At 41.7% G+C, this 57,671-nt stretch carries 58 protein-coding genes, 5 pseudogenes and 1 riboswitch (1 of these 64 running past the window's edge); of the genes and pseudogenes, 7 read left to right on the plus strand and 56 right to left on the minus strand.

Annotation, left to right across the window (positions count from 1 at the left end):
• Positions 1–121: 121 nt before the first annotated feature.
• The 17 genes from BN3456_RS06080 to BN3456_RS06165 all read right to left on the minus strand — a co-directional run bounded on the left by BN3456_RS06080 (position 122) and on the right by BN3456_RS06165 (position 16,276).
• On the minus strand, positions 122–1,327 hold the full coding sequence (locus BN3456_RS06080) for an AI-2E family transporter (protein ID WP_089983256.1): 1,206 nt from the start codon (positions 1,325–1,327) through the stop codon (positions 122–124).
• A gap of 109 nt (positions 1,328–1,436) precedes the next feature.
• Complete coding sequence (pcp, locus tag BN3456_RS06085; protein ID WP_089983257.1) at positions 1,437–2,081, minus strand: pyroglutamyl-peptidase I; 645 nt, start codon at positions 2,079–2,081, stop codon at positions 1,437–1,439.
• Positions 2,082–2,109: 28 nt separating this feature from the next.
• Positions 2,110–3,126, minus strand: a complete 1,017-nt coding sequence (locus tag BN3456_RS06090) for a peptidase (protein ID WP_242862818.1) — start codon at positions 3,124–3,126, stop codon at positions 2,110–2,112.
• A 1-nt stretch (position 3,127) separates the two neighbouring features.
• A complete protein-coding gene (locus tag BN3456_RS06095; RefSeq protein ID WP_089983258.1) occupies positions 3,128–4,075 on the minus strand; it encodes a DUF979 domain-containing protein in 948 nt (315 codons plus the stop codon).
• A gap of 15 nt (positions 4,076–4,090) precedes the next feature.
• On the minus strand, positions 4,091–4,771 hold the full coding sequence (locus BN3456_RS06100) for a DUF969 domain-containing protein (RefSeq protein ID WP_089983259.1): 681 nt from the start codon (positions 4,769–4,771) through the stop codon (positions 4,091–4,093).
• 34 nt (positions 4,772–4,805) lie between these two features.
• The gene (locus BN3456_RS06105; protein ID WP_176699117.1) at positions 4,806–8,078 is read right to left on the minus strand and encodes a M14 family metallopeptidase; all 3,273 of its coding nucleotides are present in this window, start codon (positions 8,076–8,078) and stop codon (positions 4,806–4,808) included.
• 151 nt (positions 8,079–8,229) lie between these two features.
• A complete protein-coding gene (locus tag BN3456_RS06110; RefSeq protein WP_089983261.1) occupies positions 8,230–8,667 on the minus strand; it encodes a MarR family winged helix-turn-helix transcriptional regulator in 438 nt (145 codons plus the stop codon).
• 54 nt (positions 8,668–8,721) lie between these two features.
• Positions 8,722–9,267, minus strand: coding sequence for a glutathione peroxidase (locus tag BN3456_RS06115; protein ID WP_089983262.1), 546 nt, complete (start codon positions 9,265–9,267; stop codon positions 8,722–8,724).
• 89 nt (positions 9,268–9,356) lie between these two features.
• Positions 9,357–9,740 (minus strand): flavodoxin family protein, encoded by a 384-nt coding sequence (locus tag BN3456_RS06120; protein WP_089983263.1) that lies wholly within the window; start codon positions 9,738–9,740, stop codon positions 9,357–9,359.
• A 241-nt stretch (positions 9,741–9,981) separates the two neighbouring features.
• Complete coding sequence (locus BN3456_RS06125) at positions 9,982–10,572, minus strand: hydrolase (protein WP_089983264.1); 591 nt, start codon at positions 10,570–10,572, stop codon at positions 9,982–9,984.
• Positions 10,573–10,606: 34 nt separating this feature from the next.
• Entirely contained in the window at positions 10,607–10,987 is a 381-nt protein-coding gene (locus BN3456_RS06130; RefSeq protein WP_089983265.1) for an SMU1112c/YaeR family gloxylase I-like metalloprotein, read from the minus strand.
• Positions 10,988–11,401: 414 nt separating this feature from the next.
• Complete coding sequence (locus tag BN3456_RS06140) at positions 11,402–12,166, minus strand: YibE/F family protein (RefSeq protein WP_089983267.1); 765 nt, start codon at positions 12,164–12,166, stop codon at positions 11,402–11,404.
• The gene (locus BN3456_RS06145; protein ID WP_089983268.1) at positions 12,163–13,296 is read right to left on the minus strand and encodes a YibE/F family protein; all 1,134 of its coding nucleotides are present in this window, start codon (positions 13,294–13,296) and stop codon (positions 12,163–12,165) included. The genes BN3456_RS06140 and BN3456_RS06145 overlap by 4 nt, the downstream gene beginning before the upstream one ends.
• 31 nt (positions 13,297–13,327) lie before the next feature.
• A complete protein-coding gene (locus BN3456_RS06150; RefSeq protein ID WP_089983269.1) occupies positions 13,328–14,125 on the minus strand; it encodes a metal ABC transporter permease in 798 nt (265 codons plus the stop codon).
• Positions 14,122–14,787: a metal ABC transporter ATP-binding protein gene (locus tag BN3456_RS06155; protein WP_242862819.1), complete on the minus strand. Its 666-nt coding sequence runs from the start codon at positions 14,785–14,787 to the stop codon at positions 14,122–14,124. The genes BN3456_RS06150 and BN3456_RS06155 overlap by 4 nt, the downstream gene beginning before the upstream one ends.
• Before the next feature lie 32 nt (positions 14,788–14,819).
• Positions 14,820–15,785: a metal ABC transporter substrate-binding protein gene (locus tag BN3456_RS06160; protein WP_347457895.1), complete on the minus strand. Its 966-nt coding sequence runs from the start codon at positions 15,783–15,785 to the stop codon at positions 14,820–14,822.
• Positions 15,786–15,865: 80 nt separating this feature from the next.
• Positions 15,866–16,276, minus strand: coding sequence for a Fur family transcriptional regulator (locus BN3456_RS06165; RefSeq protein ID WP_089983271.1), 411 nt, complete (start codon positions 16,274–16,276; stop codon positions 15,866–15,868).
• Positions 16,277–16,441: 165 nt separating this feature from the next.
• Here BN3456_RS06165 and BN3456_RS16440 point away from each other — a divergent pair, with 165 nt between their 5' ends.
• Entirely contained in the window at positions 16,442–16,573 is a 132-nt protein-coding gene (locus BN3456_RS16440) for a hypothetical protein (RefSeq protein WP_278280273.1), read from the plus strand.
• A gap of 27 nt (positions 16,574–16,600) precedes the next feature.
• Here BN3456_RS16440 and cdd read toward each other — a convergent pair whose 3' ends face one another.
• The 16 genes and pseudogenes from cdd to BN3456_RS06245 all read right to left on the minus strand — a co-directional run bounded on the left by cdd (position 16,601) and on the right by BN3456_RS06245 (position 35,234).
• Positions 16,601–17,017, minus strand: coding sequence for a cytidine deaminase (gene cdd / locus BN3456_RS06170; RefSeq protein ID WP_089983272.1), 417 nt, complete (start codon positions 17,015–17,017; stop codon positions 16,601–16,603).
• A 1-nt stretch (position 17,018) separates the two neighbouring features.
• The gene (gene udp, locus BN3456_RS06175) at positions 17,019–17,798 is read right to left on the minus strand and encodes a uridine phosphorylase (protein ID WP_089983273.1); all 780 of its coding nucleotides are present in this window, start codon (positions 17,796–17,798) and stop codon (positions 17,019–17,021) included.
• 39 nt (positions 17,799–17,837) lie between these two features.
• The gene (locus tag BN3456_RS06180) at positions 17,838–18,671 is read right to left on the minus strand and encodes an aldo/keto reductase (protein ID WP_089983274.1); all 834 of its coding nucleotides are present in this window, start codon (positions 18,669–18,671) and stop codon (positions 17,838–17,840) included.
• 573 nt (positions 18,672–19,244) lie between these two features.
• Entirely contained in the window at positions 19,245–19,508 is a 264-nt protein-coding gene (locus tag BN3456_RS16565) for an alpha-amylase family glycosyl hydrolase (protein WP_089983275.1), read from the minus strand.
• Positions 19,400–19,882, minus strand: a pseudogene (locus tag BN3456_RS15660) (alpha-amylase family glycosyl hydrolase). Before BN3456_RS15660 ends, BN3456_RS16565 begins: the two are co-directional and overlap by 109 nt.
• Before the next feature lie 76 nt (positions 19,883–19,958).
• The gene (gene feoB / locus BN3456_RS06195) at positions 19,959–22,307 is read right to left on the minus strand and encodes a ferrous iron transport protein B (RefSeq protein WP_089983277.1); all 2,349 of its coding nucleotides are present in this window, start codon (positions 22,305–22,307) and stop codon (positions 19,959–19,961) included.
• Between the two features lie 259 nt (positions 22,308–22,566).
• On the minus strand, positions 22,567–24,075 hold the full coding sequence (locus tag BN3456_RS06200) for an FGGY-family carbohydrate kinase (protein WP_089983278.1): 1,509 nt from the start codon (positions 24,073–24,075) through the stop codon (positions 22,567–22,569).
• Positions 24,076–24,090: 15 nt separating this feature from the next.
• Positions 24,091–24,948, minus strand: a complete 858-nt coding sequence (locus BN3456_RS06205; protein ID WP_089983279.1) for an L-ribulose-5-phosphate 3-epimerase — start codon at positions 24,946–24,948, stop codon at positions 24,091–24,093.
• Positions 24,949–24,986: 38 nt separating this feature from the next.
• Positions 24,987–26,594, minus strand: a complete 1,608-nt coding sequence (locus BN3456_RS06210; protein ID WP_176699118.1) for a response regulator transcription factor — start codon at positions 26,592–26,594, stop codon at positions 24,987–24,989.
• A 60-nt stretch (positions 26,595–26,654) separates the two neighbouring features.
• Positions 26,655–27,740, minus strand: coding sequence for an alcohol dehydrogenase catalytic domain-containing protein (locus BN3456_RS06215; RefSeq protein ID WP_089983281.1), 1,086 nt, complete (start codon positions 27,738–27,740; stop codon positions 26,655–26,657).
• Positions 27,741–27,772: 32 nt separating this feature from the next.
• Positions 27,773–28,897: an ABC transporter ATP-binding protein gene (locus BN3456_RS06220; RefSeq protein ID WP_089983282.1), complete on the minus strand. Its 1,125-nt coding sequence runs from the start codon at positions 28,895–28,897 to the stop codon at positions 27,773–27,775.
• Between the two features lies 1 nt (position 28,898).
• Positions 28,899–30,044 carry an ABC transporter ATP-binding protein gene (locus BN3456_RS06225; protein WP_089983283.1) on the minus strand — a complete coding sequence of 382 codons (1,146 nt, stop codon included), beginning with the start codon at positions 30,042–30,044 and terminating at the stop codon, positions 28,899–28,901.
• Positions 30,045–30,057: 13 nt separating this feature from the next.
• Positions 30,058–30,918 (minus strand): carbohydrate ABC transporter permease, encoded by an 861-nt coding sequence (locus tag BN3456_RS06230; RefSeq protein WP_089983284.1) that lies wholly within the window; start codon positions 30,916–30,918, stop codon positions 30,058–30,060.
• A 10-nt stretch (positions 30,919–30,928) separates the two neighbouring features.
• A complete protein-coding gene (locus BN3456_RS06235; protein ID WP_089983285.1) occupies positions 30,929–31,858 on the minus strand; it encodes a carbohydrate ABC transporter permease in 930 nt (309 codons plus the stop codon).
• Between the two features lie 23 nt (positions 31,859–31,881).
• Positions 31,882–33,321, minus strand: coding sequence for an ABC transporter substrate-binding protein (locus tag BN3456_RS06240; protein ID WP_089983286.1), 1,440 nt, complete (start codon positions 33,319–33,321; stop codon positions 31,882–31,884).
• Positions 33,322–33,506: 185 nt separating this feature from the next.
• On the minus strand, positions 33,507–35,234 hold the full coding sequence (locus BN3456_RS06245; RefSeq protein ID WP_089983287.1) for a sensor histidine kinase: 1,728 nt from the start codon (positions 35,232–35,234) through the stop codon (positions 33,507–33,509).
• A 484-nt stretch (positions 35,235–35,718) separates the two neighbouring features.
• Here BN3456_RS06245 and BN3456_RS06250 point away from each other — a divergent pair, with 484 nt between their 5' ends.
• Positions 35,719–37,062 carry an APC family permease gene (locus tag BN3456_RS06250; protein ID WP_089983288.1) on the plus strand — a complete coding sequence of 448 codons (1,344 nt, stop codon included), beginning with the start codon at positions 35,719–35,721 and terminating at the stop codon, positions 37,060–37,062.
• A 2-nt stretch (positions 37,063–37,064) separates the two neighbouring features.
• Here BN3456_RS06250 and BN3456_RS16445 read toward each other — a convergent pair whose 3' ends face one another.
• From BN3456_RS16445 to nrdD, 4 genes are all read right to left on the minus strand, one after another.
• Positions 37,065–37,190, minus strand: coding sequence for a hypothetical protein (locus tag BN3456_RS16445; protein WP_278280275.1), 126 nt, complete (start codon positions 37,188–37,190; stop codon positions 37,065–37,067).
• Between the two features lie 234 nt (positions 37,191–37,424).
• On the minus strand, positions 37,425–37,607 hold the full coding sequence (locus BN3456_RS15665; protein WP_141654501.1) for a hypothetical protein: 183 nt from the start codon (positions 37,605–37,607) through the stop codon (positions 37,425–37,427).
• Between the two features lie 106 nt (positions 37,608–37,713).
• Complete coding sequence (gene nrdG / locus BN3456_RS06260) at positions 37,714–38,259, minus strand: anaerobic ribonucleoside-triphosphate reductase activating protein (protein ID WP_089983290.1); 546 nt, start codon at positions 38,257–38,259, stop codon at positions 37,714–37,716.
• Position 38,260: 1 nt separating this feature from the next.
• Positions 38,261–40,417: an anaerobic ribonucleoside-triphosphate reductase gene (nrdD, locus tag BN3456_RS06265; protein ID WP_089983291.1), complete on the minus strand. Its 2,157-nt coding sequence runs from the start codon at positions 40,415–40,417 to the stop codon at positions 38,261–38,263.
• Between the two features lie 135 nt (positions 40,418–40,552).
• On the opposite strand from nrdD, the gene BN3456_RS06270 reads away from it, so the two are divergent.
• Positions 40,553–41,206, plus strand: coding sequence for a Crp/Fnr family transcriptional regulator (locus tag BN3456_RS06270; protein ID WP_089983292.1), 654 nt, complete (start codon positions 40,553–40,555; stop codon positions 41,204–41,206).
• A gap of 413 nt (positions 41,207–41,619) precedes the next feature.
• On the opposite strand, the gene BN3456_RS06285 is transcribed toward BN3456_RS06270, so the two are convergent.
• The gene (locus BN3456_RS06285; RefSeq protein ID WP_347457900.1) at positions 41,620–41,850 is read right to left on the minus strand and encodes an AAA family ATPase; all 231 of its coding nucleotides are present in this window, start codon (positions 41,848–41,850) and stop codon (positions 41,620–41,622) included.
• 275 nt (positions 41,851–42,125) lie between these two features.
• Here BN3456_RS06285 and BN3456_RS06290 point away from each other — a divergent pair, with 275 nt between their 5' ends.
• Together BN3456_RS06290 and BN3456_RS06295 are read left to right on the plus strand one after the other, a co-directional pair.
• Complete coding sequence (locus BN3456_RS06290; protein ID WP_089983295.1) at positions 42,126–42,491, plus strand: DUF134 domain-containing protein; 366 nt, start codon at positions 42,126–42,128, stop codon at positions 42,489–42,491.
• Positions 42,488–42,985 (plus strand): NifB/NifX family molybdenum-iron cluster-binding protein, encoded by a 498-nt coding sequence (locus BN3456_RS06295; RefSeq protein WP_242862821.1) that lies wholly within the window; start codon positions 42,488–42,490, stop codon positions 42,983–42,985. Before BN3456_RS06290 ends, BN3456_RS06295 begins: the two co-directional genes overlap by 4 nt.
• A 92-nt stretch (positions 42,986–43,077) precedes the next feature.
• On the opposite strand, the pseudogene BN3456_RS06300 reads toward BN3456_RS06295, so the two are convergent.
• The 9 genes and pseudogenes from BN3456_RS06300 to BN3456_RS06340 form a co-directional block, all read right to left on the minus strand.
• A pseudogene (locus tag BN3456_RS06300) lies at positions 43,078–43,682 on the minus strand (Msr family ABC-F type ribosomal protection protein); the annotation flags it as partial.
• A 106-nt stretch (positions 43,683–43,788) separates the two neighbouring features.
• A pseudogene (locus BN3456_RS06305) lies at positions 43,789–44,388 on the minus strand (MFS transporter); the annotation flags it as partial.
• A 60-nt stretch (positions 44,389–44,448) separates the two neighbouring features.
• Positions 44,449–44,877 carry a transposase gene (locus tag BN3456_RS06310; protein ID WP_089983296.1) on the minus strand — a complete coding sequence of 143 codons (429 nt, stop codon included), beginning with the start codon at positions 44,875–44,877 and terminating at the stop codon, positions 44,449–44,451.
• A 122-nt stretch (positions 44,878–44,999) separates the two neighbouring features.
• A pseudogene (locus BN3456_RS06315) lies at positions 45,000–45,887 on the minus strand (IS256 family transposase); the annotation flags it as partial.
• Positions 45,888–46,163: 276 nt separating this feature from the next.
• Positions 46,164–47,174, minus strand: a complete 1,011-nt coding sequence (locus BN3456_RS06320) for a LacI family DNA-binding transcriptional regulator (protein WP_176699119.1) — start codon at positions 47,172–47,174, stop codon at positions 46,164–46,166.
• 107 nt (positions 47,175–47,281) lie between these two features.
• Positions 47,282–47,914 carry an SGNH/GDSL hydrolase family protein gene (locus tag BN3456_RS06325; RefSeq protein ID WP_089983298.1) on the minus strand — a complete coding sequence of 211 codons (633 nt, stop codon included), beginning with the start codon at positions 47,912–47,914 and terminating at the stop codon, positions 47,282–47,284.
• A gap of 13 nt (positions 47,915–47,927) precedes the next feature.
• Positions 47,928–48,878: an ABC transporter permease gene (locus BN3456_RS06330; RefSeq protein ID WP_089983299.1), complete on the minus strand. Its 951-nt coding sequence runs from the start codon at positions 48,876–48,878 to the stop codon at positions 47,928–47,930.
• Between the two features lie 13 nt (positions 48,879–48,891).
• Complete coding sequence (locus tag BN3456_RS06335) at positions 48,892–50,376, minus strand: sugar ABC transporter ATP-binding protein (RefSeq protein ID WP_089983300.1); 1,485 nt, start codon at positions 50,374–50,376, stop codon at positions 48,892–48,894.
• Between the two features lie 101 nt (positions 50,377–50,477).
• The gene (locus tag BN3456_RS06340; protein WP_089983301.1) at positions 50,478–51,458 is read right to left on the minus strand and encodes a sugar ABC transporter substrate-binding protein; all 981 of its coding nucleotides are present in this window, start codon (positions 51,456–51,458) and stop codon (positions 50,478–50,480) included.
• A 244-nt stretch (positions 51,459–51,702) separates the two neighbouring features.
• On the opposite strand from BN3456_RS06340, the gene BN3456_RS16245 reads away from it, so the two are divergent.
• Positions 51,703–51,912, plus strand: a complete 210-nt coding sequence (locus BN3456_RS16245) for a hypothetical protein (protein WP_242862822.1) — start codon at positions 51,703–51,705, stop codon at positions 51,910–51,912.
• 127 nt (positions 51,913–52,039) lie between these two features.
• Here BN3456_RS16245 and BN3456_RS15860 read toward each other — a convergent pair whose 3' ends face one another.
• On the minus strand, positions 52,040–52,213 hold the full coding sequence (locus tag BN3456_RS15860; protein ID WP_176699120.1) for a helix-turn-helix domain-containing protein: 174 nt from the start codon (positions 52,211–52,213) through the stop codon (positions 52,040–52,042).
• Positions 52,214–52,337: 124 nt separating this feature from the next.
• Here BN3456_RS15860 and istA point away from each other — a divergent pair, with 124 nt between their 5' ends.
• Entirely contained in the window at positions 52,338–53,876 is a 1,539-nt protein-coding gene (gene istA, locus BN3456_RS06355; RefSeq protein ID WP_089983304.1) for an IS21 family transposase, read from the plus strand.
• Here istA and BN3456_RS16450 read toward each other — a convergent pair.
• From BN3456_RS16450 to BN3456_RS06385, 8 genes and pseudogenes are all read right to left on the minus strand, one after another.
• Positions 53,859–53,987 carry a hypothetical protein gene (locus BN3456_RS16450; RefSeq protein WP_278280276.1) on the minus strand — a complete coding sequence of 43 codons (129 nt, stop codon included), beginning with the start codon at positions 53,985–53,987 and terminating at the stop codon, positions 53,859–53,861. The two genes, istA and BN3456_RS16450, sit on opposite strands and share 18 nt — an antisense overlap.
• 86 nt (positions 53,988–54,073) lie before the next feature.
• Positions 54,074–54,433: a CbiQ family ECF transporter T component gene (locus BN3456_RS16570; RefSeq protein ID WP_347457905.1), complete on the minus strand. Its 360-nt coding sequence runs from the start codon at positions 54,431–54,433 to the stop codon at positions 54,074–54,076.
• Positions 54,430–54,648, minus strand: coding sequence for a hypothetical protein (locus BN3456_RS16575; RefSeq protein WP_347457907.1), 219 nt, complete (start codon positions 54,646–54,648; stop codon positions 54,430–54,432). The genes BN3456_RS16570 and BN3456_RS16575 overlap by 4 nt, the downstream gene beginning before the upstream one ends.
• A gap of 21 nt (positions 54,649–54,669) precedes the next feature.
• Positions 54,670–54,990: an energy-coupling factor ABC transporter substrate-binding protein gene (locus tag BN3456_RS06365; RefSeq protein ID WP_089983305.1), complete on the minus strand. Its 321-nt coding sequence runs from the start codon at positions 54,988–54,990 to the stop codon at positions 54,670–54,672.
• Between the two features lies 1 nt (position 54,991).
• Positions 54,992–55,728: pseudogene (locus BN3456_RS06370) on the minus strand (energy-coupling factor ABC transporter permease).
• Between the two features lie 96 nt (positions 55,729–55,824).
• Positions 55,825–56,025: riboswitch (cobalamin riboswitch) on the minus strand.
• A gap of 157 nt (positions 56,026–56,182) precedes the next feature.
• Positions 56,183–56,710 (minus strand): cob(I)yrinic acid a,c-diamide adenosyltransferase, encoded by a 528-nt coding sequence (locus tag BN3456_RS06375; RefSeq protein WP_089983306.1) that lies wholly within the window; start codon positions 56,708–56,710, stop codon positions 56,183–56,185.
• 76 nt (positions 56,711–56,786) lie between these two features.
• Positions 56,787–57,110 (minus strand): L-rhamnose mutarotase, encoded by a 324-nt coding sequence (locus tag BN3456_RS06380; RefSeq protein WP_089983307.1) that lies wholly within the window; start codon positions 57,108–57,110, stop codon positions 56,787–56,789.
• Between the two features lie 19 nt (positions 57,111–57,129).
• A protein-coding gene (locus BN3456_RS06385; protein ID WP_089983308.1) for a uroporphyrinogen decarboxylase family protein crosses the window boundary here: on the minus strand, positions 57,130–57,671 show its 3' portion. Its footprint extends 499 nt past the window's final position; only the last 542 of its 1,041 coding nucleotides appear in the window; its start codon lies off the right edge, out of view — the gene reads right to left on this strand; it ends in the stop codon at positions 57,130–57,132.

A 57,671-nucleotide genomic window follows, 5' to 3' on the forward strand; every position in this document is an offset into this window, starting at 1 on the left:
TTCCGGCGGGGCTTATTTCAGTACCTCTATTCACAATACTGTCTTTTCATTTTTTTCAAAAATAGGACAGATTGGTACTTTAGAAGAAGTTATCTCTTTTGAAATTACATTTTGCGGAAACTCAAGAGTTTTCGTTTCCGGCTTTCTTATGCTCATGCACCATTTCGCCGGAAACATTATCCACGTGGATTTTCTTTTTTCCCAGCTGCCCATATACGTTATTGCGGAACAATGTGTAAATCACCGAGGCTATAGGTATAAAAACCAGCATTCCCACAACGCCCATAAGGCTGCCGCCGATACTCACTGCTGCCAGAACCCAGATAGAAGGAAGTCCCACCGAATTCCCAACTACTCTGGGATAGATAAGATTTCCTTCAATCTGCTGCAGTACAAGAAACAGAATAATAAATATGAGAGCTTTCATAGGTGTGTCCATTAAAATTAGAAATGCACCTACGGCGCATCCTATAAAGGCACCGAAAATCGGAATTAGTGCAGTAAATGCTATCAGAACACCCACCAGCAATGCATAAGGCAGACGGAAGGCTGTCATCATAATAACAAACATAGTCCCGAGAATTGCAGCTTCCAGGCATTGACCCGCCAGGAAGTTTGAAAATGTCCTGTAGGTCAGTGAGCATACATCCAGTATCTTTTCCACATACTCTTTTTTCAGATATGCATACATAACCTTGCGTATCTGAATATTTAATCTTTCTTTTTGCAGAAGAATATAGCACGCAAACACGAAAGCAATTATAAATGTTGCCATCCCGCTTACAATACTCCTGGCAACGGTAAAAGTTGAGTCAAGGACACTGCCCGCTCCGTTTTTAAAAAACCCTATCACACCGTCCAGCATGTTCTTCCAATCTATTTCTATATCACCTATCCATGCCGCAACTTCCTTGTTATTATTGAAAAGCTCTTGTCCCCAATTCTGTACCTTAGGTAAAAAGTCCTGGATGTTCCTGCCCAGCAGTATAATAGTGCTGCCCAATCTTGGGATAACTACAAGGGATACGACAGCAATAACACCTATGACAATTAGTATGGTAAGTGCCAGGCTTACGGGTCTGGCAAGCTTTTTTTTCCATTTTTTCTGTTCCAGTTTTCCGTGCCAAAACAGCTTATGTTCCAGAAAGTGCATGGGTACATTTAAAACAAAGGCTATTGCCCCGCCTAAAAGGAAAGGAAATATGATACCAAGTATAAATCCCAGGGCATCCAGCACCATGCCGTATTTCCACAAAGCAACCAGAACAATGACAGTAAACAAAATCAGACCTCTGATTTTCCGTAAATTCTCTCTGTTCAAATCCATACTATACCTGCTTTCCAACGCCTTTTATCCAGATTATAATCGGTAATTTTTATTTTAGCATATAATAAATGATAGTTCCACAACTTTGCCTACTTACAGATATTTAATTTTAGTGGGTTTCTCCCATAGCAGCACTGATATCTTGTTTATTCTCCAGCGCGGCTTCTACCCCATACTCCAATGCCTGTGCAATCATTTCAGCTGACATGCTCGGTGTACCATCCGGCAGGTCTGTGACCTGTTCCGGCAGATAGGGAACATGAATAAACCCGCCTCTTATATTTGGATACTTCTTGTCAATGAGATAAAGCAGGCGGTACATTACGTCATTGCACACGAAAGTTCCTGCTGTATAAGAAACCTTTGCGGGAATTCCATGTTCACGCATCTTTTGTACCATTGCTTTTACCGGAATGCTTGCAAAATATCCCGTTTCGCCATCCCTGTGAATCGGCTCGTCAAAAGGCTGCTGCCCATCATTGTCGGGTATTCTGGCCTCCATCAGATTAATTGCTATTTTCTCTACAGACATACCGGAACGTCCCCCGGCTTGTCCTACACAGATTACGATGTCCGGCTTATGCTCCTCAATTCCGGCCTCCAGCACCTTGCCTTCCTTTTCAAACACTGTTGGAATTTCCAGCTTAATAATCTCCACACCCTTTATCTTGTCCGGCAGTAATTTTACAGCCTCATATGCCGGATTAACGCTTGCGCCCCCAAAGGGGTCAAACCCTGTAATTAATATTTTCACTTTTTTTCTCCTTTCTATCGTTTTGCAGCTAATAGACTTCCGGTTCGGGAATAATAATCTTTCCTCTCTCCATAATCTTCCGGTTGTCTGCAAAAATATCCGGTCTCCTTGCTACGATATCAAAATGACCGTTCGCCTCATGTATGCCCCCCAGTGCGATATTCCTTCCCACACCTACATGAAATGTCCCGTAGGAGGACTCGTCCTCAATATAGCATTTTCCTCTGCATTTTGAGTAGGAATTCAGGCCGATGCCCAGTTCCGATGCAACATATATTCCCAAGTCATGGAAATCTTCCATATACTCTTTCAGTTTCTTTCCGTCATCCGTCATTTCTATATCAGATATTCGCCCTTTTTTCAGGTATATTTTAAACGGTTTCTCTACCTTTCCTATATATCCCAGGGAGCCGTCTGCTGCCATAATACCCTCTGTCTTTGTCTCCTCTATGGGAACATATACTTCGATACTGGCGGAAGAAAACCCGTGTCCGTCTTTTACAACACCGTTGAAAAACCCGGCACTGCGGTTCATTTTATAAAACTTAAGATTGGTCCCAAGCTTCGTTGTCACATGGATAACAGAGGAAGAATTCAAATACTTCATAATTACTCCCGCCATCATCTTGCTCTTTTTTGTATCCATGGTCAGAAAACGATAAGACAGCATGGACCTTCCATCATTGGTAGATAAAGGAAGAGATAAAAATTTACTTCCTCTTTTTATTGCCCGCTTCGCTGCTTTCGTGGTCACCAGAGAATATTCTGTTGCTCCGATCACAGCCTTATACCCATCAAAAACGCCTTCATGCCTGTCAAAAAAATCACCTACTCTTTTTCCCTTTTCCTCAACAACCATAAGATCTACAGACAGTGCACGTTTACCGGCACAGGTTTTAAGCATGTTTGCCTCCGTGAGATAATTCTCGCTGGTAACAATCACCATCCGCTCCCATGGTTTCAGGCGAAGCCAGTCTTTGATTACAATCATGGCCCCTCTCTCTATGGACTTGTATTCCACATCAGATAATTTTTTCCTTTCCATTTTACTTCAGCACAATCATGTAAATAATCTGGAATACCAGCATAATAATCGCAGGAATTACCTGATTTTTAATAACTCCAAACCGATCCTTCATATCCAGCATGGCCACCGGTACGATGTTAAAGTTAGCCGCCATAGGTGTGCACAGTGTACCACAGTATCCACAGGTCAAGGCCAACATTCCGATGAGAACCGGATCCGCACCATAGCTTAAGACAAAGGGTGCCCCGACGCCAACCGTCATCACCGTGATAGCTGCAAAGGCATTTCCCATAATCATAGTAAACAGTGCCATTCCGATTGCAAACACAATAATTCCCACATTTACATTTCCTTCCGGGATTATTTTTCCTACAAGATTTGCTATAACATCCCCTACGCCTGCCGCGGTAAATATAGCTCCCAGGCTGGCAAGCAGCATAGGCAGCATACTTAAGGGTCCCACGGTAGAGAGAAGACGCTCCGAATCATTTAAAAATACCGACGGCTTGTTGTCCTTTGAAAATACCATAAGGGTAATAATCGATACAAGAATACCAAAACCGATTCCCACCAGGGCTCCCAGTGTCTTGAAGAAGATTGCAAAAATTATGGCAAATACACCGATAGATAACGCCGGAATAAAAATCTTCATGCCAATCTTATTATACATTTTTTCTGTATATTCTTCCGTAGGTTCATCTGATTTTCCGATTTTTACCTTTTTGAAAATAGCGGGAAGTGTCATAATCACAACTAATAAACCATTGCCAATCGGGGGAATCCAGCGCCCAAAGGCCATTACAACACCAAGGGCACACCAGAACACAGCAGTTCCCACTCTGGCGGGGTTCTCCTTGTCCAACGCATTCTTAGCGCCGGTATAGATGGATACAAGACCCATCACAATGTATATAACTTCCAGTAATTTTTCACCTGATGTAAACTCTGAACCAGTAAAAAATCCCATGTTTATTCCCCCTTCCTATTTTTTATCCCCATAATATTTTTTACGAAGTTTCTTATCTTTCAGATAATAGTATACGATGCCTACAACCAATGCGAAGATGCCCACCGGTATCTCCACCTTTGCCAGATCAATCAGCTCAACTTTATAGCCAAGAGGTTCCAGTGTAGACTGCACAAGCAAAGCGCCGCCTCCGCCGACGAACAGTACCTGGCAGAAGAACCATGCAATATTTTCCATCCCGGATGCCATTCCTTTTAGTTCTTCCACATGCTCTTCGTTGGGCTGGTGGCCACGTGCTTCAATTGCACCGTTTGCCATAGGCATAATAATAGGCCTTACAAAGCCTGCAACACCGCCGAAGCTGACATTAAACGCAGCAAATATACCGCGCATGATTCCATATGCCCCTATAACTATGCCTGAAGTGGCATTTTTCACCTTTCCAATCAACGCAGCTGCTGCATTTTTCAGCCCGTTTCTCTCCAGCGTTCCTGTCACCAGCATAATTAAGATAAAAATAGCCATGCTCCGATTCGCCACAAAGCTGTTTCCCAGTGTTTCCAAAAGCCCTGCAGCCCCAAGGTTTCCGACTATTGCGGTCACAATTGCAGCGACCAGGACAATCAGTATGGAATCCAGTTTCAGTGCAAATCCCACAATAACAATCAGTATTCCTAATAGTTTTAATAGTTCCATAGGTCTCCTCCTTCTCAGGGTAAATATTTTGATTTCAGACAATAATCGGACGCTGTCTGATGTGAGCCGCCTCAATGCTGCTATCTGAAATATTCCATTTATCTATATAAACGCATGTACTTCCTGCCAGCATCTTCAGTGTTGCCAGATCATGGGTCAAATGCGCTCTGGCACACAGATGCAGATATGAGCCCTGGGCCGTCTCATCGGCGACCTCGCTGGTATATGCCACTGTGGTTATCCACGGAAAGCGAATGGACGGATACCTGTGGGCAGGGTCAAATGCGAATGGAATCCAATAGTTAATCATGTCTTTATAATAATTTGCTGGAAATAGCTTCGGCATCCAGCCATGGGCATATTTTTCAAACTGCCGCGCCCACTCCTTATTCCAGTGCGTGATTTCGCTGTCCTCTGCAATGCTGTCGGCTATAACATCTTCCAGTTTCTTGTTGACAGGGTAATTACTCTTATAGGCTTCATCCGTCACTGTCCAGAAATACCCGTACAAGAGAGACCGGGGGAGCCAAAAGCCCTTATAGGATGGTGATGTATACCCGGAGAACTGCTGTTCCCACTCATGCGTCGGTACACCATGGTTGTCCACAATAATATCCGGCAGAAATTCCCTGAACAGCCGTGTCAGGCCCATTGCCTCTGTGTGGATTGTGTCGGGTTTAAAGTGCTCGTAATAAAATTCCCTGCCCACCGCATTAAATCTGGCAACATGCAGTTTCCATGCGGGATTATCCTTCTGCAGCTCATAGTGGATTGCAGATCCGTCTACATTTTCCATGGGGACGATTACAAGATTCAGTTTTTCCGGTATATTTTTGTATGATACATCCGTCAGCAGGGTCTTTATCAGCATGAAAGCCGCATTTGTACTGGATACCTCGTTGGCATGGTGACGGCAGTTTACAATTTCCGAAGGATACCGGGTAATCCTCCTGGTTCTTGATACATAACCCTCGCGTTTGGGTAAAACCTCCACAGCATAAAGCTCCCGTCCTGTATAAGACACGGCTGTTCTGTATACATTCAGTCCGGGCACCCGTTTCAGCTGATGAATGATTTCAATATATTTCTCATATCCTATCAGTTCATATTCAGACAAATCAATGTCAGAAATACGCAGATCTTTTTCTGTTTCCTTTGCACGGTCTGTAAAAATAGTATAACAGCCCGACCCTGTATCCAGTTTCAGGTAGTCTGTACCATAGAGTTTTTTTCCTATACCCAAAACGCCTTTTTCCAGAAGCGCTGCATATGCGGCAGCCACTTTTTCATCGGCACCTTCTATTCGGATTACCGCACCCCTGCCCTCTTTTGTCTCCTCTATCGTTTCCAGCCATGCCTGTATCGTTTGCCGCGAACCATTCGGGAATATTTTGCTGTCATTGCCACAGCTGATGAACGGTTCATGTGCTTTCTGTTTAAACAGGGTAACTTTCATATAAGGTTTTCCACTTTTCTTTCGGATAACGGGAAGAATCAGCCCTGGTGCATCCAGCATAACCCCTGCTTTTTCCATTCCTAAATTTTTAAAATAATCTGCCCCTGCAAAATATATGTCCTCATGAAGTCCGTCCAGGGTGGTAAATAAATCTTCTCTCGACGGCAGCTGATAATCTGGCTCACTTGCTTCAGCTTCAACCCTCAGTCTTGAGAAAAAGGGCTGCCCGTCTGCTGTAATCCTGCCACCTGTCTTTTCTTCTATATAAGCTCTGCAGTCCGGCAGCACTTCTTTTTGGTAAATCTCCCAGATACGCTCTACATCTGTCTCTATGCGAGTTTCAAGCAGTATTTCTCCATTTACCAAGACCTTGAGATATCCGGTTGAAGGGTGTACCTTACCCATCTGCGGGTAATCGTCCAGATAAGGGCGCTCATGGCTGGCTGCCTTACAGATAGACTCATAGATATTATTTTTATCCTTATCAAAGACTTTCAATTCATATGTCAGATCCTCCACCCCCTCATAGGGATAGAACATGATATTCTCTCTTGGAATGCCCAAAGCTTCCGCCAGCATATCTTCCGCAGGATACAGCTCCTGCAGATACCGGATGGCCAGATCATACCACTGTTCCGGGTCACCCCCCACATTGTTGTACGAAGGTGTAGCCCCGTCTTCGTCTGCCCAATCTGTGACTCCCTGCGGCAGAAATGGTTTAAACCCGATCTCCAGCCTGTCCGCCCCGCCTTTTTGTAGCAGCACAGGCACCACTTCTTCCTCCAGCCAGGAATATCCCTGTTTATATGCGCACAATATGGATATATTTTTTACAGCAGCACCTGCCTCTGCGATCCTTCTTGAGATCCTTTTAACAACCTGTCCACGTTCTTCTTTGCCTTCGCTAAGTGCCGCATATACTTCGACCTCGTCCCCAGATTTCAGTTTCGGATAGATCGAATTTTCAAATATTTCATGGAGTACATCCACTTCCCACTCAATATCATATTCTTTCTCATACACTGTTTCCATGCCCTTATGGTTTATAAAAGTGACCTCCGGAAACTCTGCTTTGATATCCTCCTGTCTGTTTTCTATTTCGGGAGATACGTAGGCCTTTGCTCCCGGCTTAGAAAATGCTTTTGTGTATGCAAGCTGTCCGTCCAGGTTCTTCATACACATACTATCTATTATCTCCTGCAGATAGTCAGTCCATGTATTAAAGTCTCCCTGCATCGGAAAATGCTCACAAAAATCAGCGGAAAATGCCTCCAACTCTTTTCCTGAACCTGCCACAGTGATGCGGATTCCATCTTCTTTTTCTGAAAATTTTATGGAGCATTCCTCTCCTGGTTCAAACACCAGAACATTTCCCGCACACTCTCTATCAGTAAGTAGAAGCCCCGCATAAGCTGTAGTCTCCATTCCCATACGAAACGCAAAATTGCATGCCGCTGCAAGCATAGATACATCCGCCTCTTTTGGCAGCAAAAAATGCACATCCATCTTATCCGGGAGGAAATCCAGATTCTCATCTTTTAAAATGAGGCCTGTGTCAAACAGGGTTTCCAGGCCTTTCTTACTCCGCCAGTCAAAATCCGCTACCGGCCTGGCCGCCTCCAGTGCAGATACATAGTCTTCAGGTATCTTATTGGGCTCACCTTTTACTGCGTACTGATTTAAATCTTTTAATTCAGCAGGTATTTCTTCACCTGAATTCCTGGACACAACCGGGAAAACTGCAGATTCACTCTGAAATCCCAGCAATCTTGCCATCTCAACAGCTATTTGCATCTCTTCCCAGGATAATCCTTCCCTGAGATGTAGTATTTTATTTTTCTCCTGTTTCATACAATTATCCCCTTTTCCCACTAGTTGAGCAAACATTTTCTATATGTTAGTAGGATTTGAGAGAAATGTCAATAAACTCGGACCTTTTTTGCAAATAAAATGAATATTCCATAAAATAAAAAGGCCAACCAAATCGGCCAGCCTTCTTCTTTTATGATTCAAATTGTCCTAATATCTTATATAAGGTTTTATATAACATTTTTATTTCTTCCAAATCCAGCTTCAGGCAGCTTCCTATACGTCTCGGTACCTCAACTGCTTTTTCCCGCAGTTCCTCACCAGCCTTTGTCAGAGTGACATTCAACACTCTTTCATCCTCTTTTGCCCTGGACCGCTCCACCCAGCCTTTTTGCTCCAGTTTCTTCAAAACTGGTGTAAGGGTTCCTGAATCCAGATAGAGATATTTCCCCAGTTCTTTTACGTTCACCTGCTTATGCTCCCATAGAACCATCATAGTAATATACTGGGTATAAGTCAAATCCAGTTCGTCCAGATATGGTTTATACAGCTTTACGATTTCCTTCGAGCATGCATACAGCGGAAAACATAACTGGTTTTCTAGTTTTAATGCATCGTATTTATCAGACATTCATCCTTCTCCATTACTAATCTTTCATTCACAGGACAGCATGCCTGTCATCTTTCATAATAGTTTTTCCACTTCTTTCTCTACATCAGAAACCTCTGTTGTTGGTTCAAAGCGCTCTGCAACATTGCCCTGTTTATCAATTAAGAACTTTGTAAAGTTCCATTTAATATCGGGGTCATCCTTATAATTTGGATTGGCTTCCGACAGCATCTTATCCAGAACAGGTGTCAACTTATGATCCGGGCTAAATCCTGCGAATCCTTTTTGTTCTTTCAGGTATTTATATAATGGAAGTGCATTATCTCCGTTTACCTCAATTTTAGAAAATTGTGGAAAAGTAACTCCAAACTTCAGGGAACAAAAGCTTACAATTTCCTCATCAGTTCCCGGAGCCTGACCGCCAAACTGGTTGCAGGGGAAGTCTAATATCTCAAAGCCCTGATCCTTATGTGCTTGATACAATTTCTCAAGTTCTTCATACTGAGGGGTAAAGCCACATTCTGTTGCAGTATTTACTATTAATAAAACTTTTCCTTCATAGTCCTTTAAGCTGACATTGTTTCCCTTTGTATCTTTTGCTTCAAATCCATAAATGCTCATAGTGTGTTCCTCCTGTTCTTTTTTGAAATTCCTTTTAACTGCAATTGTTCTTACTGCGCTGTTGATCCTGTTATACTGCGGGCGAATTCCTATACTGCCTTTAAGTCTTCCTCACCAGGTCTTCCTTTATGCATTACCTTAAAGCTACCTCTGCAATGAAATTCCTGCTCAGCCAATGGGATCTGTTTTGGTTCCAGTAATTTCTTAATTTGCTTGTATGTAGATGCAATCAACGCTGCGGTACTGAAATTAACTACCTTTTTAACCTTCTCTTTGTTCAGTGTGGCAACAAATTTCTTCACCGCATCATCTACACCTGCCGCATACACTGAACTGCCGAGGAACAAAATATCTACGGGCTCTGTAAGAGGCTGGTCAACAGTCTCTGCCGGAATACCTGTGGTCTTGCTGATTGCATCTGCCAGTTTCTTTGTGTTACCTGTTTTAGAATAATATCGAATTGCTATTTTCATTTTGTGTCTATTGTTCCTCCTTTTGATTAGATTCAATTAAATTGCCTACAATCTTTATGCTGAAAATATAACACAGACTCCTCTGGTCTGTCAATGCTTTTTTACTTTTTCTCAGATCCCCATACCTGCATTTTGTAAGAATTAGATGTCTGTATTCCGTCCTCATAGCGAATGATCAGCTGCATGGCAGAAAAAGCACCCTGTCAAAGGTGCTTTCCATTAAACATTGTATTTGAGCGATTTATGAGTTATACTTTTCCATCTCGCACCTGACATTTTCTTCGCAGGAGCGCATAGCCAATATTGTTTTTTCAAACAGATCATTTAATTCCCACCCAAGATTTTCTGCTCCCTGCCTGATAACGTCCCTGGAGCATCCAGCTGCAAACTTTTTGTCCTTGAACTTCTTTTTCACACTGGAAACTTCCATATCCATTACACTTTTCGAAGGACGCATCAAAGCTGCAGCACCAATCAATCCTGTCAGTTCATCTGCCGCAAACAAGACCTTCTCCATCTCGTGCTCCGGCTTTACGTCACAGCAAATGCCAAAACCGTGAGAACAGACAGAATGTATCATATCCTCTCCTACATTGCCTTCTCCCAAAAGCTCAGGTGCCTTTTTGCAATGTTCTTCCGGGTAGAGTTCAAAATCAATATCGTGAAGCAGTCCGGTGATTGCCCAGTATTCAGCCTCATCCCCATATCCCAGTTGGTTGGCATACCAGCGCATAACCCCCTCTACTGTAAGGGCGTGTTGAATATGGAATGGTTCCCTATTATATTTCTTAAGCAATTCAAATGCTTCTTCTCTTGTAACTTTACTTTCCATCGTTATTATCCACCTTTCTCTTTTTACTTGCTGTCTATTCATGCAGTTCTAAAGGAAGTCCGTCCGGATCACTAAAAAAAGTCATCCTTTTACCTGTAAACTCATCTACCCTAACAGATTCTGTCCGGATTCCTTTTTGATTTAACTCTTTTATTACTACATCCAAATCTTCCACATAAAACGCAAGATGTCTCAGACCACAGGCCTCTGGATAATTTGCCCGTTTTGGATTGTTTTTTCCCGAGAATATTTCCAGCTCACATCCATCAAGCTCAAGATCTAATTTATGATCTCCCCTATCCTGCCGGAAGTTTTCCCGAAGTATCTTAAACCCAAGAGTTTCTGTATAGAACTTTTTGGACCGTTCATAATCTGATACAATAATTGCTATATGATGTATTTTTTTCAGGTTCATACTAATTCCTCCCCAAGATGACTACAGATCTGATTCACTTACAAACACTATAATATATCTACGCAGAGAAAAAGTAAAGCAGGCATAAACTCATTAATAAAAAGACAGTTAAATTTATTTTAATTTTTCTTGACTTTTGATTTACTTTATGCTAATAATATTCAAGTTAAGAAAAGTTACTACTATCAAAGCAAGCGGCCTCCAGCAGCAATTAAATGAGAAAACAGCTCTTCTTTCTCAGACTCAGAATCAATTAGCTGAGACAAATCAGAAAAATGTATCTTTACAATCTGAAAAACAAAACCTGCAAGCAGAAAATGATCAGATTAAACAGCGTCTTTCACAAATGGAGGAAAAAACAAGAAGTGATTATGAGGACGCAGTAAAGTATTAGATTTTCTTTTGTTTTTCTTCTTATGATATCGTCTCTTTAGACCGGATGAAATGTGCGATACATACCGATGCAACGGGGACTGCCAATAAACAGGCAATTCCCCCAAACAACATGACAGCTACATCCTGAAATAAAAACTTGGAATTTATGATTGTCTCGAATGTGAATTTTCCGGTTTTCAGGTAGGCAAACAATAGCATAGATTCACCAAAATATGCAAACAGTAATGTATTGGTGGTCGTACCGATAATTTCTTTGCCAATCCGCAATCCAGAATGATACAGCTCCCTCCTGCTCAAGTCTTTCTTATGAACTGCCACTTCGTACACGGATGAGGTGATCGATAATGTCGTATCCAGCACAGCACCCAGTGTACTGAGCAGACAAATGCATACTGCTATATGAAGCATATTGATGTGAATGTCAACATTATAGAAATACATTACATCCTCCTGCATGGCTTGGATCTCATTCAAGCCGCCGCTTTTTGAATCCCATATCATTCCATAAATAGCAAACAACAAAATAAGCATTATTATTGCGGTAGCAAGAAAAGCTGCCTCTGTCTTCACGTTTTTCCCATTCTGTTTGATCAATGTGATATAACTAATTACTGCGCCTGCCAAGAGAGTAATGACCAGCGGGGAATGGCCGTCTGCCAGCAAAATGACTAACAGAGATAATACTGCAATATTTCCCGTGAGTGCCATCACCGAAACCGCACCTCGGTCACCGCCTACTGCCAAAATGAGAATAAAAAGAACAAGTGCAAGTATCCCTGTCATTTTTTTCCTCCCACCTGTAATCTGAATTTCATAAATAAAGATGCTATCAAAATACTTATGGGAATCGCCAGAACGATTCCTATACTTTCAATCAAAAACCGGCAGATTTCGTAAGGAATATGCAGCCGCACAATAGTCAGGAATCTTACATCATTATTCATGCGGATTAAAAATGTGGGAATCAGACCGCAGCCGAAGACAAAAAGCAGAACGTTCATCATGGTTCCCATAATGTCATATCCAATCTCTCTGCCTGACCAAAATAGCTGCAGAAATGTTACTTGTGAATTTTTTTGGACGATTTCACCCAGAGCCGCTGAGATGGTAACTGCTACATCCATAATTGCCCCCAGGCCTGCCAGCATGACTTCTGCCCGAAATAAGTCATCTGGATTGTCCAGACTGCCCAGATACTCCATTGTGGAATAATCCATCGCTTCTGTATTGGCCGTCACAATATCAAAAATCCCCATAATCGCAGCAAGAACACACAAAGTAGAAATAATAGCAGCCAAGGATTTTTTATTGAAACCGTTTAATAATAATAACGTTCCAACAGCAAACATAACTGACATAATATTACATAGTTTCAAAATGTCATCGCCTTTTAGAAATTTTGAAAGGCCCACAGCAAAAATTCCCAGGTTTACCACCAGGGTACAAATTGTCAAAATTCCTTTTTTCTCTGTCAAAAATATCAACAGGATAGACAGGATACCAATGAGCGCAGTTAAATGGACATCTCGCTTCAGACCCTGGATGTCCCCTGTCTGAGAGTGCCCATTTACACTTGCCAGAATGTTGTCTCCCTTACGGTACTTTTGATTAAGCACACCTGAAGATGAATATTCATTTCTTAATATGATGCTGCTGCTCTTCCATTTGCCGTTTAATACGACTCCATGTAAAACCTGTTTATAATATACATCTTTTTTCCCACGTGCGGCTTCAGCAGTTCTTTCCTTTACAGTATGCGCCTCTGTGACTTTCACTACAGGTGTTTTATACAGCCATGCATCATTTGCAGCAAATATAAGAGCCGCAAAATAAAAGACTATCAGCAGGCAGAAAAGTTTCCTTTTTTTAGTAGCTGAAAAAATACACATACTCTTCTTCAGCAAGTTTGCCATCTTTAATTCCCCCATTTATGATGTTGCAAATCTATTTTTTTACAGCTTTTATAATCACAAGAATTAAGAAACATGCAACCTCTAAAAGTACGATAGTTCCGCCTGGCTTCAAACCGGCATAGTACGACAGAAAAAGCCCGGCAATTGTAGTGCATAAAGCCACCACAATTGCTGAAAGCAATGTCTTCCGGTAACTTTTTCCTACCTGCATCCCACAGGCAACCGGTACCACCAGCATAGACGATACAATCAGTGCTCCCACAGTGCGGGATGCGATGGAAACTGTCAAGGCAGTTAGAATTGTAAAAAGAAAATTAATGCGGCGAACCGGTACACCGGAAATCCGCGCCGCATTTTCATCAAACCCTACATAGAACAATTCCCTGTAAAACAGCATAAGCATTATAAGAACAAATATACTCACAATGCAAACCATAAGAAGCTCCCCTTTACTGATAGATACGATGCTTCCAAATAAAAAGCTGTTAAAATTTGCCCCGTTCTTCACAAATCCGGACAGAACTCCCGCAAGGCCAATTCCCGCTGACATCACAATTGCAATTGCCATCTCCGCATACCTGGGTAATTTTTTACGGATACTCTCGATACCGAGGGCTGCGATAATACAGATTACTCCTGCCCCAAGTACGGGATTAATTCCCAAAAGAAGTCCCAGTGCCACACCGGCCAGTGAGGCATGAGAGAGCGCGTCGCCTATCATAGACATCCGCTTGAGTACAATTGTGATACCGATGCATGGCGTAATTACCGCCAGCAGTATTCCTACCAGAAAAGCCCGCTGCATAAAACCGTATTGTAAGATCCTCATACTTCCAGAATTCTCCCTTCTTCTGCTTTCAGAAACCTTCCCGCACCGATAAAGTCCCTGGTGCTTCCATGGGTAACCATGATAATCGTAAGCCCCTGTTCACGATTCCGTCTATATAAAACCTGACATAGAGATTTAAGCGAAACTGTATCCATTCCTGCCGATGGCTCGTCCAGTATCAGAAGCTCTGGATTTCCCACTAGCGCCCTGGCTAACATAACCCTTTGCTGTTGTCCTCCCGATAGTTCCCCGATTCGATTTTTAAGGAATTTCTGCATTTCCAGTTCCGCAAGTGCCTGGGCTATCTGTTTCCGCTTTTTTTCCCCCGTAAGCTTTTTTCTCCAGACAGGCTGATAGAGTCCGGTCAACATAATCTCTTCCACAGTGGCCGGAAAATCCTGGTTCTTAGTAATACTGTTCTGGGGCACATATCCTATCCTCATCCCCGAAAACCCCTGGGAGGGGTCTTTTCCAAAAACCTCTATAGTCCCCTGCTGAGGGCTTAATTCCCCCAGCAGAAGTTTTAGCAGTGTGCTTTTACCACTTCCGTTTTCTCCTGTGAGGATGGCATAATCCCCCTGCCTTATATTTAAGTTTACTTCCTTTAAAATCGGCATATCCACATACCGGAATGTCAGGTTTTTTATACTTATGCTTTCCAAAGGTTGTCCTCCTGCAAGTTTCGTTTCATGTCTTACTGATTTAAGGCTCCTTTTAAAGCCTCTAAATTTGTCTCCATAACAGAAAAGTAATCTTCCCCGGACTCCAGTTGTTCATCGCTTAATCCCTCCAGAGGGTTCAGAACCTCCGTTTTGGCTCCAATCTCATCTGCAATAGTTTCTGCAACTTTCGGACTCACCAGTTCCTCAAAGAAAATCGTTTTAACCTTATGCTCCTTCGCAAACTGTATAATTTCATCCATTCTCGCGGGATCAGGCTCAGAGTCAGGAGAAAGCCCCTCAATTCCAACTTGGTTTAAGCCATATGCTTTGCAAAGATACCCCAATGCCTCGTGTGCAGTGATAACCTCTTTTCTTTTTGTATCTGCAAGACCTTCTTTAAAAGCTTTATCAAGAGTATCAAATTCAACAGCGTATTTTTGATAATTCTTAGTATAATACTCTTTGTTTTCCGGGTCTGTGTCTGCCAAAGCGTTTTTAATATTTTCCATTTCAATCTTTGCATTCATCGGATTGAGCCATACATGGGGGTCATAACTTGTATCTTCTGCCTCCTCACCGTGAGTTTCCCCTTCCATAAGTTCTAGGCCTTCAGACGCCTCCACTACTGTCAGGTTTTTGTTATCCAGAGAATCCAGCATATCTTCTGTCCAATGTTCCATCCCTGCACCGTTATAAACAAACACATCAGCCTCTTCCAGTTGTTTTATATCTGTAGCCGCAGGTTCCCAATCATGCGGTTCAGTTCCTGCCGGTACCATATTGGTCACTTCCACTTTATCTCCGCCGACCTTTTGAGCAAAATCATACATAGGGTAAAAACTGGTCATTACCTTAAGCTTTCCACTATTCACTCCGGCCTGCTCTCCCTCTGTAGTATTTTTCCCTTTTTCAGTTGTTGTCTCTTTTAGTGTTCCGCATGCTGCTAAGACAGAAGAAACCGTAAAGGCTGTTATTAAAACATATACTGATTTTTTCACACTAAAGTCCTCCATATACTATTACGAAATCTAATTGGCATCTCTTAGAATAAGAGAGTAGTTGATAGTCAGAACAACGTTCACTTTAATCTGCATTTTTCGCAATATCCATACAGGATCGTATGTCCCTGATCCAGTTCGAACTTATGCTCCTCTAAAACATGGCCAAAAAAGTTGTCAATGCAGCCGCATTGTAGCGGTATCGACCGGCCGCACTTCAAACAGACAAGCTTACCATAGTTCTTTCTTTTATCTTCCTCTACAAAGCGATATTGTGCAGGCGCTCCCTCAACGGAGGGGATTTTTAAAACAATTCCCTCTTTATGTAAACGCTCTAAGGCACGATATACAGTGGTCCTGCCGATATGGATTCCTTCTATGCGAAAAGATTCCATAAACTGATCTACTGTGCAGAAAGTTTCTTTGTTCTGTTTTAGACAGCGCAATATTATGGACTGCTGCTTTGTATTGTATTTACATTTTTCAGTCATACTTCACCTTCGAAACGAATTTGAAAACCATTTTCATATTATACTACGTTTTTTGTTATCGTCAAGGAGTTATTTTCTTTTTTGTGCGTTTTTTGTTACAGATGCCTTTAACATATTTCAAACGGTGTGCATCCCGCTCAGTTTGCCCTGTGCGAGGAAAGACTGTTGCAAACCGGAAGTGCCAGGGGCTTTGCAAAACGAATTGATTACTGGATTGAACATGAAGACAGAAGAAAAAATATGGAAAAGTACGGAAAAGATTTCTACATCACAAACAGTGACTGTACCGCATACTGAAATGTAAGTCTGACATGCAGTTCAATATTAGTGAGCAAGATTCTCTGGGCCAAATCCCATAGGGAGCAGCTCTTCTAATTTGAACATCTTATAGTTCTCTGTGTCTGTCGCAAGGATAATCTGAAATTCTTTTGGATTGCAGAATTCCATCATCACCTGCCTGCATACGCCACAAGGCGCCGTAAGTTCTGTCACAGCCCCATTTTGGCCTCCAACAATACAGATTGCTTCAAATTCCTTCACCCCTGCGCTCACTGCTTTAAAAAAAGCAGTGCGCTCTGCACAGTTGCTGGGGGTATATGCCGCATTTTCAATATTGCAGCCCTGATAAATCTCACCGCTCTTTGCCAGCAGAGCCGCTCCCACTTTAAAATGGGAGTAGGGTGTATATGCATAGCTCATTGCATCAAATGCCTGTTCAATTAATTCTTTTACCGGCAGCATCTTATACACCTCTTTCGTCATTTATCAGCTCTCTTACAGCCTCCACCGCCACACGGATAGCCGCATCGGTATCATGGACGATTGGATTTTCCAGGCCTGCTTTTGCCCGCTCCTGGTTTGCCAGTACGAGAAATACAGAGCCAGCCCGCACTTTCAGATATCCGGCAACGATAAACAGCGCCGCGGATTCCATCTCTGACGCTTTGCAGCCGAGTTTCAACCAGGCATTCCACTTATTCATCAGCTCATACCCTACCGGTTTCGTCTCCGGTGAATGCTGCCCGTAAAAGGAATCCTTGCACTGTACTACGCCCACATGATAAGGTTTCTCCAACTTCTTTGCGGCCCTTACAAGCGCACTCGTCACATCGAAATCAGGGACAGCAGGGTACTCAATGGGCGCGTATTCTTTACTCGTTCCCTCCATGCGGATTGCCCCATTGGCAATCACCAAATCTCCGCTCTTTACGTTGATATCCATTCCTCCGCTGGTCCCGATACGGATAAAAGTGTCCGCCCCGGACATCACCAGTTCTTCCATCGCAATGGCTGCAGAAGGGCCGCCGATCCCGGTCGAAGTCACACTGATCTTTACGCCGTCCAGGAAACCGGAGTAAGTTACATATTCCCTGCTGTCCGCCATAAGAACAGGATTGTCCAAATATTTAGCAATCTTTTCACATCGTTTGGGATCTCCCGGCATAATAACATATTTTCCTACGTCGCCAGAACCTACCTGAATGTGATATTGCTTGCCTTCTTTTTCCGAATAATTGATCATACTAATTTTCCTCCCCCCTATTTTACTTCTAAACAGTGGTTAAAACTCCTCGTATGAGCTGGGATCCTGATTGTTTAAGCGCCCATCATCACGTGTTAACTTGCATATTGTGTGCATTTCTTCTTCGGTTAATGCAAAATCGAATATCGAAATATTTTCTAATTGATGCTGAGCAGAACCAGCCTTAGGGATTGGCAGTGTACCCAGCTGAATGTGCCAGCGCAGGATAATCTGTGACACTGTTTTAGTATGTTCTGCCGCTATCTTTTGGATTGCTTCATTTGTCAGGATTTCATTTCCTCTCCCCAGAGGGCTCCATGCTTCTGTCAATATGCCATGCTCTGTATTCCAGCCGCGCACCTCCTGCTGGTTGAAGCGGGGATGTAGTTCAATCTGATTCACGCTTGGCAGGACACCGGTTTCTTTCTCCAGCCTCTCTAAATGCTCCGGCAAAAAGTTGCAGACCCCGGCAGATCTTATCAGCCCTCGTTTTTTCGCCTCAAGCAGTGCCTGCCATGCCTCTACATATCGATCAGTCTTAGGATTCGGCCAGTGTATTAAATACAAGTCATAATAATCCAGACCAGCCCGATACAAAGACTCCTCTATCGTCTGCAGTGCTTCATTGTAAGCATGGTGACGCCCGGGAAGTTTTGATGTGATAAGTAGTTTTTCTCTTGGAACAGAACAGTCTTTTACTGCCTTTCCAACGGCTCCTTCGTTCTCATAATTAAATGCACTGTCTATTAAGCAGTAGCCGGCATCAACAGCACTTTTGATAGATGCGACTCCCTTTTTTCCATTAAGTCTATATGTACCAAAACCAATAAGCGGTATCTTAAGTCCGTCATTTAATACTTTTACTCCAATCATCTCTTACCTCATTTCCGCACTGTCTGCGTTATTCTTTTTATAGTTACACAGCAGCCTTAGCCATATCTCATAGATAGTATTTTCCCTGCTTATAAAATGCTGGCCGGCAGCGTCCTTGCTTAAATACCGTAATACATTCATCTAATGTCCTTACCTCTTCCGGGAAATAAGTTGCATATATTCCTACCTTTTCGTGAATCTGTACTTTATATTTTTGATAATGGTTACATATAGTGATCTATTCACGTTTGTAACGATGCCTTGCGCTGTAATAACTATTGTTGTTTATATTAAACGTAAAAAGTAGCGCCCCTGCTCTGGTAAAGTAAGGCGCTACTTGTAATAAATTATTTTACCGGCAGTTAGGTGTACTCTAGTCATCGGCTTTCTTGCTAAGTATATTATAGTCAATACTGTTAAACATGTCAAATTCTTTTAAATTAGGGGAGACGTAAAACATGCAGCGTATTTTTGCCTATGTTCCTGCGCCTTGCTTTTTCGCAGCCGGATGGCCTTCTTATGAACGATCAAAACAGACTCCGGATCTTTGTTTAATCCTGCATCTATTCCCTGCTAGATAAAAGGTATTCCCCGAAGAAATAAATTAACACAGGCCAGCATCTTGATCCCTTTTGGATTGCGGAGATTTTCCATCAGGTATTTGGTCGCGTATCTTAGCTCATCGTGATTTTCAATAATATTGGCATAGTAACCAACTCCCTGTGCCTTTACCTGCGTTTCGAAAACCATATCTCTCCACTTTTTAAAGTCATGCTTTGGAGAGTCATACCAACCATGCCCGCCCTTTGTGAGCACCTCACCAGTAAATTCAAACATGGTGGAGAAATGTCCATCATCACCATCCAGTTCATAAGAGGGGAGCTCAGGATGTTTTTAATATTAATAATCGCATCAATACGAAAACCTGCAATTCCTTTGTTAATCCACCAGTTAACCCTGTTAAAAAGTTCTCTTTTTACTTTCGGGTTCTCTCAGTTAAAATCCGGCTGCTCTTTGGCAAAAGCATGTAAATAGTATAAATCGGTCTTATGTACCGGCTCACAGGTGCTGCCTCCAAAGTAGGAACGGTAATTGGATGGTTCCTTTCCATTCACACCTTTGCGAAAGTAATAATAGTCTCCATTGGTGTCATTAAAGCTTTTAGGATAAATCAGATATGCGATCTTATCAAGCCACCATCTCTTTTTCATTCTTGCATATCTCAGTCTTCTTAAATTCTTCTTATAACGATTATAACGATGCTTATACGCATAAGTATTGATATAGTTACAGCCCAATCAACAGCCCAATACCGTGTACAATAAATGCTGCTGCCCATGCAATTGCACACTGTCCTACAACAATGACCACTGTCCACTTTCCTCCTAGCTCCCGTTTGATGGATGCAACAGCAGCAACGCAAGGTGTATATAAAAGGCAGAATACTAATAGTGAAGCTGCCGTTAACGGAGTCAGTATGCTAAACAACATCGATTTCGACGGTATTAGTACAGACAGTGTGGACACCACACTTTCTTTTGCCATAAGGCCAGTAATCAGCGCAGTAGAAATCCTCCAGTCTCCAAATCCCAATGGCTTAAAGATAGGAGCAATAATTCCTGCCACTGATGCAAGAATACTGTTCTGGGAATCCGCAACCATTTTGAAGTGCAGATCAAAGGTCTGTAAAGTCCAAATAACAATTGTCGCTATAAAAATAATGGTGAAAGCTCTCTGAAGAAAATCTCTCGCTTTATCCCATAGCAATTGAGCTACATTTTTAGGTCCCGGCATACGGTAATTCGGCAGCTCCATTACAAAAGGCACCGGCTCTCCTTTAAAAACACCGCCCTTTACCAGAAGTGCCACAAGGATTCCTATCGCAATTCCCACAAAATACAATGCAACCATAACCAGGGCTCCGTGTTTAGGGAAAAATGCCGCCGTAAAAAATGCATAAATGGGTAGCTTCGCAGAACAGCTCATAAAAGGAGTCAATAATATGGTCAGCTTTCTGTCTCTCTCTGAGGAAAGTGTTCTGCTTGCCATAACTCCCGGTACAGTACATCCAAATCCAATCAGCATAGGAACGATGCTTCGTCCTGAAAGACCGATTTTTCTTAAAAGCTTGTCCATAACAAACGCTACCCGCGCCATGTATCCACTGTCTTCAAGTATAGACAGGAAGAAGAAGAGAGTCACAATAATAGGAAGAAAACTCAGCACACTCCCCACACCATTAAAAATACCATCGATTATCAGCGAATGAAGAGCCGAATTAACATCCAGTGAAATCAGACCTGTGTCGATAATTTTAGTAAGCCAGTTGATTCCTTTGTCAAGTAAATCAGCCAAATAAGCGCCGATTACATTAAAAGTCAGCCAGAATACTGCGCCCATAATAGCGATAAAGGCGGGAATAGCAGTATACTTTCCTGTCAGGATCCGATCAATCCTTCTGCTTCTTACATGTTCTTTACTTTCTTTGGGTTTTATTACGGTTGCATCACATAATTTTTGGATAAAATCAAATCTCATATCCGCAATAGCCGCAGCAGGATCCAGTCCGCGCTCTTTTTCCATCTGAAGGATAATATGTTCAAGTATGTCTTTTTCGTTGGAATCAAGCTTTAACTTTTCCAGAACAAGGCTGTCCCTCTCTGCCAGCTTTGTGGCTGCAAAACGCATCGGGATTTCTGCTCTCTCCGCGTGATCCTCGATTAAATGCATAATACTGTGAATGCATCTGTGTACGGCACTTCCTTTTCCATCAGAAAAGCAGAAGTCAACCCTTCCCGGTCTCTCTTGATACTTTGCCACATGGAGCGCATGCTGCATTATTTCGTTAATCCCTTCATTTTTCGCTGCGGAAATGGGGACTATAGGAACTCCCAGCATTTCTTCCATCTCGTTAATTAATATAGAACCGCCGTTTTCCCGAACTTCATCCATCATATTAAGTGCTATAACCATGGGAACATTTAGCTCCATCAACTGTAAAGTCAAGTATAGATTTCTCTCAATATTTGATGCATCAACAATATTTATAATGCCTTTTGGCTTCTCCTGCATTATAAATTCCCGCGTCACAATTTCCTCACTGCTGTAAGGAGACATAGAATAAATTCCCGGTAAATCTGTCACAAGAGTATTCGGATGCCCCTTTATCACACCATCCTTTCGGTCTACCGTAACCCCCGGGAAATTTCCTACATGCTGGTTTGCTCCCGTCAATCTATTAAAAAATGTAGTCTTTCCCGAATTCTGGTTTCCCGCAAGTGCAAATGTTAACTTTTCACCATCCTTTAACGGGTGCTCATCTGCTTTCACATGATATTTTCCGCCCTCACCCAGTCCAGGATGAGGAATTGGTTTTCTATTTGGACTGCTTATTTTTTCTTCAGCAGGGACATCCAGTTGTTTGATTTCTATTTTCTGGGCATCGGCCATCCTGATTGTCAATTCATACCCATGTATTCTCAGTTCCAACGGGTCACCCATAGGCGCCAGTTTTACCATCGTGACAACAGCTCCGGGAATTAGTCCCATATCAAGGAAATGCTGCCTTAAAGCGCCTTCTCCTCCAACGGATAAAATAGAAGCGGATTTCCCAATTTCCAATTTCTCTAACGTCATATCCAATCCTCAATTCTGTAAAATATAAATATTTAATAAAATTTATTATCAAAGATAGTTTGCGCTAACTAATCCCTGTTGTCAATAGGTTTTGAAAAGAAAAAAGTGGAAAAACTTTATCACTAAAGATTACCACTTTTCATAATATTTTTATATAAGGTACATCTGCTGCAATTGTTTCCGCATTGAATTGGTAACTCCAAGCGCTTTTTCCAAACTCGCAAGTATCTTGAAATCCAAACCCTGCAAAGATGTTCTTTTATACTTCAAACTGCCACCAAACTGTATCCAATGCCTGGCTGACTGCCATATACTTCTCATATTTTTTTCGGTAAATATTTATACGCTCAGGGCTGGGATACACTTTTCTTGCTACATGCACCATATGTGCAGCCGCCTCCTGGTAATTCTTATAAACCCCTGCTGCAATTGCTGCTGCCATACCACAACCCAGAGCCCCCAATTCTTTGGTATCTACTGTTTCCATGGGATATCCTATTACATCTGCAAACATCTGTACCCAGACCGGAGAGTTAACCGCTCCGCCGGCCATACGGATTGCCTGCGGCGGCTTTCTCGAGGCTAATAATTTGTCTATATGAGTTTTATGGGAAAATGCAACGCCCTCGTATATGGCTCTCAATATATGTTCCATACCATGATAGGCTGTCAGCCCAACAAATGCTCCCTTTCCAAGGGGATGAGCATTGGAACCATACAAGAACGGAAGAAAATATACATCGCTGTCCTCCGGACTTACACTTCCTACTTTTTTATTAATGACATCATATATCTCCTGTCCTTCTTCCAGCTTTTCGTATACCATAAAATTTTTCAAAAACCATTCCAGGTTCCCTGCAGATGTTGCACTGCTTTCCTCCACTAAATAATATCCGGGTATAGCAAACAGTGAATTCATAGCGATACTGCCATCCATAACAGGTGCCTTTGCTATATATTCATTAATGCTCCAAGTTCCGGCTATAGTACAGAGTTCCTCCGTAGATGTTACATCCACAGCTACCGCACAGGCATCCACATCAAACATTCCGCCTGCTACAGGGATTCCCTCAGGTAGGCCGGTAAGCTTAGCAGCTTCTTTCGTAACCTTTCCGCATAAATCACAAGAATACCTTAAAGGCGGCAGTGTGTCATATGTTTCCTGAATTCCCAGTTCTTCTAAAATTGTCTTGTCAAACTGTGCACTTCTTACATCCATCAGTCCTGAACCCGAAATATCGGTTGCCTCGCTGTACGCCTCTCTGGTTAACCGAAAACGCACGTAATCTTTTACTGAAAATACATATTTGATATTGTCGTATATTTCCCTTTGGTTATCTTTAAACCATGCAAGAAGAGCAACCTGCTGACATGCCATAAATTCCTGGCAAAGCTGTCCATGCAGTTTAGCATGGACCCCGGAATCATACCATTTTTTAGGGTATCTCCAGGCCCGGCTATCTGTAGAAATGATTCCATTATATATAGGTCTGTCATTCTTGCCCCACAGATAAATGCCTTTTCCGTGTCCGCATACTGCAATACCAATCACATCTTTGGGGTTGATACTCGATTTCTTAAGTGCATCTTTCACACATTTGCAGTTTGCCTGCCACAGTTCCTCCATGTCTCTTTCCACATAGCCAGGTTTTGGCGTAATGGCCCGGGTTTTCATGCCTGCCGAAGATATTTGTACCCCGTCAAGATTAAAAATTGCAGCTTTCGTTGTTGTGCCTCCATTATCAAGGCCTATTACATACTTAGCCATTTGAGATTTCTCCTTTCACAAATTTGACGGAAGTAATACTTTTGCTTTTTCAAACTGTTCATCCAGAAACCTACGGTTATTTACCAGCACCTTTCCCCAACTTTCTTCTCCGCAGTGCCAAAATTCCGCCACATACCTGCGGACACCCATTTCATAGAGGGTGGCAATTCCTGCAGGGAAATTTACATTTCCCGTCCCATAGGGAACCTCTCTGAACTTTCCGGGCAGGGTCTCTTTTAAATGTGCGGCCACTATGTATCCTCTGCCGGTTTCAATATCTGTCAGAATATCCTCTGTTCCATTTGTAATATTTCCCAGGTCTGGATACACCATCAAGTAGGGAGAATTTACATAATGAACACTTCTCATGACTTTTTCGACAGTATTCATAAAATCATTTTCCATAGTTTCAATTGCAAGCATTACACCATGTGAGGCTGCAAAGTTAACTGCTTTTCTGAGGTTTTTACTAAAACGAAGCCGACTGGTTTCATTGCTGATTTCCTCATAATAACAGTCATATCCCTGCAGCATAATAAAGCGTATTCCCATTTTCTTTCCGAAAAGAATAGCCTTTTTCAATAACTCGTTTGCTTCGCTTTCCCACTTCTGGCTGCCCAGAGGGAATTTTCTCTGTGCACTTAAGCACATGGTTTCAATAAAAAACCCCTCCTCTTCCTGAAGCTGACGCAGCTCTGCGATTTTTCTGTCATCCCAGTCCAGACGCTTCATTCTATATTCAGTCTCGTCAATACTCATTTCCATATATTCAAAGCCTGCTACCTTTGCTACATGTAGCCGCTCTCTCCAGCCAATGTCTTGTGGAATAGCTTTTTCATATAATCCCAGACGATAACTGTTTTGAAACTCCATAAAAACCTCCTATGGTCATCAAGTGTTAGACCGTAATGTCAGTTTGCGACCGAATAATAATCTCTGTACTCCTTACACTGCATTCCTGTCACTTCCTTAAACACCCGGCTAAAATAGTAAGGACTCCCAAATCCTATTTCCTCTGCGATTTCATAAATTTTAAGATTTGTATCTGTCAGCAGCTTCTTTCCTTTCTTAATCCGATATTGATTGAGGTAAGTTACAAAGTTAATCCCCGTTTCTTGTTTGAAGAGCATAGAAAGATAACTTTTGCTGATTTCTCCGCAGTGCGCCACATCCTCTAAAGTAAAGTTAGATGCATAATGTTCCTCCACATAGGCAAGGGCCTTTTTCACACTGGCACTGTATCCACTGATTCCTCTACTCATAAAGTCTAAAATACCATTAAAAATATCATGTATATAAACCTCTGTTTCTCCCGCTGATGTAAGGATATTCCAGTTGTCATAGTCCAACTTGGATGCAAAATTCTCTGTTATCGGTATATTTAATCTTTCCACACTGGATTTGGCAATGGACAAAAAATCTATAAAGGTATGCTCCACCCCGGTATAGGAACCCTGGTCCTTAACACCAATAAAAACATCATGTATATAAGTGCTCAGCTCCTGACTCTTACCTTCTGTGAGAAGCCCTAGGATTTTAGAGCTGCTTACATGAGGTCTTGCTTCTTTCTTTTGATTCTCCTCGAATGTCTCGTTATAAACAATATAAGAGTGTTCTTTCTCAGAGTGCATACCCGTAAGTGCTCCGTCCGTTTTACTTCCGTCAAAAAAACACTGCTGCCTGGCTATTTCTGCTTCCCGCAGAAGTCGAGGCAGGTGTGCTGCTCTGTCTTTCCGGCTGATTCCACCCTTTAAGAAAACAGAAAAATAGTATTTTATCTTTCTTCCGATTAAAATACTCTTTTCTATACAAGTTTTATTTGTATCTGCAAAAGGGTTTACGGGACAAATCAGAGTTATGTAATAATGCATTTGATAAATACTCTCACCATACACCACTTTTGGGAATTCCTCTTCAACCAGAGAAACCATGGTCTTTGAAAGCATATCTATGCTCTGTTCATTCAACAGCCCGATGCTGCAGAAATATTTAATCACTACATACCCCTCTGCCCCAAAAAGGCCTTCCGGCGGAGCATCCATTCTGTCAATAGGAATGCAGGCATTAATCTGAGCTTTCGATACATTGTTAGTCAAATATGCTTTCCTCGCCTGTCTGTCGTCCTGCTGCAATACATGCCTGCTGCTCCGCTGGGCCCCTACAGATTCCAGGGTTGCCAAAAGGGTATCCTCATTAATCTCACTTTTTAAAAGATATTGGGAAACTCCCAATTTCATTGCTCTTTTTGCATATTGAAAGTTTTCATAGTTACTTAGAATAATAAATGAAAGTGTTTCACTTATTTTCTTTGCTTCCGTAATGAACTCCAATCCATCCATCAGCGGCATTTTAACGTCTACTAATACAATATCCGGCAGAGAGGACCGTACCATTTCCAATGCTTCCTTTCCGTTGGACGCCTCCCCTGCAACCTTGTAACCGTGCGCTTCCCAGTCTATGGTTGTTTTTAAACCCAAGCGTACTAAAAATTCATCATCTACTATTAAAACGTGGTACATGCCCGTCCTCCACCGTTCCTCTCGCATAACATTTGTCCATAAAAGATTTTATATAAACTCCTAAAACACTAGCGCCACTTTAAAATCTCCATGTTTTCCTGTGGCACACTCAAATGCCTTTTCCCATTCCTCAACTTTAAACTTCCTGGAAACCACTCCCTTTGTCTCCAATTTTCCATTTTCTATATTCTCAATGACAAATGGAAATGCATATGGGCTCAAATGTGATCCTAGAATATCCAGTTCCTTCCTGTCTCCGATAATGGACCAGTCAACTGTAGTAGATGCTCCGAATACACTGAACTCCACAAAGCGTCCCAACTTCCTTACCATACTTAGTCCCTGGATTACACTGGAAGGATGCCCTGTTGCCTCGATGTAAACGTCACATCCATAGCCCTCGGTCAATGTTTCAATTTTTTTTATTACGTTAAGCTTTCCCGGATTCCATACAATATCGGCTCCAAATTCTTTTGCTTTTTCCAGGCGTTCATCCATCATATCCAGTACAATCAATTTCTTAGGGTTTTTCATTCTGGCATAGGTCACCATTCCCAGCCCTAATGTACCGGCCCCTGAAATCACCACTACATCTTCGTTTGTAATATTTCCTCTGTCCACCGCATGTTTGGAACAGCCATAGGGCTCAATCAGCAGTGCATTCTCAGTAGACATGGTATCCGGAACAGGAGTGATTACTGCAGTCTTGGGATACCTTACATACTCTGCCATACCACCGCTATTTTCCCTTTGAAAGCCAAAAATATTGTGGGGCTGGCACATCCAGTAATGTCCGTCTTTACAAAATCTACATTTTCCGCAGGGTACAATCTGGTCAGCAATAATTCTGTCACCCAGTTCATAACCCTCCACATTTTCTCCCATTTCCACAATATGCCCGAAAAATTCATGTCCCGGAATAAACGGTGGTTTTACCCAGGAGGGCTGAACCTCATCCCCCCAGAACATTGCTGCACCGTGGCTGCATTTCAAATCTCCTGCACAGATTCCGCAGGCCTCTGTTTTAATTATGATATCATCAGGTCCACATTCCGGAACCGGATATTCAGGCTCAAATACATATCTATCCTTATCATAAGCTACCAGTGCCTTCATTGTTTTAGGCGTTTTTCCTTTATTTCCCATGATTATACCTTCCTTTCCTTTATAAAATATCCTTACACTCTGATTCGATTTCCTGTGTCAGGATCAAACAGGTGTGTCCGTTCCTCATGAAAAACCAGCTGTACTTTCTGCCCAGCCTCATAATAGACATCCTCGGGAGTAGTCATACTTAACAACATTTCACCTACTCTTACCGAAATTCTTCTCTCATCTCCAAGATTTTCATATACTGCAACAGGCACCGGCGTAGATAAAGCTTTCCCCCTGGCAATCAGCACATCCACCGGACGCACTCCCAGGATTACTTTCATTTTGTCCTTTACGATCTTGTTGTAGCGTTTCGGCACTTCCACCCAAAGATCGCTGCCTTCAAATGTAAACATATACTTATCTTCCTGTTTTTGGATTACAGAGGTCAATAAGTTCATGGGAGGTTCACCGATAAAACCTGCTACAAATTCATTGGCAGGGTCATCGTATACCTCCAGAGGCGTACCAATCTGCTGTATCTCTCCCTCCTTCATGATAATAATCCTGTCAGCCAGAGACATTGCCTCCAGCTGGTCGTGGGTTACAATAATCGTTGTACACTTGATCTCATAATGCATACGTTTGATTTCCTGCCTGAGCTGCTGCCGCATTTTACCGTCCAGATGACTTAGAGGCTCATCCAGAAGTAAAAGACCGGGTCTTCTCACAATTGCTCTGGCAATGTTAACTCTCTGCTTTTGTCCGCCGGACAAGGCGGATGGTTTCATATCCAGCAGATCATCAATTTTCATAAGAGGGGCGACATACTCAATGGCCTTTTTGATTTCCTCTTCCTTTTTCTTTTTAGCCCGCATATTAAAAGCCAGATTTTCATACACAGTCAGCGGCGGATAAAGTGCATAGTCTTCAAATGCCAGCCCTATGTTCCTGTCCTTTGGCTGTAAATTATTAATGCATACATCACCTATGTACATCTCTCCCGCAGTAATGGTCTCCAGCCCCGCTACCATCCGGAGAGTCGTTGATTTTCCACAGCCTGAAGGCCCCAATATTCCGATGAATTCTCCGTCCTTACATGCATAAGAGACATCTTTTACAGCAAAATCGTTTTGCTTTTTCTTTTGAAACATCTTGTTTTTCTGAACGTCGTACCGTTTGTATATATTTTTCAATATAAGCTCTGCCATATTATCCCTCCCTTTTTGCAGCCATATAGCGGGACATGTTATTTCTTATGATAAATTCCAGGGTTTCACCATTAAAATAGATTGCATTAGTCATATTGAATTTCATGTAGACCTCCTGGTCCAGTTTTGCCACAGTATCATTGGGGCAGGTGACAGCGATTTTTGTGTCTCCCATTAAGACTGTCATGATTACCTTATTTCCAATGGGCTCATTTGCATATACGGTTCCTTCCAGCCACTCATCTCCGAGTTTTTCAAAGGCAAATTTGATATCATTCCCCCTCAAACCTATATGTATATGATCCGTATTTGCCTCTTTCAACGCCTGCAGGGCATCCTCAGTAGGATACAGCAAAACATCCCTGTCCGGCAGCTTAAGATATACACAGTCTTCCTGTATGTATCTTTTTCCTTCAAATATGTTAATTTCAGGTTCCCCAAATAAGCGGGCAACAAATTCATTGCAGGGAGTATAGTACATTTCCTGAGCGGTCCCTATCTGGACAATTTCACCATGATTAAGAACCCCTATTCTGTCTGCTAGGGACATTGCCTCCATATAATCATGCGTTACATAAATGGTAGTGGAATTGATAGAAGTTTGCATCTCTTTCAGCTCACCCCTCATAAAGTGACGCAGTTTTGCGTCCAAGTGGGCCAGGGGCTCATCCATCAGGAATACATTTGGTGTTCTCACCAGACATCTCCCTAAAGCCACCCTCTGCCGCTGTCCATTGGACAGCTGGCTTGGTTTTCTTTCCATAAGATGATTGATTTTCATCATCTTTGTGACCTTATCTACCGCTGTTTTTATATATTCTTCATCTTTTTTATATAGCTTGCTTCGCATTGGTGATGCGATATTATCATACACCGATAAATTAGGATACAAAGCATAATTCTCAAAAACCATGGATACATTTCTATCCTTAGATTCCACATGATTTACAATGCTACCGCCGATTTTCACCAGACCCTTTTCGGGAAACTCAGCTCCTGCAATGGTTTTAAGCAATGTTGTTTTCCCGGCTCCTGCCGGCCCGAACAAGACAAAAAATTCATTGTCCTGAACCGTCAGACTCACATTATTTAATGCTTTCACATCCCCAAACTGTTTCGTAATGTTCTCAAGTTCTATCTGTGCCATGGCTTTACCTCCGCTATCCTTTTACTGCACCGAAACTTAAACCGCGGACCAAATGTTTCTGAATAAACAATGCCACAATTACTTCCGGAAGTACTGCAATGGTGGAGGCAACAGCCACCTGACCATAATGCACTGTATCAGAGGCTATATAACGCAGTGCCGTAATCGTAATTGTCTGAATTTCAAAACCACTTAATATCAGTGGAAATGTGAAACTGTTCCATGCGAAAATGAATGCCAGCAGAGCAGAGGCTACCAACCCGGGTTTAATCAAAGGTACAAGGGTCTTGAAAAACACTTCATACCATGTATAGCCGTCCAGCTGCGCCGCCTGCTCCAACTCCACACTGATATCTTCAAAATATCCCCTGACCACCCAAATTAAAAGTGGCATGGTAATGAGCTGATAGACCCAGATCAATCCAAAATACGTATCGTATAATCCTATTTTTTGAAAAATCAAGAAAATAGGGAGAATCACCAGAATTTCAGGTGCAAATTTGAACGATAATATTTGAAAAGCCACGTCTTCCTTTTTCTTGAAATCGTACCTTGCCAATGCATATGCGCATGGCACTCCGGCAATAACGGTAATAATCACCGCCCCGCCCGCCACTACCAGGTTCTGAAAAAAAGCGCGAAAGTAATCCGTTCCTACCAGCACCGCCCTGAAGTTATCCAAGGTAGGATGGAAAATGAAAATAGTATTGTACATTTGCGCATCTGATTTAAATGCACAAACCACCATCCATACCAGTGGAAACAGGGCGAACATGGCAAACATGGTTAATCCCAAATTTCTTCCTATGGGTCCTAATATTTTAAATATTTTTTGATTTTTTGAGCTGTCTGCCAGCTGTCCCTGATTCTCCATATACCCTCCTTTACTTTCCTGCAGCCTGTCGCGCCAGATGCCTCTGGCGTTTTACCAGGAACTGTGCTGCTTTATTAATAAGAAACCACAGAATCAGCAGATAGGGCAATGCAGCTGCCAGTTTCTGATAGGTAAATCCATTAAGATAACCTGTCAGAGATATATTCATCAATGTATCTCCGGGTCCTCCTTTTGTCAGAGCATATATAATGCCAAACTCCTGCAATGCAGCCATAAGCCTGAATAACAGTGCAATATACATAAAGGGCTTCAGCATGGGAAGTGTCAGCGTCTTGAATGTGAACCAGGCACCCGCTCCATCCACTGCTGCCGCCTCAAATGGTGATTTCGGCAAGGATTGAATCCCTGCCAAAACTAGCAATAGCACAAACGGTGTATTTACCCATGCATCAATTAAAATCGCTGTAAAGAGAGCTGTACTGTGCGATGCCGCCCATGGAAAGTTATGAACCCCAAAGATGTTCAGCACCTTTTCCAGAATCCCCACTGTATTCGACGTCATCAACTGCCAGATCAGCACTGCAATGGCCGGTGCAACCATCAGTGGAAATGTAAACAGCACTTTCAGTATCCTGCTGTATCTGGTATCCTTCCTGAGCAGAAGGGCCACGCCTGTCCCCAGAAGCATCTCTGTGGCTGTGGCAAAAATACCATATTTTAAAGTCACACCGAGGGCATGGTAAAACTCTTTGCCAGTAAACATGCTGATCCAGTTCTTTAACCCTACAAACCCCCATTTCGGCAGACGGAAGGAGTAATTAGTAAAAGAAAGGAAAATTGCAGTGATAAATGGAATCATAATACCGATAAGTATCAACAACCCTGGTGCGATAATATAATACGGACGTCTGCGGATACGTGCAGGTACTTCATTATAATTGATTTCTCCGCTTGTCTTTTTTCTACTGCTTCCAAACATCTGCCCACCTCCTGTGATGGATATCAGTACTGAGACAAATCAATGTCTGAAACAGCTTTATCCATTTTCTTCTTTAACTGATCCATCCCTTCCTGGACAGAATCATACTTACCTGCAACAATATCCTGAAGTGTAGCTGCCCATTCTGTTGTAGTCTCAAAGAAATAGGGCTGTGGTGTAAATAGAATTGTAGTGTTATTAATGGTTGCATTATAAGCATCAATATAGCCCGGCTGTCCTTCCATCATAGTCTTAAACTCTTGTGACTCCCATACAGATGTACGTGCCGGATCCAGACTATTTCCTTCGACAGTCGCATACTTTGCAAAATCTTTGCCTGTAAAGTACATGATGTAATACCATGCGGCACCTTTATTTTTGGACGCAGAATTCATTGCAACGGACCATGTCCAGTAGTTGGAAATCTGAGTATCTCCTTCTCTTTTCACCGGCAGAGGTGCAAATGCAATATTTCCGGCTTCTTCAGAAGCACCTTCCCAATTCTGATGTACCGGATTGTTGTCCGCATCGAGTACCATGGCTGTATTTCCAGTTCCAAGGTCAACACCACAGTCATACCATGTATACTTTGACCAGGAAGAACTTCCGCCCCGTTTGATCATATCTACGAAAAACTCTGTCATTTTAACTGCTTCAGGAGAATTTACTTTAGAGATCAGTTTATTACCTTCGATTTCAAAATCCTTTGCTCCAAATGCAGCAAACATGCTCATATATGCTGGATGGATGGTTCCCCAGTCCCGTGCTCCTCTGACTGCCACTGCATAGGAATTCTCTCCATTCCATCCCTGAAGCTTATCGCAGGCGTTCAAGAGCTCATCGTATGTCTTTGGAACCTGTAATCCATTGTCCTCAAATGCCTTTTTATTGTATGCCATTGTATATACTTCAAATGCAAGGGGAAGCGCCAGCTGCTGCCCTGTACCGACCTGCTCTCCCGGTACCCCTGACCATTTCAGTGCATCTACTGCACTCTGTACAAAATCATCATAGTCATAATCGGGACTGACCATGGACGGATCCTCCAGATATGTATTCAAATCTTCCACATATCCCGACGCAGAATAATCCCAAAGCTGATATGCTCCTGACATAAATAAGTCTGGGCTTCCTGAACCACTGGCCAGTGATGTGGATACCTTGTCAAAATAATTGCTCTCCGGTGTAATCGAATATTCCACATGAATCCCGGTCAGATCTTCAAACTCTTCTAGTTTATTTACCATTGCCTCTGAAGCCGTATGCTGTACCATCTGAATCTCAATGGTGGTACCGTCGTATTTTTTCCAGTCAAATTCGCCCCCTGTATCCGCTGATTTTGTTTTTTCAGCTTCATCATCCTTAGAAGATGTACTGCTGCCACCGCAGCCTGTCAGCATACCTGCCGTCATTACAGCTGCAATCGACACTGACAATATACGCTTAAACCATTTGTTTCTCATTCTTCATAACCCTCCTTGACTCCTTCATAAAGTGACCTTTTGTATCAATGCATTGAACTTAACTTCATTATAGACACATTTTATACATATCTAAATGCAGGATTTATCTATAATTAACAACTTATTACTATATTGTTAATCCAGATTGGAAGATTTGTATAAATCTTTTGGAAATTAGAAAAATATTATAATTCTTCTTTTATTACGGGCAGAATGATTTCCGCTATGGTAGCCACATTAGGTTCACTATCGAAAATCAGCTCCGCCCCTTCTCCAAAGTAAAGCTTTATCCGTTCCCGGATATTGGATATCCCGATATTGCTGAACCGTGTACTTTTTTCCTGTCCCTTGTTGATTTTTTCAGTGCTGCCTGCATCCATCCCCATTCCGTTATCAATCACACGTATATGCAGCTTTCCGTCGAAGATTATGGCCGCAATGTGAACACGGTAGTTGCCTCTTTTTCCATTAAAACCATGAATAATTGAATTCTCCACCAATGGCTGCAGAATGAATCTTGGCACCCTGCACTTTTCAGTTTCCTCATCAATCATAGTCGTGAATTCAAAAATATCAGTGTACCGGTATTTTTGTATAATAATATAGTTTCTGACACTCTCTATTTCATTGTGGAGTGTAGTTTCTCCTTCCACTTTGCCCAGGTTGTATTGGAGCAACGTAATCAACGCTGTGCTCATCTCCGCAATATTGTCCACTCCCTGCATGACTGCCAACCATTTTATAGAGTCTAATGTATTATATAAAAAATGAGGATTTATCTGAGCCTGCAGAATCTGGTATTCCATTTCCGCTTTCCGATTGCGGGACTGACGTTCTTTATCAAAAAAATCGTTAATTTGGTCGATCATACTGTTAAATGCACCTCCCAGCCGGCCAAACTCATCCTGGCGCTTCACCGATGCATGAGCCGTAAAGTCTCCCTCCATCACTTTCTTACACACCTGCATCAATTCTTTAATCGGATGCGTGATAGAACGGGTCAGCCATATAGTATAGCAGATGGAAATCATAGTGGTAATCACCAGAACGATTTGAAACACCCTCAGCATCTCCCGAATACTCTCCGTTGCCGCATCCTTTTGCAAAAATCTTACCAGGCTCCAGTCAGCCAGATTGATTTTTTCGGATACAATAATTACATCCTTTTTGTAAAGTTTTCCCTCAATCTGTGTGCTTTTCTTCAGCACCTCAGGATACCTTCGCAAAGCTTGTGTATAGTCCGACAATAAGGGATATTGGAGCAGAATAGCCCCATCACTGTTTACAATCACGGCCTTGTCCTTCAGCCGGATAGACGAAGCCGTAAATAGCTTATGTATACTTTCGTAAGATACATCCAGCACCACAATTCCATACACCTCTTTGGTTTCACTATCAAATACAGGACGGATATAGGATGTACTGCTCAAATAATCATCCTCTTCTGTGTTGTGGAAGCCGGTCCATATTCCTTTGCGCTCTGTACCTTCCACATATTCTTTGAGAAACTGTCTGTAAAACCTACGGTTGTCCTGCATATTTGTGGAACACCAAAAATCATTGATGCCTAGTATATGAACATGATTAATGCTGTCATTCATACGTACCATATCGTTGATATAAGTTTGAATCTCCTCAATATTCCGGCCCTCACCGCCATTTTTCAGTACGTCTTGAACTACTTCGTTAACGACGACAGAATAACTATACGCATCAATCATTGAGGTGAGCATATTGAACTGCTCCTTTGTCCCATTAGTGGCCTCCAAGTGATAGTTAATCTCCATCGCTTCCATACGTTTACCATATAGAGCAGAAATAATTATAGAAAATATCAGCAGAATAAAAAAAAACAATAAAAACATTCCCAGAAATATACGCGTTGACATAGACTTCTCTCTTTTATTTCCCATCCTAATAAACTCTTGCCCCCACACTTTAATCTAAAATTCATTTTTTGTATTGTACAATCCTTACTAATCTACAATATGCTTGGTCGGGAAAAATTATCCGAACTTAAAGTCAAGTAGGAGGTAGTTGATTATTCAATGTCACTTAGTTAGATAAATTTACAAGTTGCGATAGCAGTTTCTGATATTTTCGGAAGCTGCTATCGTAACTTATAAATTTGCTTAACTAAATGATATTGAATATTTCAGATGGTTATCAAAAAATCACATCAGGGTGATATATCTGTTTCGGCTGTCAATAAAATGTATTATACGGCGGGCTTGGTACTAGTATATAAGTATGGACACGAAAAGTTGAACAATCTATAATAATATAATCAATTGGAAATATCATTTTGCGTGCGGAAATAATTATTGGCTTTCCTAAAAAAGCTGATATAATCGGAGCATACTCTGACTTTAATGTCAAAAGCGAAAGGATAAAACAATGGAAAACAATCAAGGACTTAAGAAGAATCTTGGCGTTATGACGGCAATGTCGCTGGTCGTAGGCTGTGTCATCGGTGCCGGCGTATTTTTTAAGCCGTATGCCATTTATCAGGCCACAGGCGGTGCTCCTGGGATGGGAATCCTGGCATGGATTGCAGGGGGCCTTGCTAGTATTGTAGCCGCTCTCACTTTTGCAGAGGTGGCCGTTCTCATTCCCAAAACCGGAGGTATGGTAGCCTATCTGGGTGAAGTTTATAACGAAAAAATCGGCTTTTTGGCCGGTTGGATGCAGATTGTAATTTTTTATCCCGCTTTTTTAGCCGGCTATGGTGTAAAGGTCGGCACAGAGCTGAGTGAATATTTAGGCTCACAATACACTCTTCCCATAGCAATAATCGTTATCATCGCCTTAGTTGCCCTGAACACGCTGGGATCTAAGACAGCCGGAAGCATGCAGGTAGTTTCTACCATATGTAAGTTAATCCCTCTGCTGCTCCTGATGATTTTTGGCTTTATTTTTGGCGGCGGGAACAATCCTGTCTTTACCCCGGTGGTCGCAGAAGGCAAAAATATGGCAGCTGTCTTCGGGTCCACATTACTGGCAGTTCTTTTTGCCTTTGAAGGCTGGACAAATGTAGGAACCATCGCAGGGGAGATGAAAAACCCCGGCAGGGATCTTCCCCGGGCAATAATCGGCGGTGTTTCAATCATTATGGTGGTATATCTTGTTATCAACATTGCGTATTTATGGGTAATACCGGCAGATCAGCTTATGAATTTAGAATCCCCGGCATCTGCAGTAGCGATGAAGATTTTCGGACCAACAGGCGGATTATTGATTAAAATCGGTATCATCATTTCTGTTATAGGCGCTGCCAACGGCTTCTTAATGTCAGGCTCACGGGTTGCCTATCTGCTTGCCAGTCAGAAGAGTTTGCCCGGAAGCTGCAGGCTGAACAGTTTGAATAAAAACCAGGTCCCGTCTAACTCTATTATTTTAGTAGGTTTTTTGGCCTGCCTTTATTCCTTAAGCGGAAGGTTTGATATGCTAACCGACCTTGCAGTATTTTCCTGCTGGATTTTTTATACCCTGACCTTCGCCTGTGTTATGAAACTACGCAAGACAAAACCTGCCCTTCCACGTAAATACAAAGTGCCTTTTTATCCTATTGTCCCCATTCTGGCAATCATAAGCGGCCTATATGTAATTATAAGTCAGCTGTTCCTGTCAGGTTCCTTCACCAGAATGTTGTCCATCGGCAGTATAGCTATCACCTTATTAGGCCTTCCGGTACATATTCTTGCGAAAAAATATTATGCTGCAGATTCGTCCCGTTTCTGATCTTAGGAATGAAACTCAGAAGCAGCTGCCTCACTGCTGTGCGGTCTGTCCACTTCCATCGGTGCGCTGATTGCCTTTCGTGCTCTCCAGGGAATCGGCGAAAACCGCAGAAAATACAGAGCATACAACAAGATACTCCTGTATATTGTTTAACAGCCCCGGCAGAAAGCCGTGATGTCTTCATGCACTGCACTCTTAATACTTTTGCCCTCAACCCAATCTTCAATTTCACTTTTGGTCTATGCAAATTATTTAAGCCTGTAAATATACTTTCCTTAGAAGTACGCAGACATGCCGTTATAACGGCAAACTCAAGACACGGATTTGTCTTTAAAGCTGATTCAAACAATGACTTTTTTCTCCTATGTCTCATATAAAATCTGTGACAAAAACTGCAGCGATCCCAGATAATCACTCTCATCTCCCTGGGCATTCAAAAGACGCCTAATCCGCTCCTTTTCATAACCAGAATCCAGCACAGCACTTTCGTGCCGCCTGAATTCCTGGGATATAGCCTGTCTTAACATTGCAAAAGCATTCTTCAAATTTCCCTGCTTTGCGCTTTTCAGAGAGAGGCTGATAACCGGATACTGCCAGTAGGGCTGTACTTGATTTTTTTTGGTTTTTACGAAAATACTTTCCGTGTTAGAATTAGAGGCTCGCTCCCTGCAGCTTATCATCGTTCCAAAGCCTTATCTCTTTGCTCTTCAATGTATCCGGCACATTAATAATCCTCTGATTTGACGAGCCTCTAAACTGCAGACTAATATCTTTCAGTTCCTCCTTGAACTCACCGTCAACCAGAACATCGATCAGCTCCAGCATTTCCTCTGTGCACTCACATCTGGCACGGCTCTCTCCAAGCAGGTCTTTCTCCAGTGTATACCCCGTATAACACCAGATATCTTTTTCTGGAAACAATAATCTTACTTTTTTCAAGAAAGGCAGCAAGGCCCGCTGATTTTCCAACTCGAGGGGTTCTCCTCCCAATAAGGACAGCCCATTAATATAGCTTGGTTCCAAAAGATGAATGATGTATTTCTGCGTTACTTCTGTAAATGGTTTCCCATAGGAAAATGACCATGTTTCTTCATTGAAACATCCTTTGCAATGATGCGTACAGCCCGAAACAAAGAGTGATACTCTCACTCCTTCTCCGTTGGCTATGTCACATTTTTTGATTTCACTATAGTTCATCTTACAAATGTAGTACCCTTTCTTTTATTTCCTGCGTTCGGCCCTGGTTCCAGAATTGTGTACCGATGTATCCACAGGTCCTCCTTGCAACATTCAGCGTGTCCTGGTTACGATTATGACAGCGGGGACATTCCCATATCAGTTTACCATCCTCCTCAACAATTTGAATCTCGCCGTCAAAACCACATTCCTGACAGTAATCACTTTTTGTGTTAAGCTCTGCATACATAATGTTATCATAAATGAATCGGATAACCTGTAAAACAGCCGGAATGTTATGTTGCATGTTGGGGACTTCCACATAGCTGACAGCACCCCCGGTAGACAACTCCTGAAACTGCGCTTCAAATTTTAACTTTGAGAAAGCGTCTATTTCCTCCGTTACATTGACATGATAACTGTTTGTAATATAACTCTTGTCTGTCACACCTTCAACCATGCCAAATCTCTTCTGCAGACACTTTGCAAATTTGTAGGTGGTACTTTCTATTGGAGAGCCATAAATGCTAAATCCAATATTTGTTTCCTCTTTCCAGCGCTCACAGGCTTCGTTCATATGCTTCATCACTTCCAGCGCAAAAGGTGTGGCTTCAGGGTCTGTGTGAGATTTTCCTGTCATATATCTGACACATTCGCACAAACCGGCATATCCCAATGAAATCGTAGAATACCCTCCGTATAAGAGCTTGTCGATTTTCTCGCCCTTTTTAAGTCTGGAAATTGCACCGTACTGCCACAGAATTGGGGCCGCATCGGAGAGTGTTCCCTTTAAGCGTTCATGGCGGCACATTAATGCACGGTAACAAAGTTCCAGCCGATCATCAAATATCTTCCAGAATTTTTCTATATTTCCTCCAGAAGACAATGCTGCATCCACCAGGTTGATTGTTACAACACCTTGATTGAATCTTCCGTAAAACTTATAATTACCATTTTCATCTTTCCAGGGACTTAAGGCGCTGCGGCAGCCCATAACCGGAAAGCAGTTTCCCTCTTTAAGTTCTTTCATCCTTTTTTCAGAAATATAATCCGGCACCATTCTCTTTGCCGTACATTTTGCGGCAAGTTCTGTAAGGTAATAGAATCTGGAACCCTTCGTAATATTATCCTCTTCAAGAGCATAAATCAATTTCGGAAAAGCAGGAGTGATCCACACGCCATCCTCATTTTTTACTCCCTGGCAGCGCTGCCGAAGCATTTCCTCAATAATCAGTGCCAGGTCTTCCTTTTCCTGCTCATCTTTTGCTTCATTCAGATACATAAAAATGGTGAGAAAAGGAGCTTGTCCGTTTGTTGTCATCAAGGTAATGATCTGGTACTGTATGGTTTGAACACCCTTCTTAATCTCATCATGAAGACGTTTCTCTGTAATTCTCGTAATATCCTCCTCAGAAACATTAATACCCAAGGATTCTATTTCTTCCAGAACCTCTTTTCTAATTTTACCCCTTGAAACCTGGACAAACGGCGCAAGGTGTGTCAAGCTGATGCTCTGTCCTCCATACTGATTGCTGGCAACCTGAGCAATAATCTGAGTCGCGATATTACAGGCAGTAGAAAAGCTATGAGGTTTTTCGATTAAGGTTTCACTTATTACCGTCCCATTTTCAAGCATGTCCTCAAGATTAACCAAATCACAGTTATGCATATGCTGCGCATAATAATCGGCATCATGAAAATGAATAATACCTTCTTTATCTGCCTCTATAATGTCTTCAGGAAGAAGCAGTCTTTTTGTAATGTCCTTACTGACTTCACCGGCCATATAATCACGTTGAACGCTGTTGACAACAGGATCCTTATTCGAATTCTCTTCCATAACCTCCTCATTGTTGCACTCCAGCAGTGTAAGGATGCGGTCATCCGTTGTATTTGCTTTCCTAATCAGTGAGCGCGAATAACGATACCTGACATATCGCCTTGCAACCTCAAATGCCCCCATTGCCATAATCTGGTTTTCCACCATATCCTGAATTTCCTCCACAGAGGCAGAACGGTTTAATTTTGCGCATTTATAATCAATATAGTCCGCAATCTCTGCTATTTGCTCCCGTGTAAGCTCCTGTCTTTCAACAGCAGAATTTGCCTTTGTAACCGCAATGACTATTTTACCTGCATCGAAAGTTTCTTCTGATCCATTTCTTTTAATGATTTTCATGTTAAGTATTCCTTTCCTTCTCAATTAACGATATTATTATTATAAATAATCTTGATTAAAAAAGCTGTTGCATTAATCACAGATAGTAGTACAATATACTATATATAGTATATTGTAACAAACAGGGGACTAAATATGCAAAAAAGAATAGAACATCTACATGCCGGTTTTAGATTTCCAGCCTTTGATATAAGCACAATTGCGGAAGAATATAAGAAAAATATAAAGTCTTTTAAAAAGAATGAGGTGATGATTATGCATAATTCCTGCAAGGAAGATTTATTAGGGGTGGTAATACGGGGAACTGCCTATCTTGTAGGAGAAAACAAAGCCGCCCAACGAGAAATCCTTGATTACTTTGAAGAAGGTGATTTATTTAGCAGCCACATGCTGCTAAACCTTTCAGGAGACATTTTTTATATTATTTCAAAATATCCCTGTGAAATTGTTTTTATAGATCGTCATCAGGTCATTGAATGCTACGTAAAAAATCATCCAGGCAACACAGATATCCTGGATGATTTATTACATGTGTACGAAAAGAAGATATCAGCACACATTTATATTTTACAACAGCGGACAATACGTAAAAAACTCCTGCTTTACTTCAAATGGTTAAGCGAAAAATATAACACCTGTCATTTTGTACTGCCACTGCCATTTATCGATCTCGCTGATTTTCTGTCCGTCGACAGGAGCGCCCTGATGCGGGAAATTAAAAAACTAAATCATGAGCAGATTATCAAAACAGAACGGCGGGATATCACCTTGCTGCGGGCTTCGGAATAAATCAAAGCCTTGCTTGGATATCGACTCCGAGGATAGAGTCCTGTAGAGCCTGTTGGTGTGGGGGAAGATTATCCGCTTTGTGGACGGCAAGGGTTTTGGCAGCTTTGCCAAATCACCACGTAATAAGAATAATAACAACCAACAGTACTAAAAAGCACTAAAAAGTCTCTCACAAACAAACCTCGCGGGGCAAATGTCCGTCACATCCCAAGCCGTAGGCAAGTGGGAACGCGGCGAGTCAATGCCTGACATCATCACTTTTGGTAAACTCGCGTCCGTGCTGGGCGTTGGCCTCAACTACTTCGGAGAAACGTTTTCCAAGTCCCAACCATATGTTGCGGTCGAATCGGCGTCTGGAAAGAAGCGGACTTTCCGGGTTTAACCGGGCTTACAAAACGATTCAAATCCAATCATCAGGAATGTCTGGCGCAAGCTTCCTCTCCCATGGCAAGCATAAATTCCTCCATATACATAGGATACAAGGTTTTCATATCCACCTTGCCCACAGGAAAAGAAAACCTTGCTCTATTGACTGCCACACCAAGTAGACTTCCCGCTACTATAATATGATAGTCAGGAGCACCCTCGCAAAAGTATTTCAGAGAAGTCAATGCCCGTTCACAAAGGTGTATCTCATCGAACACAATCAGCGTTATGTATTCACTTCCTCAGCACCCCTTTAATCATCTCCAAACTAAGCTTACTCGTATCACTAACCCATAAATCAGCATTTGATTCCTTTGCAGCTGAGCCAACTCCTATTGCTTTCATATGCGCTGCCTTTATGGCTTCTATACCGATAGCAACATTTTCAAAAGATGCAAATATTGATCTGGCTAACAGGTTTTATTATTGACATATGACACAAAAGATGTATAATAATATTGACATATGTCAATAACAAATATGAGGTGAAAAGATGCCAAGACCCAGGAAACATCGGCGTGTATGCTCACACCCAAGATGCACCAGCTTTAAGCCGTGCGGAGGGGATAAGCCAGTAATCAGAATAACACTTGACGAATATGAGGTTATTCGCCTGATTGATTTTGAAGGATTGACACAGGAACAATGTGCAGAGCAGATGGATGTCGCCCGCACCACTGCACAGGCCATTTATGCCAGAGCCAGAAAAGCATTGGCTCAGTGTATCGTTGAAGGACACCCTCTGCAAATTAGCGGTGGTGATGTGCGTATTTGTGAGTATCATAATCCATCCTGCGGCAAAGGTTGCTGCAGGCGGAAAAATTCTCAGATTGAAACGGAGAGGATTAATATTGAGTGAAAAACGCGGAAGAAGTTATTCTGGATATCGCATCTAAGGAAGACAATCTAATCAGACTAATTTATCTATTTGAAGAAATGGAGGAAAAAATGAAAATTGCAGTAACCTATGAGGACGGAAAAATATTTCAGCATTTTGGACACACCAAACGATTCAAAGTATATGACATTACAGATAGTAAGGTTCAACTAACATCCACTGTAAGCACAGACGGCAGCGGGCACGGAGCATTGGCTGACCTTCTGAAAGAAAACGGCGTTACCACCTTGATTTGCGGGGGAATTGGCGACGGTGCAAAACGTGCCCTGGCAGAAGCAGGCATTGAACTGTACGGCGGTGTTTCTAGGGATGCTGATCAGGCTGTGAAAGACTTTCTGGCCGGTAACTTGAAATACAATCCCGATGTGACGTGCAGACACCACGGTAATCATCATGGAGAGGGGCACAGTTGTGACGGCCGGAGTGAAGATGATCATCACAGAGGGCATTTATAAGGCAAACGATACGCAAATGGCAGAAAAGGGGCCGCTAGCCAGAGCAGACTATACTGACCAGCGACTACCTTAAATTTAATGTTTCAGATTTGTTTTCTTATGTCTTCTGGAACTTCTACATTTCCTAAAGCCGCAATCCCATGTTCTAGGGATTTAGCGGCATTATGCATCTTTTTTTCCTTACTTCCTATTGATTTTTGATGAGCTAAACGCCCTCCGCCTTCAGTACGTTTTTTCTTTGAGGCACCTTTTGCCTTCTGTTCTATTTTACGGGCTTGTTTTCGCTTTTCCCCCGCAGCCCTTTCCAATCGGGCACGTTCCGCAATAAATTGCTCGTATTCTGCAGCCTGGTTCTTGCGTTCTTCCTCATTCTGGCGAAGATAATCAGAATAGTTTTCCCAATACTCAGTGATTTTTCCATCTTCAGTTCCCATATTTTATCTACTACCTCATCAAGAAAATAGCGGTCATGGCTAATAACTAACAGTGCACCTGTAAAATATTTAAGCTGTCCAATTAAAAAATCAATTCCTTCACGGTCTAAATGACTCGTAGGTTCATCCGCTAAAATACCATGAACCTGTGCAGATAAGGCCTGCGCTAATTTAAGCCTTGTTTCTTCACCACCGCTCATGGTCTGTATATCTAATTGCTCAATACCGAGCTTGCCTACTAGTGCTAAATCTTTTTCCTTCTGTCTATAATCACATGTTTTCATTTGCCTGTTCGCAGGGAAAACCCTGCGATTTAAAGCAGGAAGAATTACATGAAAATATAATACATAAATATCCCTCCAATAATGTTTATTTTAATTCTAATTTTCTAATCTCAGTCATCATCGGGCAAACTATAGCTATGCCGATGATTAAAATTCCTGATAGTAAAAACCAATGGTTTACACCAATTCTATCAGCAAATAACCCGGAAAGGATTAATCCAAAAGGCATGACTAGAGACATGATGCTCCCCGTAAGCGAAAATACACGTCCTAAATATTCGGGCATAATTTTCTCCTGAAAAAGGGCCGTTTGTACACCACTGTAAAATGGCACCGAGAGTCCCATGATTGTACAGCAAACTACAAATATCACAAATCTACTTGATGGAAGTAATCCCGAAATAGTTAAGCTTATCCCCATCATAAAAATGGATACGGTTATTAATAAAATTCGCTTTTTGTAGTCCCCAAATAGCCCTAATATCAAACCGCCTGCCAACATACCTGAGGCATAAGCAATCTCCGTAATAGAAATATGCATCGGTGTACCATTAAAATATTCCATGGTGATTAAAGGATATAATGCATTGATAGGCATATAAACAAACATATATAGTGTTCCTATGAGTAATAAAGCAAACAATCCTTTGTTATCCTTTAAGACAAAAAATCCCTCTTTCATCTCTTCTATGGAGGGCGTAAATAGCAAATAAACTTGATATATAGGAAATTAATTTTCGCAAATCTACAACAAGGACATCACAGCATCATGAAGAAGGTCAACTCCCGTCTCATCATAGTATGCATTACATCTGGCACGGAATCTGCCAAGCGAGCGGTCACTTAATGGCTGTTCCTGAAAACTTGTGGTATGAAGTGCGTACTGATAACGAATGTCAAACAACAAGGATTCATTGATTTCATCATCCGATTGATTTGTCAGCTGTTGAAGTACAGATGCGCCAACCAGAACGTTCACTGGTGTATTAGGCCTTGAGCTTTTAATGCTGTATAAAGCCGCAAAAGGTGTTTCATCTATGGCCGGGAAGATAATTTCAGCAAACGGCTTTGCCCATGATTTTGACAAAACACGTTGTTCTCTTTCTGTAAGTCCGGTAAAGGAATCAAAGAGCGAAAGCTGTTCGTTATTAACATCGTTAGGAACAAATGACATGGTAATGGACCTCCTGAATAAACTAAAGTCCATTATACCATTTTATCCGTTGATTTGGGAGATGTGTTAAATTTTCAAGGTACAAATATATCGTCATAAGGCGTACCTTTTGACGCTTAAATCATATCATCGCTAAATTCAAAGAATGGCCTTACATTTTCCCAGTTCATCTCCCAATTGCTGATTGCGTATGGATATTTCTTTCCCCATGTTTCCTTTACTTCTGCAAGGGCTTGTAACGCGGATTCTTCCGTTGGAGCCTTATATACAGCTTTAAAATCGGCGGCAAATTTCTTGCGTTCCTTATAAGACAGGTACTGGAAAGAGTTTCGCAGCATATGGATAATGCATCTCTGTACCACTGCCTGCGGATATACGGCTGCAATTGCCTCCTTAAAGCCTGGCAAGCCATCCACACAGAAGAATAGGACGTCCTTGGTTGCATCCAACTGAACTCCAAGCGCAACATAGGCAGCCTTCTTTACAATACGTCCCTCATCCCGGCAGGAATAGTGTATGGCATCTAGGAAACAGAAAGTATAGATCGGCTCCAGAGGACCTGTCTGTCATTCCTTTACATTCGGGAGGATTTTATCTGTGATCTTGCTGACCATATCGGCAGAGAGCTGTATTCCATACAGATCCTCGATCTGGTCATGGATATCTCTGGTACTCATGCTACGGGCATATAGGGAAATAATTTTTTCCTCTATCCCGGAAACATCCCGCTGATGCTTCTGAACAATCTGTGGTTCGAATTCTCCATTTCGGTCTCTTGGAATTTTAATTGGAATTTCACCATACTGACTCTTTACCATTTTAGGTGAATAGCCGTTCCGTTTGTTGGTAGTGATGATGTCATCTTTTGCATTTTTGGGATAGCCGATGGAAACATCCATTTCTGCTTCCAAAAGCTCTTGCAACATATCCTTGAAACTTTCACGGAATAATTCGTAAACATCAGATATGAAACATATCCATATTTTCAAGAAAAAACTATGCATATTCATTTCCTTGTTCTGATGATAAGACAAAGTATTTTTTAGCCATTTCTTTGCATGAGAATGTCTGAGATCATGAATTCTTATTCTCTTTACTCCACTCTGTTCTGAGCCACGAATGATTTCATGCTCAAAATATCTCTTCGTACACGGAAACATTCTATCATTTCTCATGACACCGTTGGAATCATCTCGCCCTGTTTTTATTTTTAATGTCTTATCCCATCTAACTTCTGTATTCATGTCCTCTTCCTTCATCCGCTCCATGTCTATTCTGGAAGGATATCAAGTCGTTTTTCTCACGATCAAATCCCCCTGGAAGATTGCACTTTCCTGTGTTTTTCTTCCTTCCAGTTTCGCAATCAGGATCTCGGCTGCCGCCTGACCCATTTTACGAATAGGCTGACTGATCGTAGTCAGTGGTGGTTCTATTAAATTACTTAAAAATACATTATCAAATCCAATCACACTGATCTCATCTGGGACTTTCACATTCATGCTATTGAATTCCTTAATACACCCAATACCAATCATATCAATGGCGGTCATGATTGCGTCTGGCTTGTCAGTGAGTGATGCATAATATCTGGCAGCGTCACGGCCAAGACGAACATAGTCTGGTTCATTTTCTCTTTGCACACGATACATCCATTTTTCATCATATATTAAGTCACAATCTTTCAGCCCCTGTAAAAAGCCCTGATACCGATCTTCAATAATGCTTACATCCTCAGAATTTCGTACATATCCTATCTTTCTCTTGCCATTGTCGTATAAATACTTTACTGCCTGTCTCGTACTTTCATATCCATCCGTATATACACAAGATGCATCCGGTATCTCATCCTTGATCTTATTCATATATACAATTGGCAGTTTTTGACCCATCTTCTTCAAAAACTTTGCCATCTCATCCGTTAATTTATAGCAATTATAAATCATACCGTCAATATTGCGCTTTAATAATTCATTCAAGTATTCACTTTCTTCAATTGAATGACGTTCCGTATCGCACACAAATACCATATAGCCATATTTTAAGGCTACATCTTCCACACCCTGAAACATTTCCGTATAGAAAATATTCGTATACTCTGGAACAATCAACGCAATCGTATGTGTTTTTCTTGTTCGAATTGCCTGTGCCATATAACTTGGCTCATATTGCAATTTCTGAATCGCTGCTTGTACTGCGATTCTGGTTGCTTCTTTCACTCCCTCATCTCCATTAATCACTCTGGAAACAGTGGACTTGGAAACCCCCGCCTCTTTTGCTACATCAAATATTGTGCTCATACAGCCTCCATCTCGAATCTTCTTTTCTATTATGCCATGTAAAATCGGACTGACAAACATTTTTTGCCAGCCCTAAAACCCTGCCACCCCTTTATAGATTGTGGCTTTTATAATAAGATTTCTCTTATTTTTTTCTCCATGACACTTGCCATTTGCTGATGACCTTTCAAAGTATAATGGATACCATCTGTATCATTTACCTCTATTTCTTTTCCTGGATTCAAATATTCAACATGGTAGTTTTCTGCAATGTTCTGATAGTATTCTGCCAGCATTTCACTTCTCTCTTCCATGTTTGGAAGCATCTGATCTAGTTCACGATTTCCAACGCTATGAATTGGTACCGGCGTCACGAGCAACACTTTTGGCGGTTCAAAATCAATTCCCGCATCCGACTTTAACAATGTCTTTACAATATTTTCCACGGAGACTGAAATATCAAAAGGTGTTACTGAAAAACGAGATTTTAAATCATTTGTGCCCAACATAACAATGACTAAATCTATCGGTTTATGACTGTCTAAGCATGGCAGCAAATATTTCTTTCCATTTTTATACTCTTCAATTGGGTCATCCCATACAGTAGTTCTTCCGCCTAAACCTTCTTCGATAACGTAATAATCTTCACCCAAAGATTTCTGCAAAATGCCTGTCCAGCGCTCTTCTCTTGCATAACGAGTAAGCAAATCAGATTTTAAACCGTATGTGTTTGAATCACCGTAACATAAAATTGTTTTCATCTGTCTCTTCCCCTTACGCTGCTTTTACTTTTTTGATTCGTTCTCTATTCGCCAATACATCAAATGCAACTGCCAAAATCAATACAAGGCCTTTGACTACCTGCTGATAGTACTCACTTACATTCATGATTGTAAGACCATTACTTAACACACCAATAATGACTGCACCAACGAAAGCTCCAAGCATAGACCCTTTACCACCATTGATACTCACACCTCCGATGACTACCGCAGTGATAACATCCATCTCGGTTCCAGTTCCTGATGCAGGTGCTCCGGAACTTAATCGACCCGTAAGAGCAATACCTGCAAGAGCTGTTAAAAATGCACTGATTGCATACAAGCTAATAAGAATTTTGTTGACTGCAACACCAGCAAGTTTTGCAGCTTCTACATTTCCACCAATTGCATAGACATAACGGCCAAAATATGTATATTTTAGTACAATGCCCATAATCAACACGATGACAACCATAATGATAACTGGAACCGGAATTCCGAAAACATATCCCTGGCCTAAGAATACGATGGAATCAGGAACATCATAGATTGGAAGTCCACCGGAAATTATATATGCAATACCTCGAACTACCGTCTGCATTCCCAGTGTAATTACAATTGGCGATACATTTAAAGTAACAATAAGTAAACCTGTAATAAGTCCGAATACCGTAATCACGATAATTGTAAGCAGACATGACACGCCTATGTTCATATGTAATACGGTCATAAGCTGTACCGCGACAACACCTGTCAACCCAAGATAAGATCCGACCGTCAAATCCATACCACCAGAGATAACAACGAATGTCATACCTGCAGTTAAAATACTAAGCACGGAAACCTGTCTCAAAATATTCAAGATATTATTTACTTTAAAGAAATTTCCTGAACACATCGTGAAGAAAATTACCATCACCACTAAAATGATGATTGTACTGAATTGTTTTAAATATTTTTTCATTCCTCTATTCCTCCTATTTCATACCAGATGCAAGTTCCAAAATCTTCTCCTGGGTTGCATCTGCTTTGTCCATCTCGCCCATTACTTCACCTTCATGCATAACAACGATTCTGTCAGACATTCCTAATAGCTCAGGCATTTCCGAAGAAATCATAATAATTGCCATGCCTTTTGCTGCAAGTTCATTCATCAAGACATAGATTTCTTTTTTCGCCCCGACATCAATTCCCCTCGTAGGCTCATCAAAAATAATAATATCCGAATCACTCGCCAATGATTTTGCCAGTACTACTTTTTGCTGATTTCCTCCCGAAAGGTTCTTGGCAAGCTGTTCTTTCGTTGGTGTTTTAATCGATAATTCTTTGATATATTTTTCTGAAAGTTCAACGTCTTTCTTACGATTTACAAATCCAGCTTTTGAGATATTCTTAATGCAAATAAAGGAAACGTTATCTCGAATACTCATATCTAGCAGAACTCCGTGTTTTTTACGATCCTCGGGAATCAGGGCTACCCCTTCACCAATCGCATCTTTTGGTTTTCGGATATTGGTTGCTTTTCCCTTGATACTAACGGTTCCTTCTGATTTTGGATCAGCTCCGAAAATCGCTCTTGCAGTTTCTGTTCTCCCTGCTCCGACGAGACCGGCAAGACCGAGAATCTCTCCACTTCGAACTTCAAAATTGATATCTTTTAGAAGCGTTGGTGTCGATAAATGTTCAACTTTCAATACCACATCCCCAATGGTCTTTTCCACCTGCGGGAACTGTTCATCCAGATTTCTTCCAACCATCATCTTAATCAAATCTGCGTTGTCTGTTTCACTGATTAATTTTGTTCCTACATATTTTCCATCGCGCATAACCGTAATGCGATCTGCAATTCGAAAGATTTCTTCCATACGATGCGAAATATAGATAATTGCAATTCCTTGCTTTTTTAGCTTTTCTATCATCTTGAACATCGCCTCTATCTCACGATTCGTGAGCGGTGCGGATGGTTCATCCATAATCAGAACTTTCACGTCTGATGAGATTGTCTTTGCAATCTCCACCAGTTGCTGGTATGCAACTGTGAGTGATTTTACTTCTGCTGTAACATCAATATCTATTCCAAAATTTTCCATAAGCTCTTTCGCTTTTTGGTTCATTAATTTTCGATTGATTGTAAGTCCTGTTGTTAACTTCTGGCCAAGAAAAATATTCTCAGCAACAGATAACTCTGGTACTAAATTAAAATCCTGATATATTACTCCAATTCCCAGCTTCTTCGATAGCGCTGGAGTCATAAATTCATAGTCATTTCCTAAATATGTAATCTTTCCACCGTTTGGCTTGATTGCTCCTGATACCACTTTGATTAACGTAGATTTACCAGCGCCATTCTCGCCCATAAGTGCGTGTACTTCACCTTCGTGAACTTCTAGGTTCATCTTATCTAATGCTAAAACTCCTGGGTATTCTTTTGTAACACTCTCTAATTTTAAAACGACACCCATATTTACCTCCTATACCATGGCATCCCACATCTCCATGTCCTTTTGAAATATGAAAGCCTCCGATGTCAGAAGCTCTCATACATAACTCTTTTTAGCAAATCTTACAAATCATAATCACCGATATTGTCTGGTGTAACAGCAATCAAGTTGTAAAGGCTGTCTTTTTCGAAATCTTTTCCATCTAAAATTGCACATGCTGTAGCAACAAGATTCTTACCTGTTTCTCCAGGATTCTGATCTACAGTTGCCTGATAAATAGAACCTTCGTTGATTAATTTTAAAGCTTCATCGGTTGCATCGATACCTGCGATAATGTATTTTTCAGGATCCGTCATACCAGCTGCTTTAAATGCCTGATATGCTCCGAGTGCAGCACCATCAGATACACCACATACCACTTTGATGTCTGGATTTGCCTGAAGGAAGTTCTCTGTATTTGTCATACCTTCTTCTTGGTCAGCCGCAGTGGCATCTGCTACAAATTTTACATTGGGTGCATTTTCAAGAATACCTTCCATGATTCCTTCTTTACGAGCGATAACCGATTCCATTAAATCATAGTTTAATGTAGCTGCCTGTACTTCTGTGTCTTTTCCATATTTGTCTGCAATCATTTTTCCGACTGCAACGCCCTGTGTGTATCCAAGAGTATGCTCATCACAACCGATATAAGCATCATAACCATCAATTTTTGCTGTTAAACATACAATCTTAATTCCATCTTCCTGTGCCTTTTTCACAACTGGCTGAATTGCTTCTGGATCCACTGCACAGATGATAATTGCATTACACCCTGCGGAAATAAAGTTCTCAACCGCATCAATCTGTGTTGCGGAATCGTCATTTGCATCATTTGTCATTAATGTACATCCGTTTGCTTCAGCCTCAGCTTTTGCTGCATCTACTAACTGAATAAAAAACTGACCCGTCATGTTCAATACCGAAATACCAATTGTGTATCCGTCTCCTCCTTTTGCTGCGGTAGAACCACCTGCTGAATCCGTAGCTTTGCTTCCACAGCCAACCAGCAATGACACGGTCATTGCCACACATAACACCATACTAAACAATCTCTTCCTCATCTTTCTTCCTCCTATAAATGATATTAGTTTTTCTTTTGGGAACGTTCCCTTTTTTACCTAAAAAAAAGAAGCGGCTTCATTTATTTCTCTCTCTTAACTCTTTTTGGGAACGTTCCCTTTTTCTTGCTTTTACTATACGCTTACAAAAACATATTGTCAACTTCTTTTCGTTAATTTTCACATTATCACTAAGTTTGGCATTCCTCTTTTGTGCAATTTGCACATTCATTTGCATGACAATCCTATGTCCTCCCCGAAATGTTCTGCCTTTGCGCCCATAGCAGCCATGACGCTGGTTGGAGACCATCTATCCATGCAGCCACTGCCGCTCTTCCTGGGTCAGTTTGATTTTCAGAGCTCCGATGTTATCCTGCATATGTTTCTCGTTTCCAAGACTCACAATTGGAAATGTAGTGAACGCCTGACAAAGCACCCAAGCCAGACAGATTTGTGAGACACTACATCCTTTTTGTATTGCCAGCTGCTGCGTTCTGCTTAGTCTTTCTCGATTCTCTACACTATCATACTCCTGAATTGGTGCCCAATCTATATTGTTCTATAGCCATTATGCATTCCTCCATCTACTTATTTCTTGTCATTCTTAAATATTCTTCTATATCACTAGATTTTATACGCCATGCGTTTCCTATCTTTGATGCTGTTAATTGCTTACTTGCAATCAGTCTTCTTACTGTCTTCTCACACACTTGCAGATACACTGCCGTTTGTGCTATCGTCAAAATATCACTTTTCATTATTCTTCCTCCCCGTTTTTGGCAGGTAGAAGTGCATGGAAAATGGCAAATAAGAGTGAAGTTTTTTATCCCATCTCCAACAAAGTTTAATGGTATACTCCTTGTTGGGGGTGATGAAGAAAGGATGAAAAACTGGATCATGTATGCAGAGATTCAAGCATTAAAACGACTCGGATTTAAGCGAACCCGAGTCGCCGAAAGGCTTAAAATCCACTACTATACTGTCGACAAGTACTGGAACATGATGCCTGAGGAGTTTACGATGCAGCTCGAAGCGTCAAAAACAAGGACAAAGAAGCCTGACAAGTACCGGGAGGATATACTTGCACTTCTTGAAGAGTTTTCTGATATGACAGCCTCGCAGCTCTATGACTGGCTCAAAGAAAGGTATCCACAGAGAATCATCTTTTCAGAACGGACAATGAGATCTTATATTACCATTCTGCGGGCTGAAGAGGATATTCCAAAACCATGTAAAATAAGACAGTATGAGGCAATGGACGATCCGCCTATGGGGTATCAGTCCCAGGTGGACATGGGAGAAATCTGGCTGGAAGATCAAAATAAGAAACGAGTAAAGCTCTATTGTTTTGCGATGGTATTATCGCATTCTCGTTATAAGTTTATACTCTGGCAGACGAACCAGTTCACCACGGAAACATTTATAACCGCTCACGAAAAGGCCTTTGTTTTTCTGGGTGGAAGAACGGAGGAGATTGTTTATGATCAAGATAAGATCCTGGCAGTAAGTGAAAATCACGGAGATATCATCTATACGGAAGGCTTTCAGGCTTATCTGAGTATGATGAAATTTAAGGTATATCTCTGCCGGGGGTTCGATCCTGAATCAAAGGGGCGTGTGGAAGCTGTTGTTAAGTTTGCCAAAAGACATTTCGCAGAACACAGAACCTTTATTGATACAGAGACATTTAATGCGGACTGCATTTCCTGGCTTCGTAGAGCAGGAAACGGCCGGAAGCACCAGACAACACAAAAGATACCGGCAGAAATCTTCGCACTTGAACGAGATTATCTCAAACCGGTATCCACATATGAAGCAGCTGCTTCTTCTAACAGTGTACCGTATCAGGTTCGAAAAGACAATACGATATTGTATAAATCGAATCGTTATCAGGTACCACGCGGCACATACAAACCCGGTATGAAAGTGTTGTTGCGGCTGGAGGGATCATCACTGATTCTCTCAGATTTGGATACAAATGTGATTTATGCCCGCCACATGGTATCCCTAGAGAAAGGAAAACTGGTAAAACTAAAGCACGCAGAGCGGGAACATAATAAGACATTAGATGAGCTGCATCAGCATGTTATCTCCCTTTTCCAAGATAACGCCGATTGTGAATATTTCCTTTTCAAAGTGAAGGAAGGACATAAACGCTATTACCGGGACCAGCTAAGCCTGATCCGTAACGTTAGCGAACAGGATGACCTAAAAGGCAGTCGTTACGAAGCACTGGATTACTGCTTGAGCCATAAGCTGTTCTCGGCGACGGACTTTAGGGCAGCGATCGAATATTTTAATGAAATAAAACAAGCTCCTAAGCGAGCCTCTCCCAGGAAAGGATTACCGGCGAAGTATCCGCTAGCTAATCCCCAAGTACGTGATATCAATGAATACAAAAAGCTATTCCGCAACCTTTGAACCCTTTCGTATTTTCAGGCTGACACCGTTCAGAGCATGTTCCCCGTCCTCCTCGTAAGAAAAATGTAGATTTTTTGCTTCTATAATAATGTCCTGCTTTGTATCAGTCATATCATCTTCCTCCACACGGTAATTCCCAGCAAAACCAACTCAAAGACTGCAATTGCCGCTATTTCTTTTCTTTTCGCAGGGTGATTTTACTCCAGTACCCGTATCTTCCCGTCATAACACCGGGACTCCATTGCATCATAAAGCGCATTGGAGCGCTTAAATGCACGAATCAATAGTCCCGCTCCCATCTTGCCGAAGGAATCTATAGATGTTCTGAAATCTTTATTCCCCAATCTGGATTTCTGAGATACCATAATAGCCGATGCTGTTTCCATCAGCACAAAAATAAACCGATAAATCAAAAGCGTAAGCTCCATCAATATTCCCGGGCAGTGAAGCTTCGCCAGCACGCCCAGAAAATCCATCATAGTCGTATTCAGGGATAAGAAATAAAGACAGGATACACTCGCCATTGCTGTGCCAATCAGCTGTACTCCAAACATCATTGACTGAAAACTGCCAGGAGCTTGGCATACAAAGCTCCTGGTATTCGTCCCTTTTTCATAGTCAGCCACCCGTTTATGGCAAATGCAATGCCTGCAATAACCAATGACCGGCTGATGACACAGAATAGCAGAGTGATAATGGAAAATATAAACTTCTCAGCAGCATTCACATATCTAAGTCCAGAGCGATAACAAAGCTTATCAACTACAATCATACTGTTTTCCTTTCCTGAACTCTATTCTTTTACATCTTCTTTATTTTGCCATTTTTTTCGTTCCACCATGCGTCCCATAATAAAGTCTATAACGCCCACGCCAATACCTGTCTGAACACAGAACAGCAGGCTCTCCAACTCTCCCGGGAGTTCTCCGCCCAGAGCAGTCTCCAATATCAGGGTAAACCAGGGGGTGTATTCCCCATGTATCTCTTCTACCATAACACTTCCTGCATCGTCGGAACCGCCAAACTCGGCCCCTTTCCGGGCAAACACCGGTATAACTGCAATGAGAAGTGCCACAATAAGCAGCACAATAACTATTTTTTTATTTTTGCTCATCTCACTTGGCCTCCTTTAAAAATCCGATTGCCTTCAGTTCCGGTTTTGCATAAGATTCCATAGCCATGATAATAATGACTGTGAGAATTCCTTCAATCACAGCAAGAGGCAGCTGTGTCGGTGCAAATACACCGAGAAATTCTCCTACTCCGCCTGCTTCAGACGGATAGGCCATAGCGAGCTAGATACTTGTTGCACAGTATGTAAATAAATCTCCCAGAAATGCCGCCAGAAATACAGAAACTTTCCGGTTTACCTTAAATTTACCGCAAAGCTTATAAATTGCAAAGGACAAAAGTGGTCCCGCAATTGCCATGGAAAATGTATTCGCACCCAATGTAGTCAGTCCGCCGTGGGCCAGCAGAATCGCCTGGAACAGCAATACAATAATACCCAAAATACTGACCGCAGTGGGCCCAAACAGGATGGCCCCTAAGCCTGTTCCGGTCATATGAGAACAGCTTCCGGTCACAGACGGAATTTTCAGGGAGGATATTACAAAAATAAATGCCCCCGCCATGGCAATCAATGTGATACTTTTGCGGTTTGCCGCAATCTTTTTTTCAGGGAAATAAAACCGGCAGCCAGAAATGGAACACAGATGACGCCCCACGCAATACAATATTTTGTCGGAAGATATCCCTCCATGATATGCATTGCATTAATAGCCGGTGTGACAGCAAACATAACTGCAAAAGCTATGGATGCCTTGAGTAACAACTTTTCTTTCTTTGACATGTCTCTCTCCTTTGTGATATTATCTTCTGAAATATTCCAGGTTACCACAAAATCCAAAGAGATTTGCGGCATAACACCCGGTCATATTCCCGTAACCATTCAGATTCATTTAAAAGCGGGTATTCTGACTCAAGCCTCACCGCAGTATTCCGCCTTCCTATAAGTAATCTCACAGTGACCTAATGGAATACTACTCTTCTTATACAGCAACGGGTATTGTGCAGGATTCGCACCTGCTTCCCCTGCCCTCCGCCATAATAAATATCAATGCCGGAAAAGCCTTCTTTTAAATTGTATGCCGAACCTGAACTACAGTTCAGCCATGCAGATTTCCTTGGTTAGCAACCGTAGTTTGGTTGCTTAGCAAAGACGGTACCCCTGGGGTAAAATCGAGCCGATGGCTGAACTGTTAACTATCTATGTAATTGCAGACATGAAATCCACATTACATACTTTAATACTCAATACCCCTTCTTGCCTTTATATTTTGGTCAAAGGGGTGCTTAATCTTCTGAATCTCTGATACATAATCAGCGACTTCTATTAATGTTTCTGAGGGATTCCTTCCGGTTAAAACAATCTCCAGTCCCTCTGGTTTTTCCTTCAAAAATTTTAATGCTTCCGGGTGAGAGATTAATTCGCAATTATAAGCTGCTATGAATTCATCCATAACCAGCAGATCATAACTTTCCGAGGCAACTTTCTCTATAGCTGTGTTCCAGAGCTTTCCGTATACCGCCTCCGCCAGCCGTTTTTCCTCTGCACTTAGTGTGTTATAAAAGCCAAAAGACTTTTGCAGGTGAAAAACTTCTATCTCAGGGATTTGGTCTAGAATACGTAATTCACCGGAAACTTCATTTTTCAAAAACCTGATAAACAAAACCTTCATGCCACACTCTGCTGCCCGGACTGCCAGACCTGTAGCTGCGGTTGTCTTACCTTTTCCATCACCACAATAAATATGGATTAATCCACGTTTCATCCCCTCACCTCGCTTCATTTTATAAATTTTATCACAATATAAATCATTATGCCTTTTTTAAGTACGAAAACTATAGCTAATCTAAATGATATATTTCCTGCATACCAGACCAAAATTCATCTTTTTCTTTATCTTCTAGCGGTTGCATCAACGGCTTTACTAAATCCCACCATTTTTGAGTGGCCGGATCTGAGGCCATTTTTGCCATGTCTTCCTTATAGTTTTCTCCGACATATTCATAATAAGAAAACATAAAATCTCCACGCTGATAAATGGAATAATTTTGTATGTTACACTTCTTAATCATTTCATTCACCCCCGGTAAGGGGTTGGCGTGGTATTCTTTGTATTTCTCTAAGCCTTCCGGTTTTATTCTAATCATCTCACCACATCGTTTCATCCTTACTGCCCTCCTTTTTTCATTCATATACTTTTTGTGCTTCATCAAAAAGTGCATGAATATTACTTGGTGGTACATCCGGCATAATTGCCTCATGGCTGGGAGAAATAATCAACCCTGTCGGGAAAATGGATCTTAATTCCTTTACCTTGTTTCTCACATCATCCGGTGAGCCGTTTACCAGAAGATCCTGTGTATCCACACCTCCGCAAAACGACACTTGACCGTCAAATTTTGCTTTCAGGTTTTTCGGTTCCATACCAGCTGCCAAAGCCTGTATAGGGTGTATGGCATCTACTCCTGCCTCAATCAAGTCCGGAATCACATCTACAATAGAACCACAAGAATGATAAATGACCTTCAATCCATAACTATGTGCCTGCTCTACCAACCTTTTACACCCGGGTATAATAAACCGGCGTACCATATCCGGCGATAGCATCAACCCGCGCTGACTTCCCATATCATTTCCTATTAGTACAACATCTAATTCTCCCTTTGTGGCTTCGTAGAAAATCCCATTTGCTTTCAGATAAAACTCCATAATCTTTTCATCCACTG

It is taken from the genome of Clostridium sp. C105KSO13 (assembly GCF_001517425.1).
Classification (GTDB): Bacteria; Bacillota; Clostridia; order Lachnospirales; family Lachnospiraceae; genus Muricomes.

Excerpts from the sequence above, each read along its gene's own strand:
- BN3456_RS06080 (WP_089983256.1), bottom strand. The coding sequence starts at position 1,327 with ATGGATTTGAACAGAGAGAATTTACGGAAAATCAGAGGTCTGATTTTG.
- BN3456_RS06090 (WP_242862818.1), bottom strand. The coding sequence starts at position 3,126 with ATGGAAAGGAAAAAATTATCTGATGTGGAATACAAGTCCATAGAGAGA.
- BN3456_RS06095 (WP_089983258.1), bottom strand. The coding sequence starts at position 4,075 with ATGGGATTTTTTACTGGTTCAGAGTTTACATCAGGTGAAAAATTACTG.
- BN3456_RS06100 (WP_089983259.1), bottom strand. The coding sequence starts at position 4,771 with ATGGAACTATTAAAACTATTAGGAATACTGATTGTTATTGTGGGATTT.
- BN3456_RS06105 (WP_176699117.1), bottom strand. The coding sequence starts at position 8,078 with ATGAAACAGGAGAAAAATAAAATACTACATCTCAGGGAAGGATTATCC.
- BN3456_RS06110 (WP_089983261.1), bottom strand. The coding sequence starts at position 8,667 with ATGTCTGATAAATACGATGCATTAAAACTAGAAAACCAGTTATGTTTT.
- BN3456_RS06115 (WP_089983262.1), bottom strand. The coding sequence starts at position 9,267 with ATGAGCATTTATGGATTTGAAGCAAAAGATACAAAGGGAAACAATGTC.
- BN3456_RS06120 (WP_089983263.1), bottom strand. The coding sequence starts at position 9,740 with ATGAAAATAGCAATTCGATATTATTCTAAAACAGGTAACACAAAGAAA.
- BN3456_RS06125 (WP_089983264.1), bottom strand. The coding sequence starts at position 10,572 with ATGGAAAGTAAAGTTACAAGAGAAGAAGCATTTGAATTGCTTAAGAAA.
- BN3456_RS06130 (WP_089983265.1), bottom strand. The coding sequence starts at position 10,987 with ATGAACCTGAAAAAAATACATCATATAGCAATTATTGTATCAGATTAT.
- BN3456_RS06140 (WP_089983267.1), bottom strand. The coding sequence starts at position 12,166 with ATGACAGGGATACTTGCACTTGTTCTTTTTATTCTCATTTTGGCAGTA.
- BN3456_RS06145 (WP_089983268.1), bottom strand. The coding sequence starts at position 13,296 with ATGGCAAACTTGCTGAAGAAGAGTATGTGTATTTTTTCAGCTACTAAA.
- BN3456_RS06150 (WP_089983269.1), bottom strand. The coding sequence starts at position 14,125 with ATGAGGATCTTACAATACGGTTTTATGCAGCGGGCTTTTCTGGTAGGA.
- BN3456_RS06165 (WP_089983271.1), bottom strand. The coding sequence starts at position 16,276 with ATGACTGAAAAATGTAAATACAATACAAAGCAGCAGTCCATAATATTG.
- cdd (WP_089983272.1), bottom strand. The coding sequence starts at position 17,017 with ATGCTGCCGGTAAAAGAATTAATTGAACAGGCATTTGATGCAATGAGC.
- udp (WP_089983273.1), bottom strand. The coding sequence starts at position 17,798 with ATGATCAATTATTCGGAAAAAGAAGGCAAGCAATATCACATTCAGGTA.
- BN3456_RS06180 (WP_089983274.1), bottom strand. The coding sequence starts at position 18,671 with ATGATTGGAGTAAAAGTATTAAATGACGGACTTAAGATACCGCTTATT.
- BN3456_RS16565 (WP_089983275.1), bottom strand. The coding sequence starts at position 19,508 with ATGTTTGAATTTACTGGTGAGGTGCTCACAAAGGGCGGGCATGGTTGG.
- feoB (WP_089983277.1), bottom strand. The coding sequence starts at position 22,307 with ATGACGTTAGAGAAATTGGAAATTGGGAAATCCGCTTCTATTTTATCC.
- BN3456_RS06200 (WP_089983278.1), bottom strand. The coding sequence starts at position 24,075 with ATGGCTAAGTATGTAATAGGCCTTGATAATGGAGGCACAACAACGAAA.
- BN3456_RS06205 (WP_089983279.1), bottom strand. The coding sequence starts at position 24,948 with ATGGAGTTTCAAAACAGTTATCGTCTGGGATTATATGAAAAAGCTATT.
- BN3456_RS06210 (WP_176699118.1), bottom strand. The coding sequence starts at position 26,594 with ATGTACCACGTTTTAATAGTAGATGATGAATTTTTAGTACGCTTGGGT.
- BN3456_RS06215 (WP_089983281.1), bottom strand. The coding sequence starts at position 27,740 with ATGGGAAATAAAGGAAAAACGCCTAAAACAATGAAGGCACTGGTAGCT.
- BN3456_RS06220 (WP_089983282.1), bottom strand. The coding sequence starts at position 28,897 with ATGGCAGAGCTTATATTGAAAAATATATACAAACGGTACGACGTTCAG.
- BN3456_RS06225 (WP_089983283.1), bottom strand. The coding sequence starts at position 30,044 with ATGGCACAGATAGAACTTGAGAACATTACGAAACAGTTTGGGGATGTG.
- BN3456_RS06230 (WP_089983284.1), bottom strand. The coding sequence starts at position 30,918 with ATGGAGAATCAGGGACAGCTGGCAGACAGCTCAAAAAATCAAAAAATA.
- BN3456_RS06235 (WP_089983285.1), bottom strand. The coding sequence starts at position 31,858 with ATGTTTGGAAGCAGTAGAAAAAAGACAAGCGGAGAAATCAATTATAAT.
- BN3456_RS06240 (WP_089983286.1), bottom strand. The coding sequence starts at position 33,321 with ATGAGAAACAAATGGTTTAAGCGTATATTGTCAGTGTCGATTGCAGCT.
- BN3456_RS06245 (WP_089983287.1), bottom strand. The coding sequence starts at position 35,234 with ATGGGAAATAAAAGAGAGAAGTCTATGTCAACGCGTATATTTCTGGGA.
- BN3456_RS06250 (WP_089983288.1), top strand. The coding sequence starts at position 35,719 with ATGGAAAACAATCAAGGACTTAAGAAGAATCTTGGCGTTATGACGGCA.
- nrdG (WP_089983290.1), bottom strand. The coding sequence starts at position 38,259 with ATGAACTATAGTGAAATCAAAAAATGTGACATAGCCAACGGAGAAGGA.
- nrdD (WP_089983291.1), bottom strand. The coding sequence starts at position 40,417 with ATGAAAATCATTAAAAGAAATGGATCAGAAGAAACTTTCGATGCAGGT.
- BN3456_RS06270 (WP_089983292.1), top strand. The coding sequence starts at position 40,553 with ATGCAAAAAAGAATAGAACATCTACATGCCGGTTTTAGATTTCCAGCC.
- BN3456_RS06290 (WP_089983295.1), top strand. The coding sequence starts at position 42,126 with ATGCCAAGACCCAGGAAACATCGGCGTGTATGCTCACACCCAAGATGC.
- BN3456_RS06310 (WP_089983296.1), bottom strand. The coding sequence starts at position 44,877 with ATGTCATTTGTTCCTAACGATGTTAATAACGAACAGCTTTCGCTCTTT.
- BN3456_RS06320 (WP_176699119.1), bottom strand. The coding sequence starts at position 47,174 with ATGAGCACAATATTTGATGTAGCAAAAGAGGCGGGGGTTTCCAAGTCC.
- BN3456_RS06325 (WP_089983298.1), bottom strand. The coding sequence starts at position 47,914 with ATGAAAACAATTTTATGTTACGGTGATTCAAACACATACGGTTTAAAA.
- BN3456_RS06330 (WP_089983299.1), bottom strand. The coding sequence starts at position 48,878 with ATGAAAAAATATTTAAAACAATTCAGTACAATCATCATTTTAGTGGTG.
- BN3456_RS06335 (WP_089983300.1), bottom strand. The coding sequence starts at position 50,376 with ATGGGTGTCGTTTTAAAATTAGAGAGTGTTACAAAAGAATACCCAGGA.
- BN3456_RS06340 (WP_089983301.1), bottom strand. The coding sequence starts at position 51,458 with ATGAGGAAGAGATTGTTTAGTATGGTGTTATGTGTGGCAATGACCGTG.
- BN3456_RS16245 (WP_242862822.1), top strand. The coding sequence starts at position 51,703 with ATGTCCTCCCCGAAATGTTCTGCCTTTGCGCCCATAGCAGCCATGACG.
- BN3456_RS15860 (WP_176699120.1), bottom strand. The coding sequence starts at position 52,213 with ATGAAAAGTGATATTTTGACGATAGCACAAACGGCAGTGTATCTGCAA.
- istA (WP_089983304.1), top strand. The coding sequence starts at position 52,338 with ATGAAAAACTGGATCATGTATGCAGAGATTCAAGCATTAAAACGACTC.
- BN3456_RS16450 (WP_278280276.1), bottom strand. The coding sequence starts at position 53,987 with ATGACTGATACAAAGCAGGACATTATTATAGAAGCAAAAAATCTACAT.
- BN3456_RS16570 (WP_347457905.1), bottom strand. The coding sequence starts at position 54,433 with ATGATGTTTGGAGTACAGCTGATTGGCACAGCAATGGCGAGTGTATCC.
- BN3456_RS16575 (WP_347457907.1), bottom strand. The coding sequence starts at position 54,648 with ATGATTGTAGTTGATAAGCTTTGTTATCGCTCTGGACTTAGATATGTG.
- BN3456_RS06365 (WP_089983305.1), bottom strand. The coding sequence starts at position 54,990 with ATGAGCAAAAATAAAAAAATAGTTATTGTGCTGCTTATTGTGGCACTT.
- BN3456_RS06375 (WP_089983306.1), bottom strand. The coding sequence starts at position 56,710 with ATGAAACGTGGATTAATCCATATTTATTGTGGTGATGGAAAAGGTAAG.
- BN3456_RS06380 (WP_089983307.1), bottom strand. The coding sequence starts at position 57,110 with ATGAAACGATGTGGTGAGATGATTAGAATAAAACCGGAAGGCTTAGAG.